The sequence below is a fragment of the Qipengyuania zhejiangensis genome (assembly GCF_035607565.1).
In the GTDB taxonomy this organism is placed as follows: domain Bacteria; phylum Pseudomonadota; class Alphaproteobacteria; order Sphingomonadales; family Sphingomonadaceae; genus Qipengyuania; species Qipengyuania zhejiangensis.
Window position 1 is genome coordinate 225,734 of record NZ_JAYKGO010000003.1, and the last position, 55,572, is coordinate 281,305.

The 55,572-nt window shown below is 63.5% G+C and carries 61 protein-coding genes (2 of these 61 only partly in view); 28 read left to right on the plus strand and 33 right to left on the minus strand.

Annotated features, from left to right (window positions below):
- From VR863_RS08755 to VR863_RS08830, 16 genes are all read right to left on the minus strand, one after another.
- Positions 1–86, minus strand: the 5' portion of a protein-coding gene (locus tag VR863_RS08755) for a fatty acid--CoA ligase (RefSeq protein ID WP_324828082.1). 1,501 nt of this gene lie to the left of the window's left edge; the window shows 86 of its 1,587 coding nt (coding positions 1–86); its start codon is at positions 84–86; the stop codon falls past the left edge of the window.
- 27 nt (positions 87–113) lie between these two features.
- The gene (locus VR863_RS08760; protein WP_324828083.1) at positions 114–566 is read right to left on the minus strand and encodes an ABA4-like family protein; all 453 of its coding nucleotides are present in this window, start codon (positions 564–566) and stop codon (positions 114–116) included.
- 3 nt (positions 567–569) lie between these two features.
- Complete coding sequence (locus VR863_RS08765) at positions 570–1,544, minus strand: bile acid:sodium symporter family protein (RefSeq protein WP_324828084.1); 975 nt, start codon at positions 1,542–1,544, stop codon at positions 570–572.
- Between the two features lie 24 nt (positions 1,545–1,568).
- Positions 1,569–2,270 (minus strand): NAD(P)H-binding protein, encoded by a 702-nt coding sequence (locus VR863_RS08770; RefSeq protein WP_324828085.1) that lies wholly within the window; start codon positions 2,268–2,270, stop codon positions 1,569–1,571.
- Complete coding sequence (locus tag VR863_RS08775; RefSeq protein ID WP_324828086.1) at positions 2,263–3,423, minus strand: deoxyguanosinetriphosphate triphosphohydrolase; 1,161 nt, start codon at positions 3,421–3,423, stop codon at positions 2,263–2,265. The genes VR863_RS08770 and VR863_RS08775 overlap by 8 nt, the downstream gene beginning before the upstream one ends.
- A gap of 131 nt (positions 3,424–3,554) precedes the next feature.
- Positions 3,555–4,700, minus strand: coding sequence for a S8 family serine peptidase (locus tag VR863_RS08780; protein ID WP_324828087.1), 1,146 nt, complete (start codon positions 4,698–4,700; stop codon positions 3,555–3,557).
- A 135-nt stretch (positions 4,701–4,835) separates the two neighbouring features.
- On the minus strand, positions 4,836–5,525 hold the full coding sequence (locus VR863_RS08785) for an aspartate/glutamate racemase family protein (RefSeq protein ID WP_324828088.1): 690 nt from the start codon (positions 5,523–5,525) through the stop codon (positions 4,836–4,838).
- Between the two features lie 76 nt (positions 5,526–5,601).
- Positions 5,602–6,594 carry an alpha/beta fold hydrolase gene (locus tag VR863_RS08790; RefSeq protein ID WP_324828089.1) on the minus strand — a complete coding sequence of 331 codons (993 nt, stop codon included), beginning with the start codon at positions 6,592–6,594 and terminating at the stop codon, positions 5,602–5,604.
- On the minus strand, positions 6,591–7,589 hold the full coding sequence (locus VR863_RS08795) for an SO2930 family diheme c-type cytochrome (protein ID WP_324828090.1): 999 nt from the start codon (positions 7,587–7,589) through the stop codon (positions 6,591–6,593). The genes VR863_RS08790 and VR863_RS08795 overlap by 4 nt, the downstream gene beginning before the upstream one ends.
- Entirely contained in the window at positions 7,586–8,791 is a 1,206-nt protein-coding gene (locus VR863_RS08800) for a parallel beta-helix domain-containing protein (protein ID WP_324828091.1), read from the minus strand. The genes VR863_RS08795 and VR863_RS08800 overlap by 4 nt, the downstream gene beginning before the upstream one ends.
- A gap of 57 nt (positions 8,792–8,848) precedes the next feature.
- A complete protein-coding gene (locus VR863_RS08805) occupies positions 8,849–10,375 on the minus strand; it encodes a hypothetical protein (RefSeq protein ID WP_324828092.1) in 1,527 nt (508 codons plus the stop codon).
- 59 nt (positions 10,376–10,434) lie between these two features.
- Entirely contained in the window at positions 10,435–10,776 is a 342-nt protein-coding gene (locus tag VR863_RS08810) for a hypothetical protein (RefSeq protein ID WP_324828093.1), read from the minus strand.
- 4 nt (positions 10,777–10,780) lie between these two features.
- On the minus strand, positions 10,781–12,220 hold the full coding sequence (locus tag VR863_RS08815) for an NAD(P)(+) transhydrogenase (Re/Si-specific) subunit beta (RefSeq protein ID WP_324829249.1): 1,440 nt from the start codon (positions 12,218–12,220) through the stop codon (positions 10,781–10,783).
- A 74-nt stretch (positions 12,221–12,294) separates the two neighbouring features.
- Positions 12,295–12,579 carry an NAD(P) transhydrogenase subunit alpha part 2 gene (locus tag VR863_RS08820; protein WP_306087535.1) on the minus strand — a complete coding sequence of 95 codons (285 nt, stop codon included), beginning with the start codon at positions 12,577–12,579 and terminating at the stop codon, positions 12,295–12,297.
- Positions 12,580–12,602: 23 nt separating this feature from the next.
- Positions 12,603–13,727: an NAD(P) transhydrogenase subunit alpha gene (locus VR863_RS08825; protein ID WP_324828094.1), complete on the minus strand. Its 1,125-nt coding sequence runs from the start codon at positions 13,725–13,727 to the stop codon at positions 12,603–12,605.
- A gap of 10 nt (positions 13,728–13,737) precedes the next feature.
- Positions 13,738–13,863 (minus strand): aa3-type cytochrome c oxidase subunit IV, encoded by a 126-nt coding sequence (locus VR863_RS08830; RefSeq protein ID WP_324828095.1) that lies wholly within the window; start codon positions 13,861–13,863, stop codon positions 13,738–13,740.
- A gap of 184 nt (positions 13,864–14,047) precedes the next feature.
- Between VR863_RS08830 and VR863_RS08835 the strand changes: the two genes are divergently transcribed.
- Positions 14,048–15,466: a sigma-54-dependent transcriptional regulator gene (locus tag VR863_RS08835; RefSeq protein WP_324828096.1), complete on the plus strand. Its 1,419-nt coding sequence runs from the start codon at positions 14,048–14,050 to the stop codon at positions 15,464–15,466.
- A 130-nt stretch (positions 15,467–15,596) separates the two neighbouring features.
- Positions 15,597–16,376, plus strand: coding sequence for an SDR family oxidoreductase (locus tag VR863_RS08840; RefSeq protein ID WP_324828097.1), 780 nt, complete (start codon positions 15,597–15,599; stop codon positions 16,374–16,376).
- On the opposite strand, the gene folP is transcribed toward VR863_RS08840, so the two are convergent.
- Both folP and VR863_RS08850 read right to left on the minus strand, forming a co-directional pair.
- On the minus strand, positions 16,373–17,485 hold the full coding sequence (folP, locus tag VR863_RS08845) for a dihydropteroate synthase (protein ID WP_324828098.1): 1,113 nt from the start codon (positions 17,483–17,485) through the stop codon (positions 16,373–16,375). The two genes, VR863_RS08840 and folP, sit on opposite strands and share 4 nt — an antisense overlap.
- A 117-nt stretch (positions 17,486–17,602) precedes the next feature.
- A complete protein-coding gene (locus VR863_RS08850; RefSeq protein ID WP_324828099.1) occupies positions 17,603–17,785 on the minus strand; it encodes a hypothetical protein in 183 nt (60 codons plus the stop codon).
- Between the two features lie 34 nt (positions 17,786–17,819).
- On the opposite strand from VR863_RS08850, the gene VR863_RS08855 reads away from it, so the two are divergent.
- From VR863_RS08855 to VR863_RS08870, 4 genes are all read left to right on the plus strand, one after another.
- Positions 17,820–18,086, plus strand: a complete 267-nt coding sequence (locus tag VR863_RS08855; protein WP_324828100.1) for a hypothetical protein — start codon at positions 17,820–17,822, stop codon at positions 18,084–18,086.
- Between the two features lie 407 nt (positions 18,087–18,493).
- Complete coding sequence (locus VR863_RS08860) at positions 18,494–19,405, plus strand: beta-1,6-N-acetylglucosaminyltransferase (protein ID WP_324828101.1); 912 nt, start codon at positions 18,494–18,496, stop codon at positions 19,403–19,405.
- Positions 19,406–19,577: 172 nt separating this feature from the next.
- Positions 19,578–19,856 (plus strand): hypothetical protein, encoded by a 279-nt coding sequence (locus VR863_RS08865; RefSeq protein ID WP_324828102.1) that lies wholly within the window; start codon positions 19,578–19,580, stop codon positions 19,854–19,856.
- 127 nt (positions 19,857–19,983) lie between these two features.
- Positions 19,984–20,913 carry a hypothetical protein gene (locus VR863_RS08870; RefSeq protein WP_324828103.1) on the plus strand — a complete coding sequence of 310 codons (930 nt, stop codon included), beginning with the start codon at positions 19,984–19,986 and terminating at the stop codon, positions 20,911–20,913.
- Between the two features lie 129 nt (positions 20,914–21,042).
- On the opposite strand, the gene VR863_RS08875 is transcribed toward VR863_RS08870, so the two are convergent.
- A complete protein-coding gene (locus VR863_RS08875) occupies positions 21,043–22,179 on the minus strand; it encodes a site-specific DNA-methyltransferase (RefSeq protein ID WP_324828104.1) in 1,137 nt (378 codons plus the stop codon).
- A 261-nt stretch (positions 22,180–22,440) separates the two neighbouring features.
- Positions 22,441–23,064, minus strand: a complete 624-nt coding sequence (gene rnhB / locus VR863_RS08880; RefSeq protein ID WP_324828105.1) for a ribonuclease HII — start codon at positions 23,062–23,064, stop codon at positions 22,441–22,443.
- On the opposite strand from rnhB, the gene VR863_RS08885 reads away from it, so the two are divergent.
- From VR863_RS08885 to VR863_RS08910, 6 genes are all read left to right on the plus strand, one after another.
- Complete coding sequence (locus VR863_RS08885; RefSeq protein WP_324828106.1) at positions 23,063–24,238, plus strand: PQQ-dependent sugar dehydrogenase; 1,176 nt, start codon at positions 23,063–23,065, stop codon at positions 24,236–24,238. The two genes, rnhB and VR863_RS08885, sit on opposite strands and share 2 nt — an antisense overlap.
- Positions 24,239–24,288: 50 nt before the next feature.
- On the plus strand, positions 24,289–24,822 hold the full coding sequence (locus tag VR863_RS08890; RefSeq protein ID WP_324828107.1) for a GNAT family N-acetyltransferase: 534 nt from the start codon (positions 24,289–24,291) through the stop codon (positions 24,820–24,822).
- A 27-nt stretch (positions 24,823–24,849) separates the two neighbouring features.
- Positions 24,850–25,398 carry a DUF1285 domain-containing protein gene (locus VR863_RS08895; RefSeq protein WP_324828108.1) on the plus strand — a complete coding sequence of 183 codons (549 nt, stop codon included), beginning with the start codon at positions 24,850–24,852 and terminating at the stop codon, positions 25,396–25,398.
- Positions 25,395–26,000: a CoA pyrophosphatase gene (locus VR863_RS08900; RefSeq protein WP_324828109.1), complete on the plus strand. Its 606-nt coding sequence runs from the start codon at positions 25,395–25,397 to the stop codon at positions 25,998–26,000. The genes VR863_RS08895 and VR863_RS08900 overlap by 4 nt, the downstream gene beginning before the upstream one ends.
- On the plus strand, positions 25,993–27,171 hold the full coding sequence (locus tag VR863_RS08905; protein WP_324828110.1) for a CCA tRNA nucleotidyltransferase: 1,179 nt from the start codon (positions 25,993–25,995) through the stop codon (positions 27,169–27,171). The genes VR863_RS08900 and VR863_RS08905 overlap by 8 nt, the downstream gene beginning before the upstream one ends.
- Positions 27,172–27,388: 217 nt before the next feature.
- Entirely contained in the window at positions 27,389–27,910 is a 522-nt protein-coding gene (locus VR863_RS08910) for a hypothetical protein (RefSeq protein ID WP_324828111.1), read from the plus strand.
- An 80-nt stretch (positions 27,911–27,990) separates the two neighbouring features.
- On the opposite strand, the gene parC is transcribed toward VR863_RS08910, so the two are convergent.
- Complete coding sequence (gene parC, locus VR863_RS08915) at positions 27,991–30,288, minus strand: DNA topoisomerase IV subunit A (protein WP_324828112.1); 2,298 nt, start codon at positions 30,286–30,288, stop codon at positions 27,991–27,993.
- 98 nt (positions 30,289–30,386) lie between these two features.
- Between parC and VR863_RS08920 the strand changes: the two genes are divergently transcribed.
- Positions 30,387–30,944, plus strand: coding sequence for a type 1 glutamine amidotransferase domain-containing protein (locus VR863_RS08920; protein ID WP_324828113.1), 558 nt, complete (start codon positions 30,387–30,389; stop codon positions 30,942–30,944).
- A 182-nt stretch (positions 30,945–31,126) separates the two neighbouring features.
- Here the strand turns inward: VR863_RS08920 and VR863_RS08925 are convergent, their stop codons facing one another.
- The 4 genes from VR863_RS08925 to VR863_RS08940 form a co-directional block, all read right to left on the minus strand.
- A complete protein-coding gene (locus tag VR863_RS08925; RefSeq protein ID WP_324828114.1) occupies positions 31,127–32,962 on the minus strand; it encodes a DUF885 domain-containing protein in 1,836 nt (611 codons plus the stop codon).
- Between the two features lie 105 nt (positions 32,963–33,067).
- Positions 33,068–33,394: a 2Fe-2S iron-sulfur cluster-binding protein gene (locus VR863_RS08930; protein WP_324828115.1), complete on the minus strand. Its 327-nt coding sequence runs from the start codon at positions 33,392–33,394 to the stop codon at positions 33,068–33,070.
- Positions 33,391–34,467 (minus strand): cysteine desulfurase family protein, encoded by a 1,077-nt coding sequence (locus tag VR863_RS08935; RefSeq protein ID WP_324828116.1) that lies wholly within the window; start codon positions 34,465–34,467, stop codon positions 33,391–33,393. The genes VR863_RS08930 and VR863_RS08935 overlap by 4 nt, the downstream gene beginning before the upstream one ends.
- On the minus strand, positions 34,464–35,528 hold the full coding sequence (locus tag VR863_RS08940) for a cysteine desulfurase family protein (protein ID WP_324829250.1): 1,065 nt from the start codon (positions 35,526–35,528) through the stop codon (positions 34,464–34,466). The genes VR863_RS08935 and VR863_RS08940 overlap by 4 nt, the downstream gene beginning before the upstream one ends.
- Before the next feature lie 125 nt (positions 35,529–35,653).
- Between VR863_RS08940 and VR863_RS08945 the strand changes: the two genes are divergently transcribed.
- On the plus strand, positions 35,654–36,310 hold the full coding sequence (locus tag VR863_RS08945) for an alpha/beta hydrolase (protein ID WP_324828118.1): 657 nt from the start codon (positions 35,654–35,656) through the stop codon (positions 36,308–36,310).
- A 149-nt stretch (positions 36,311–36,459) separates the two neighbouring features.
- A complete protein-coding gene (locus VR863_RS08950) occupies positions 36,460–37,122 on the plus strand; it encodes an energy transducer TonB (RefSeq protein ID WP_324828119.1) in 663 nt (220 codons plus the stop codon).
- 4 nt (positions 37,123–37,126) lie between these two features.
- Here the strand turns inward: VR863_RS08950 and VR863_RS08955 are convergent, their stop codons facing one another.
- Positions 37,127–37,336, minus strand: coding sequence for a hypothetical protein (locus VR863_RS08955; RefSeq protein ID WP_324828120.1), 210 nt, complete (start codon positions 37,334–37,336; stop codon positions 37,127–37,129).
- 120 nt (positions 37,337–37,456) lie between these two features.
- Between VR863_RS08955 and VR863_RS08960 the strand changes: the two genes are divergently transcribed.
- On the plus strand, positions 37,457–37,834 hold the full coding sequence (locus VR863_RS08960; protein WP_324828121.1) for a DUF3597 domain-containing protein: 378 nt from the start codon (positions 37,457–37,459) through the stop codon (positions 37,832–37,834).
- A gap of 37 nt (positions 37,835–37,871) precedes the next feature.
- Entirely contained in the window at positions 37,872–39,725 is a 1,854-nt protein-coding gene (locus VR863_RS08965; protein ID WP_324828122.1) for a DUF885 domain-containing protein, read from the plus strand.
- A gap of 11 nt (positions 39,726–39,736) precedes the next feature.
- Here the strand turns inward: VR863_RS08965 and VR863_RS08970 are convergent, their stop codons facing one another.
- On the minus strand, positions 39,737–40,282 hold the full coding sequence (locus VR863_RS08970) for a DUF937 domain-containing protein (protein ID WP_324828123.1): 546 nt from the start codon (positions 40,280–40,282) through the stop codon (positions 39,737–39,739).
- A gap of 131 nt (positions 40,283–40,413) precedes the next feature.
- On the minus strand, positions 40,414–42,003 hold the full coding sequence (locus VR863_RS08975) for a phosphoenolpyruvate carboxykinase (protein WP_324828124.1): 1,590 nt from the start codon (positions 42,001–42,003) through the stop codon (positions 40,414–40,416).
- A 183-nt stretch (positions 42,004–42,186) separates the two neighbouring features.
- On the opposite strand from VR863_RS08975, the gene VR863_RS08980 reads away from it, so the two are divergent.
- The 7 genes from VR863_RS08980 to VR863_RS09010 all read left to right on the plus strand — a co-directional run bounded on the left by VR863_RS08980 (position 42,187) and on the right by VR863_RS09010 (position 47,453).
- Positions 42,187–42,942, plus strand: coding sequence for a response regulator transcription factor (locus VR863_RS08980; RefSeq protein ID WP_324828125.1), 756 nt, complete (start codon positions 42,187–42,189; stop codon positions 42,940–42,942).
- A 23-nt stretch (positions 42,943–42,965) separates the two neighbouring features.
- Complete coding sequence (locus VR863_RS08985) at positions 42,966–44,522, plus strand: stimulus-sensing domain-containing protein (RefSeq protein WP_434785006.1); 1,557 nt, start codon at positions 42,966–42,968, stop codon at positions 44,520–44,522.
- On the plus strand, positions 44,519–44,983 hold the full coding sequence (locus VR863_RS08990) for an HPr kinase/phosphorylase (RefSeq protein ID WP_324828128.1): 465 nt from the start codon (positions 44,519–44,521) through the stop codon (positions 44,981–44,983). The genes VR863_RS08985 and VR863_RS08990 overlap by 4 nt, the downstream gene beginning before the upstream one ends.
- Positions 44,976–45,878 carry an RNase adapter RapZ gene (gene rapZ / locus VR863_RS08995; RefSeq protein WP_324828129.1) on the plus strand — a complete coding sequence of 301 codons (903 nt, stop codon included), beginning with the start codon at positions 44,976–44,978 and terminating at the stop codon, positions 45,876–45,878. Before VR863_RS08990 ends, rapZ begins: the two co-directional genes overlap by 8 nt.
- Positions 45,879–45,948: 70 nt before the next feature.
- Entirely contained in the window at positions 45,949–46,374 is a 426-nt protein-coding gene (locus tag VR863_RS09000; protein WP_324828130.1) for a PTS sugar transporter subunit IIA, read from the plus strand.
- Complete coding sequence (locus VR863_RS09005) at positions 46,371–46,649, plus strand: HPr family phosphocarrier protein (RefSeq protein ID WP_324828131.1); 279 nt, start codon at positions 46,371–46,373, stop codon at positions 46,647–46,649. The genes VR863_RS09000 and VR863_RS09005 overlap by 4 nt, the downstream gene beginning before the upstream one ends.
- Positions 46,650–47,453 (plus strand): TrmH family RNA methyltransferase, encoded by an 804-nt coding sequence (locus VR863_RS09010; protein ID WP_324828132.1) that lies wholly within the window; start codon positions 46,650–46,652, stop codon positions 47,451–47,453.
- 12 nt (positions 47,454–47,465) lie between these two features.
- Here VR863_RS09010 and VR863_RS09015 read toward each other — a convergent pair whose 3' ends face one another.
- From VR863_RS09015 to VR863_RS09025, 3 genes are all read right to left on the minus strand, one after another.
- A complete protein-coding gene (locus VR863_RS09015; RefSeq protein WP_324828133.1) occupies positions 47,466–48,122 on the minus strand; it encodes a VTT domain-containing protein in 657 nt (218 codons plus the stop codon).
- A 95-nt stretch (positions 48,123–48,217) separates the two neighbouring features.
- Positions 48,218–49,750: a glycosyltransferase family 39 protein gene (locus VR863_RS09020; RefSeq protein WP_324828134.1), complete on the minus strand. Its 1,533-nt coding sequence runs from the start codon at positions 49,748–49,750 to the stop codon at positions 48,218–48,220.
- 89 nt (positions 49,751–49,839) lie between these two features.
- Complete coding sequence (locus tag VR863_RS09025; RefSeq protein WP_324828135.1) at positions 49,840–51,231, minus strand: DNA recombination protein RmuC; 1,392 nt, start codon at positions 51,229–51,231, stop codon at positions 49,840–49,842.
- A gap of 94 nt (positions 51,232–51,325) precedes the next feature.
- On the opposite strand from VR863_RS09025, the gene VR863_RS09030 reads away from it, so the two are divergent.
- Positions 51,326–51,724, plus strand: a complete 399-nt coding sequence (locus tag VR863_RS09030) for a four-helix bundle copper-binding protein (RefSeq protein WP_324828136.1) — start codon at positions 51,326–51,328, stop codon at positions 51,722–51,724.
- A 77-nt stretch (positions 51,725–51,801) separates the two neighbouring features.
- On the opposite strand, the gene VR863_RS09035 is transcribed toward VR863_RS09030, so the two are convergent.
- Both VR863_RS09035 and recR read right to left on the minus strand, forming a co-directional pair.
- Positions 51,802–52,368, minus strand: coding sequence for a peptide deformylase (locus tag VR863_RS09035; RefSeq protein WP_324828137.1), 567 nt, complete (start codon positions 52,366–52,368; stop codon positions 51,802–51,804).
- 63 nt (positions 52,369–52,431) lie between these two features.
- Positions 52,432–53,028: a recombination mediator RecR gene (gene recR, locus VR863_RS09040; protein ID WP_324828138.1), complete on the minus strand. Its 597-nt coding sequence runs from the start codon at positions 53,026–53,028 to the stop codon at positions 52,432–52,434.
- Positions 53,029–53,081: 53 nt separating this feature from the next.
- Here recR and fmt point away from each other — a divergent pair, with 53 nt between their 5' ends.
- The 3 genes from fmt to VR863_RS09055 form a co-directional block, all read left to right on the plus strand.
- Positions 53,082–53,990: a methionyl-tRNA formyltransferase gene (gene fmt, locus VR863_RS09045; RefSeq protein WP_324828139.1), complete on the plus strand. Its 909-nt coding sequence runs from the start codon at positions 53,082–53,084 to the stop codon at positions 53,988–53,990.
- Positions 53,987–54,736: a tRNA pseudouridine(38-40) synthase TruA gene (truA, locus tag VR863_RS09050; RefSeq protein ID WP_324828140.1), complete on the plus strand. Its 750-nt coding sequence runs from the start codon at positions 53,987–53,989 to the stop codon at positions 54,734–54,736. The genes fmt and truA overlap by 4 nt, the downstream gene beginning before the upstream one ends.
- 66 nt (positions 54,737–54,802) lie before the next feature.
- Positions 54,803–55,572 carry the 5' portion of a zinc-binding dehydrogenase gene (locus VR863_RS09055; protein ID WP_324828141.1) on the plus strand. It continues 343 nt past the right edge of the window, so 770 of the gene's 1,113 nt are visible here — the first part of the coding sequence; the start codon lies at positions 54,803–54,805; its stop codon lies off the right edge, out of view.

Below are 55,572 nucleotides of genomic sequence, written 5' to 3' on the forward strand. Positions count from 1 at the left end.
GCCCAGTGACGGATCAGTTCATCGAAAGTCAGTTTTCCGGCTTCGGCCATTTTCTCTCCGCTCCTCAAGTCTCCGAGCGGCATCATGGCATTTCATGGCAATCTGGCAAGCGGCTATTGCCACCGCCCCCCTTGCCGGGCGCGGCGTTCGCGGACGATCAGCCAGACCAGCAGGCCCAGGGGTCCGGCCATGAATGTCGCAAGCAGGATCGGCGCCTGCACAAAGCGCGAAAATTCCTTGGCATCGGCGTCCCTGGCGATCCACAGCCCTACGAACAGATCGAAGGCGAGATAATGGATCCAGGCGATGGTCGTACCCCCGTCGCTGGCGAAGATCGACTGCACGCCGGAAATGCTGGTGAAGTCCACTACCCCGCCGGCACCGCCGACCGGATCGAAGGCGCCGGTCATCAACCCGATGATCCCGGTGGCATACGCCAGGCACAAGAGGCCAACACCAAGATAAAGGACACCGGCAAGAAGCGCGGGCCAGCGCGGCAACACGATCAGGCCGATCCACATGACGATGGCCAACCCATTGGCGATCCCGAACACCGTGTCCCACATGCGTTAATTCCCCTGCTTCGCGCGCCGTCGCCACCAACTGGCGAGCAGGCTGCCGATAACCACGTGATAGACCGCCGAGATTGCGCTGGGAACCGGTGCGAGCGCGGCCTGCATCGGATTGGCGAACTGGGCCGCGAAGCTTGGGGCAGAAGCAAGCGTCGAGCCCAGCCCGCTGTTCTGCATGCCCACCTCGATGCTGACCGTGCGGGCCGACTGTTCGTCCAGCCCCAGCAGCCTGGAGAGCGCGTATCCCAGAGCGAAGCCGGTAACGTGGAGGAGAAACAGCGCCAGGAGCAACACGCCTGCGTATTCGCTGATCAGATCCTTCGATCGGGCAACGATGGCCCCGACAATCAGCACGACGAACAGGATCGAAACGAGCGGCGCGACCGGTTCGATCCGTTTCGTGACATTGGGCACGAGGGCACGCAACGCGACGCCTGCGATAACGGGAACCAGAACCACCGCGATCATCGAACGGAACAGGGCCCAGCGGTCGATCTCCACGAACACGCCGGCCAGCCATCCGGTCAGCAGCGGGGTGACGACAACTGCGACAAGCGTGGATGCCATGGTCATGGTAACCGACAACGCGACATTCGCCCTGGCGAGATACGCCACCACGTTGGAAGCCGTGCCCCCCGGACAACACGCCACCAGCACCAGTCCGACCGCAAGCCCGGTTTCGAGATTCAGGCCGCTGGCCAACGCAATTCCGGCAAGCGGCATGATCGTGAACTGCAACGCGACGCCGGCGGCCACGGCGCGCGGCAGGCGCGCGACCCGGCGGAAATCGTCCAGTGTGAGCGTCAGGCCCATGCCCAGCATGATTATGCCCAGCATGACGCTGACCAGCGGCTGACCGAATGGAGCGATGCTGCCATCGACCACCCACAGGAAAAGCGGCGGGACGAACCACGCCAGCACGGTTCCGGCCACCGTCCAGAAGGCGAACAATCGCGTTGCCAGTCCGATCATGCCCTCGCCCCCCTTGCCAGCTGCCTAATCGGTGTCGGTCGTCATCCGGGGCAGCGCCTTTGCCGCCCGCAGGATCGCATCGTGATCGTGCACGAACCGCCCGCGCGCGGCCCGTTTGGCCAGCGACAGGGCGGCATCGGCCACCGTTTCGGCATGTACGCCGCGAAACTTGCGGTATTTGCCGTGCAGCATCAAATTCATCACCGGCGCGGCCATGATGCCAAGCCGTTCTGCGGGCCGCCGGTCGCCTTCGCGGTGCCCAAGCAGGAGGCCGGGGCGAAGAATGTCCAGCCTGTCGAAACGCACCTTCGTCAGATCGCGCTCCACCTCACCCTTGACGCGCAGGTAGAGGTTCTTCGATGCGATATCGGCACCGACCGAGCTGACATGCACGAAGCGTTCGACCCCGTGTTCCTTTGCCGCGCGTGCCACGGCCAGAACCAGGTCCTGATCGACAGCGCGGAACGCCGCCTCGTCCTCGCCTGATTTCTTCCATGTGGTGCCCAGCGCGCAGATCATCGCTTTGGGCCGGACAGCTTCCAGAACTTCGCCCCAGCTTCCGGGGTCAGCCACGAACATTTCCATGCGAATGCCGCGCGGCAGCACCGTTTCCCGGCGTGCGATGCCCGTAAGACGAACATCCTCGCGTCCGACGCAGCGTTCCATCACCGCGCGCCCGATCAATCCGGTGGCCCCGACCAACGCGATGCGGATTGCATCAGACATTGCTCAACCCTTCCGGCGCGCGGCCATAAATCCGGCGGACCTGCTCGATGGCGAAGCGATCGGTCATTCCCGCGATGAAATCGGCGATATGGCGGCTCCGGCCCGGGTCACCATCCGGCAATTGGGCGAGCCATTCGTCGGGCAGCAGCTTGGGGTCCTGGCGGTAGGCGACAAACAGGCGGGCGATGACATCGCGCGCACGTTCGGCCGTGCCAATCTGTTCGGGATGGTAATAGAGCTTGTCGTACATGAACGCCTTGAGACGGCGCTCCTCCTCACGCATCGACGGCGAAAATCCTGCAAGACCCCGACCTGCCGCACGCACATCGTCCGCGCTGGCAATGCCGGCCAACTGCTCGCGCGTATGGGTCAGCACGTCGTTGACCATAAGCCCGATCTGGGTGCGAACCAGCTCGCGTTGCTGGCGATCGCGCCCGGCGTGCGGAAAACGGCGTTCGACGGCCCGCCATTGATCCGCAACCGATGGCAGCACCAGAAGATCGTCCATTTCGATGAATCCGGCGCGCAGCCCATCATCGATATCGTGGTTGTCATAGGCGATATCATCGGCGATCGCGGCCACCTGCGCTTCAAGCGATGGCCATTCGCCCAGCGCCAGCGGGAACGCCTTGTCGATTTCGGCCAGGGCCCAGTTCGGCGCGACTACCGGCCCGTTGTGCTTGGCCATCCCCTCCAGCGTTTCCCAGGTGAGGTTCAGCCCTTCATGGTCGCAATAGGGACTTTCGAGCCGCGCCAGCGTGCGAATGCCTTGCGCGTTGTGGTCATACCCGCCGGCATGGGCCATCGCCTCTTCCAGCGCTTTTTCCCCGGCATGGCCGAACGGCGGGTGGCCGATGTCATGCGCCAGGCACAACGCCTCGGTCAGGTCTTCATCGAGCCCAAGCTCGCGCGCGATCACACGGCCTATCTGGGCAACTTCGAGGCTGTGGGTCAGGCGGGTGCGATAATGATCGCCGTCGGGTGCGATGAACACCTGGGTCTTGGATCGCAGGCGGCGAAAGGCGATCGAATGGACGATCCGGTCGCGATCACGCTGGAATTCGCTGCGCGGCCCGCGGGTTCCCTCGCGCTCTTCGGCGAATTCGCGCCCGCGGGTTGCAGCGGGGTCGGCGGCGTAGGGGGCTCGTTCCATGGGTGGTGCGAGGCTTAGGTGAGAGCCATCCGCGCGACAACGTGAACAGAGCGGGAACTGTGCCCCTTATCGGCAAAAAGAAAGGGCTGCGCGACCGATGCCGCGCAGCCCTTCCCGTTTTTTGAATATGATCAGTTGATGCCGATCGTGTCCGGGTTGCCGTCCGGATCGCCGTTGACAGTTCCGCCGCTACGAATGGCACCCAGCAACAGCAGGCCGGCTGCGTGCGGGCTGGCCATCGACGTTCCCGAAAGCGTAGCGTAGCCACCATCCTTGTAGGTCGACGGAATAGCCGAACCCGGTTCCGCGAAATCGACCGGCGGGTTGCCGTAATTCGAGAAACTCGACCAGCTATCGTTGGTCTTGGTGAACGAGCTGATGGTGTAGATGTTGTTGCCGTTGGCCGACGCAGGCGACTTGGTCGTTGCGCTGGTCGATTCATTGCCCGCAGCCAGTGCGAACTTCAGTCCCTGACCGGCAGCGGCTTCGACAGCTGTGTTCAGCGCCTGGCTGAAACCGCCACCAAGGCTCATATTGGCGACATCGCCGTTGCTGTGATTGTCGGCCGCGTATTCGACACCGGCAATCACGCCCGAGTTCGAACCCGAACCCTGGCGGGTGAGCACCTTGACGGCGACAACCTTCGTGCCCGGTGCAACGCCAACGACGCCGATACCATTGCCCTTTATCGCGGCGATCGTGCCCGCAACGTGAGTTCCGTGGCCATTGGCGTCATCGCCGTCGGATTCGCGCGTGAAGCTGCGCGAACGAGCGGTATCGACGTTGAGGTCGGGGTGGGTGTAATCGATGCCGGAATCGATGACCCACGCCGTCGCGGTCGAGCCGGAGAGGCCACCGCCGACACGGGTTACGCCCCAGGGAGTGGACTCAGCCGGTGCGGAGCCGCCGCCGGGCTTGCCGGCGCTGCCACCGGGCTTGCCGTCGGCAGTCATGATCTGGTCTTGCTCGCAGTATGCGATCCGCGGGTTGTTCGCCTGCATCTTGGAAACACCCTGCGCCGAAGCGTTGACCGAGAATCCGCGGATGGTGTTCTTGTAGGTGAAACCCACTGCACCGCCGGCAGCCTTGGCCGAACGCGCGGCTTCTGCAGTTACATTACCCTTGGCGACCAGGCCTGGGTTGAACACACAGATGTAGGCATTCTCGATTTTCGAGCCCTTGGCGGGCGCGGATTGGGCTGTGCCCGTTGCAGCAAAGCCAGCCGCCGCAAGCGCAACGGCGCTCACAGCCGCAATGCGACCGAACGTAATTTTCATAATGCGAGTCCCTTCCCTCAAATAGAAGAAGGGCAGCATGACGGGTTGAAACGATCAATCAATGTCGTGGTAGTTAATTTCCGCTGAAAAATTCGAAAGTGTAGCGAAAAGGACGCATCATTTGTTCGACAGGCTTCAACCAAGGATCCAGTCGGCCGCCGCACGGCAATGGATCGACGTTGAATCGAACACCGGCAGAACATTCGCCCGCGTGTCGACCACCATTTCCAGTTCGGTGCAGGCCAGCACGATTGCAGCGGCGCCGTCCTTTTCCTTCTGGGTGATGATGGTCTTCAGCGCACGTTCCGCATCGCGGGTGACGCGGCCCAGCATCAGCTCCTTGTAGATGATCCCATCGACCATCTCGACGGTTTCGGGATTGGGCGGCAACAGGTCGACCCCGTGGGCGACAAGACGGTTGCGATAGAACCCTTCGGTCATCACCAGGCGCGTGCCGAGCAAGGCGGCGCTTTCGCACTTCGCTTCCTGCATCGCCTGGCCGACACTATCGGCAATGTGCAGAACGGGTATCGAGACCGCTTCGGTAAGCCGGTCATAGACCATGTGCATCGCGTTGGCCGCGATGATCAGCCCTTCGGCTCCGGCGCTTTCCAGGCGGCGCGCAGAATCGACAAGTATCGTGCCGACCCGGTCCCACTCATCGGCCTGCTTGGCCTGGTATATCTGCGAATAATCGAGGCTTTCGATCAGCAACGGCGCGCTGGCCATCGGCGCTGCACGCTTCTGCACGAACTGGTTGATCCGTTCGTAATAGGCACGGGTCGAGATCCAGCTCATCCCCCCGATCAGCCCCAGCTTGCGCAAAGCCCCAGTTCCTTCCTGTCGAATTTTCTAGGCCGTGCATGGCCCGCCCTCATATCAGAGGGTTACAACGATCAGGTCAAAGGGCGGTTCCAGCATTCCCGGACGCTGGGGAATTTTCCGGCGCCGCACCCGTTTCGGCAAGCCACGCCCGCAGGTCGGCAAGGCTGCGTTCGGGCGCTTCCTCCATCGGGATGTGTCCGATCCCCGGATAGGCAACCAGCGTCGCGTTGGGCAGATGATCCATATACCAGCCGGCTGCCTCGAAGGGGACGAGAGCATCGTCTTCGCCCCACATGACCAGCGTCGGAACCCGCATCGCGGCCACCGTTTCGGCGGGGAAGGATTTGCGCGGGGTCGAGAAACGCTTGCGCGTCGCCTCGCGGTTGCCCGGATAGCGCGCCATTTCCCAATACCGGTCGACCGCCTGCGGAGTGACGACAGACTGGTTCGACACGCTCTGCGACAGGCTCTTTTCGATCAGAGAGCGCGGCAGGAGCTGGCTCATCAGATTGCCGATCACCGGTTTGGTCGCGAGGCTGAACGCGAGGTTTCCGCCCCCTTCGCGCATGACGGGCGCGCCGCTCGCGTCCACCAGCACCAGCCCTTCCAGCCGGTCGGGATTGGCGATCGCATAGCCCATGGCGATGGCACCGCCCATCGAATTGCCCGCCAGCGTGAAGGTTTCCACGCCCAGCGCGTCGGCCACCTTGTCGACATCGCCGATGAACGATGTCAGCTCGTAATTTCCGTCCGGTGCAGGACCGCTCAGGCCGTGCCCGCGCTGGTCGAACCGAATTACCCGGTATTCATCGCGCAGTCCGTCGGCCCAATCGCGCCACGTGTGCAGATCGGCGTTCGATCCGTGGAGCAGGATTATGACCGGCGCGCCGCGCGGACCTTCGTCGCGCACATGGATTGCCCGTCCATCGTCAAGGGTCAGCCTTTGCGAAGGCGCGCTGCCGTACCGTGCCCACATCTCGTCAGGATCGGTGTCGGGCACCCGGAACGCCAGGAAGGTCACAATCACGAGAGCGACGAGAACGCCCACTATTCGGAGAAAGGTTTTCATGGAGCCATTTCCTCTATCCAGCGCCGCACGATGGCGATGCCGTCCTCGTCAACGGTGGATTTGCCGATTTCGGGCATCGCAATTCCCGGCTCGTTGCTTTGCATGCGATACGTCAGGATCGAACTGTCGGGCGATCCCGGGACCACATCGAACAGATGCCCCCCCGCCCCGCGCCCCGCCGCGACGGGGCGTTTGCCGATACCCAGTGCGTGCGGGTCCTGCTGTTCCCACCGCAGATCGAGCCCGCTGTTCGAAGCCGTGGCCCCGGGGCGATGGCAATGCGCGCAGTTCACATCGAGATAGGCCCGCGCGGCCGATACGGTTGGAACGCGATCGCGTGCCTCCCACAAGGGCAGCTGGTCCGATGCATCGGGCACGGCGTCGAGGTTTCCGGCCTTGACCATGGCGGACAACCATTCCTGCGACAGGTTCCGCGCTTTTGGCCCGATGGGCACGACTGTGCCGTCAAGCCCGTGGCATTCCTTGCACTGGTTCTTGTTCGGGACGCGATAGCTGATCGCCTCCCCGCGCGGCGTCACCAGATCGACCCGTGCGCCGACAATTGCCAAGCGGGCGTCGGTCTGTTCGGCATTCCAAAGGTAGGGCAAGGCAACCCAGCCGTCCGCGCGGTGCAGCAGGACCCGCGTTTCGATCAGGCGCCGCTGTGCGCCGTCCCCGAAGGCGAAGGTCTTGATCAACGCAGAGCCGACGGGCAGGCCAAGCAGGCCTTCACCATCGGCCACGGCGGCCGCGCCTTCGGGCAGATAAACGAAGCGCAGCTTCTCCGCCCCGTCGGAATAGAGCGGCGTGTTCAGCCGGTAGGGGGTGACGCCCGGTCCGGGAACCTGGCCCGACAGATCGGCAAAGAACCCGTAATCCGAAAGCGCACGCGGCATCGCCTCCTGGGTGATGGCGGCGTCGGTATCGCCCCGCGGGACCGCCATCGCCGTCACCGCGCTTGCCAGCGCGATTGCGAAGATGGCTTTACGGATCATCCACCCAGTCTTTCGTCCAGTTCGGCCGGTGCGCCGATACCTTCGCGGAAGAACACGTCCACCGGACGCGGCGCGTTCTGGAGCAGCGCAGGCTGCGCTCCGCCAAGGCCCTTGCCCTGTTCGGTAAGGCCCAGTGTCCAGCCGGTAATTCCGGGTGCGACACGCAGCGTGGTGGCCGGATTGCCGAGCCCGTCCCACAGCAGCGGCGGCAATTCCCCTCCGAAAGCGCCCAGGAGCGCTTCCGCCCCTTCGAGCTGGGGATCGTAACCGCCGTCCGCAATCAGGTTCGCACCCACCGTGACGTTGCGCGGATAGGGATCATAGCGCGGATCGTCGAACTCCTGCGTGTAGGCGATGACCATGATCGGGGCGGTCGGGTTGCCCGACAGGATGTTGTTTTCCACCAACACCCGATCGTTCGCCATGACCATGATACCCGTACCGCGGCGGACGCCCGCCACGATATTGCCGGGTGGCGCGAAATTCGGCGTATCGTTTGCCACCACCAGATTGTTGGCCACGATAACATTGCCCCCACCCATCACCGGAAGGCCGGGCAGGTCGAAAATCAGGATACCGCCCGTGTTGCGGGTGGCGATATTATGTTCGACCAGCGCGTTTCGACTGTTTTCGATCTCGATCCCGGCGACATTCGCTTCGGCGATCGAATTCCGCACCGTGATACGGTTCGACTGGCCGACATAGATACCGGCATCGGAGGCCCCGGTAACCTTGGCCCCGTCAACCAGGACCCCGTCGCTTTCGACCGGATAGATGCCGTAGGCGCCATTTTCCGGATGCGGCCCACGCGTCCACGTTACGCGGATGCGATGATAGACGATATTGTCCGCGCCCTTGGATTTCACCCCGTCACCCTTGGGATTTTCCAGCGCGAAGTCGCGCAAGGTCACGTTATCGGACGTGACCAGCAAACCTTCGCCCGCGCCCTGCTGGCCGGTAAAGTCGAGCACTGTCCCATCCATGCCCGCGCCGCGCACGGTCACACCGTCCACATCGAGGCTCAGTCCGTCGCTGATGGCGTAGCGGCCGGCTTCCAGGACGATCTCGTCGCCCGGCTGCACGAGGATCAGCGCTTCCTGCAACCGTTCCTGCGCACCTTCACCCGCGGCGATGGTGTGGGTTTCGGCAAGCGCTGGTGCGGCGCCCGCCAGCAACACGGCTGAAATCGTCAGTCTGAACATGAGTCTCTCCCTTGCAGCCCACTGTGCCGCAAGGACCGGCGAATGCAAGACGGCGCTTCAACGCATGCTTGCTTGTGCCCGCTCCAGTCCATCGATCGACAGCTTGCGGCCAGGCGCGAAGGCGAGCGCTTCGCGGAACGCCGCTGCCGCTTCGGCATGGCGACCCGATGCGGCAAGATGCTCGCCAAGAATTTCCCAACCCGGCTTCCCGACCGGGGGCGGCCCATAGACCACGGGCGTTGCGCTTTCCGCACGGGACGCTGCGCGGAGCATGTCGATCCCTTCGTCCGTTCGCCCCTGCGCTATGGCAAGCAGCGCATCGCCCTGCGCCAGCTGACGCTCCATCCACGGCCTGATCCAGGTGTCGTACGGCGATTCCTGCGTCAATGCGGCGTCGATCTGGCCAGCCAGGGCCTTCATGTCGGCGAGGGCGGCCGTGACATTAGCCGGACGGGCCGCGCCGGCCAGAAGGCGCGAATAGGCGAAATCGAAACGGGCAAGCAGAAAGCCGTCCCCAATGCCGTCCAGCGGTTCGGCCCAGTCGCCGGTCGCAACGCCGTTCCACATGGCCATGCCCGAATAACTTGCAACAGGGCCCGAACCCAGCTGGTTCCTGGCACCGCCAGCGATCTGGGCTTCGGCCTGCACACGGCATTCGGCGATCAGCCCGCTCGCATCCTTGCCCTGCTGCAACAGCGAATAGGCAAGCCATTCGTTATAATGCCCGCAGGAACTTGGTCCGCGTCCGGAAGCCTCCCGTTGCCGGTCGACCACCGCGTCGGCGTTGATATTCGCCTTTTCGGTCGCCTCCCAATCCGCCAGCGCGTGGAAGATGTGGCTGACCATGTGCTGTGCATGGCCTGCATCGGGCGCGACGACGGAATAGCGCGCGGCCATGCGCCTGCCGAGCGGGGCATGAACCGGATCGTCATACGAATGGATCAGATAGTGAAGGATGCCGGGGTGCATTTCGTGGGTCATGAACCCGGCTTCGAGCACGCCTGCGGCATCCATGTAGATCGGCAGCTGCCGCCCTCCATGCGAACTGGCCAGGATGGCAAGGCCCGTGAACGCCCGCACATCGATATCGTCGGGATAGGACGCGAGCATTGCGCGCATGTCCGCCATGTAGGCAAGATCGCGTTCTTCCTTGGTGCCGGCGCCGTAAAGCGTCTCGACCGCCGCAAGCCACCTCGCCTCCTGCGGGTTGCGCGCCCTGGCTGCGCGGTCCGCCGCGGTCGCGCCCAGCTTGCCCAGCGCGGCAAGCGCGGCATCGCGATCCTGATCGTCCCATAACGAATGGTTGTGGCTCATCGCCTCGCCCCAATACGCCATGACGAAAGCGGGGTCGGCGGCCTGGGCGCGGCGGAATTCCTCTGCCGCAAAATCGTATTCGAAATTATGCAGCAGGGCGAGCCCGCGCAGAAACGGCTGGGCGGCTGCTTCGTTCGCGCTGGATTGCATCACCATGTATTCGGTGCCGACCCGTTCCAGCGTGGTGTCCGTGTCCTCCGAATGCCCGGAATGCGCCATCGCCGCCGGCGCCATCATCAGCGCAGCGGATGCCAAAAGCAGGTTTTTCATGATCCCTCTCCCTTGGCGGACATCATGCCGCAGGGAGAGCGAATTACAAGGTCGGGCGGTCAGCCGGCGGTGAAGGAACAGATCGCCGCAGACGTGGCGACGACTTCGATCGCTTCCGGATCGTCGACCCGGCGCAGGCGTTCGAGAAACTCGGCCATATTGATCGGCACCGCGCCTTCGTCCTCACTCGGTTGCAGCTGCTGCAGCTTGCGCAGTTGAACGAGTGACAGATTGTCGGCCATCCGTGTTCCCATGCAGGCGGCGACAGGTGCCGGTATGCCCTGTTCGACCAGCACGGCTTCGATCCGCCCTGCGGTCACTTTTTCCGCCCCACCGAGCCATGCCCACAGGCCGACACCGGCCAACGCCAGGAGCGCCATGACGATGAAAATCTTGCGCATCGGATCAGTCCATCGCCTTGACGATTTCCTCGACCATTTTCTTGGCGTCTGACAGCAGCATCATCGTCTGGTCCATGTAGAAGACATCGTTGTCGACGCCCGCATAGCCCACGCCGCCCATGCTGCGCTTGATGAAGAAGACCTGCTTGGCCTTGTCCACGTCGAACACGGGCATGCCGTAGATCGGCGATGACTTGTCGGTCTTCGCCGCCGGGTTCACCACGTCGTTCGCCCCGATGATGAAGGCTACGTCGGCCTGCGCGAACTCGGAGTTGATATCCTCCAGTTCGAAGACCTTGTCGTAAGACACGTTCGCTTCCGCCAGCAGCACGTTCATGTGGCCGGGCATACGTCCCGCGACGGGATGGATGGCAAACTTCACCTCGATGCCTTTTTCTTCGAGCATATCGGCCATTTCACGCAGCGCGTGCTGCGCCTGCGCCACCGCCATACCGTAGCCGGGGATGATGATGACCTTTTCCGCCTGTTCGAGCATGAACGCCGCATCGGCTGCGCTGCCGGTTTTGTAAGGACGCTGTTCGCGCGCCTCGCCCCCGCCTGCGCTCGCGTCAGCGCCGAATCCGCCCGCGATCACGCTGATGAAACTCCGGTTCATCGCGCGGCACATGATGTAGCTCAGGATCGCGCCCGAGCTGCCCACCAGCGCGCCGGTGATGATCATCGCCGTATTGCCGAGCGTGAAGCCCATCGCCGCCGCCGCCCAGCCAGAATAGCTGTTGAGCATCGACACGACGACCGGCATGTCGGCCCCGCCGATGGGTATGATCAGTAGGAAGCCGATCACGAAGGCCGCGGCGACAATCGCCCAGAACAGCCACCCTTCACCCGCGCCCGCGGTGGGCTGCATCGCATAAAGCGCCGTTCCTGCCAGGATTGCGGCCAGCGTACCCAGATTGATGATGTGCCGCGCGGGAAGCAGAATGGGCGAACCGCTCATGCGGCCCGACAGTTTGGCAAAGGCGATGACCGACCCGGAAAAGGTGATCGCGCCGATCGCAGCGCCAAGCATCATCTCGATCCGGCTGACCGACGAGATATTGCCGCTTTCTTCCAGGATTCCAAAGGCCCCCGGATTCAGGAACGCCGCCGCTGCGACCAGCACCGCGGCCAGGCCCACGAGACTATGAAAGGCAGCGACCAACTCCGGCATGGCGGTCATCGCGATGCGGCGGGCAATGCTGAAGCCGATGATCCCGCCAAGGAATATCGCGATGCCGATCTCGACGATGTTGGCCACTTCATGGGTGACGAGTGTCGTCGCCACGGCGATCAGCATTCCGGCCATGCCGAACCGGTTTCCCGTTCGGCTGGTCGATGGCGAGGAAAGACCCCGCAGCGCCAGAATGAAGAACACGCCGGCCACCAGATAGGCCAACGCAACCCAGGGATTTACAGGGCCATGCGCCGCGGCGTCCTGAACCATGGTGCCAACGGTTTCGACCCCCTGATCGTCGACGAACCGGAAACTCGTGGCTTGTGCCAACATCGGGAGAAGCATCATTTCTTCTCCTTCTTCTTGTACATGGCCAGCATTCGTTCGGTGACCGCAAAGCCGCCGAAGATGTTCACGCTGGCGAGCACGATGCCGAGCAGCCCCAGCCATTTGGCCCCCGGCACGTCCGCAGCCGCAGCCGCGATCAGCGCGCCGACGATGATCACGCTGGAAATCGCATTGGTCACCGCCATCAGCGGCGTGTGCAGCGCGGGCGTGACCGACCAGACCACGTAATAGCCGACGAAACACGCCAGCACGAAGATCGACAGGATGCTTATGAAGTCCAAGTCAGGCCCTCCCAGGGTCCGGATTATTGTGCGTTAAGCCGCTCGCTCACCACCCGGCCGCCTTGCGTCAGCCGCACGGCGTCACCGATTTCTTCGTCCAGCACCGGCTTGCCCGCTTCGGCGTCCCAGAAGGCGGACAGGAAATTGTAGAGGTTGCGAGCGAACAGCGCCGACGCATCGGCAGCAAGATGCGCCGCGGTGTTCGAATAGCCGACGATCCGGACGCCGTGCTTTTCAACCACCTTGTCGGGAACCGAGCCTTCGACATTGCCGCCTTGCGCCACGGCAAGATCGAATATCACGCTGCCCGGCTTCATCGTCGCAATCTGCGCGTCCGAAATCAGGCGCGGCGCGGCGCGGCCGGGGATCAGCGCCGTGGTAATGACGATGTCCTGCTTGGCGATATGCCCCGATACCAGTTCGGCCTGCGCCTTCTGGTATTCTTCGGACATTTCGGTGGCGTAGCCGCCCGAACCTTCCCCCTCGATCCCGGCGACATTCTCGACGAAAATCGGTTTGGCGCCGAGCGACTGGATCTGTTCCTTCGTGGCCGAACGCACATCGGTCGCGCTGACCTGCGCGCCAAGGCGTTTGGCCGTGGCAATGGCCTGGAGACCCGCAACGCCCACGCCCATGACAAAGACCCTGGCAGCCTGAACCGTGCCGGCGGCGGTCATCATCATCGGGAAGGCGCGGCCGTATTCGTTCGCTGCCGTCAGCACCGCCTTGTAACCGGCAAGGTTGGACTGGCTGGAAAGCACATCCATGCTTTGCGCGCGGGTGATGCGCGGCATGAATTCCATCGACAGGCCTTCGAGCCCCGCCGCGGCATAGGCATCGACGCGGTCGCGCCGCGTGAAGGGATCGAAGGTCGCGGCGACCCAGGCGCCCGCCTTCGCGCCCTTGAGCGCGGCAACATCGGGCGCCTGAACGCCCAGCACGATATCGGCATCCTTGACCGCCGCAGCGGCAGAGAGGACGTCTGCTCCCGCTTCGCGATACGCCTGATCGGTGATGGAAGCGCCGACACCGGCCCCTTCCTCCACCGCCACCGTGGCCCCGAGTGCGGCAAATTTCTTTGCCGTTTCCGGAGTGAGAGCGACCCGGGTTTCGCCCGGAGCGCGCTCTTTCAGCACCGCGATGCGCATGCCGGGGCGCTTAGCCCGAAATCAATATAACGACGACAAGTGCGATAACCGCAATCAACGGCACCGACCATTTGAGCATGCCGATGAAAGAAGAATAGGTCTTGCCGTGCGCCTTCATGTCGTTGGCGGAATCCATGCGATACCCCTGATCTGGATAATGGTGTGGTGGCTGCGTCTATCGCGCTCGCGCCACGCGCTCAAGCCCCACGATGGCATCCATCCACGCGGCAACACGCTTAATCGGCTCTTTACCCCTTTCCCGTAAGACGTCCGGGCAAAGGTGGCATGGGCCACGCATTCGAGAGGGACAGGCAAGGACTATGGCGATCGAAGAGACCCGCCTGATGCTGCTGATCGACGATGAACCGGCCCAAAGCCGGTCCGTCTCTGCGCTCGCGGCGCGCGAGGGCTGGCGCACGCTCGTCGTCGCCTCGGGCGATGTCGCGCTTGAACGTCTTGCTTCGCTCGAAGGGGCGGAAATCGGCGCTGTGCTGCTCGACCAGAGGGTCCCCGGCGAAGACGCTTGCGAACTGGTTCGGGGCATTCGCGCTCTGCGCCCCGACATTCCTCTTTTGATGCTGACCGCCAGCACGTCACCCCTGCTTGCCGTCGAAGCCATGCGCTCAGGCGCAACCGATTATCTCATCAAGCCGGTCGCACCCGATCGCTTGCTGGCTGCCCTGCGCAGCGCAACCCGCGCAGAGGCACCGCGCGACGAATTACAGCCCATGACGGAAAAGCTGCAGACCGTGCTCGATTTCGACGCAATGGTGGGGACCGAGCCACCGTTCCGCACCGCACTTGCGCGTGCCGCCACGGCGGCCCGGGGGCACGGCCATGTCCTGGTCGAAGGCGAAAGCGGCACCGGCAAGGAAATGCTGATGCGCGCGACGCACGCGGCATCGACACGCGCCAAGACGGCGATGAAACTTGTCGAATGCGGCTCGATTCCATCGACTTCTCTGGAATCCCTGCTTTTCGGCCACGAAAAGGGGGCCTTTGCCGGTGCATTCGACCGGCAGTTGGGCCTGCTCGAAACCTGCGACGGCGGCACCTTGCTGCTCGACGATATCGACCGGATGGACCGCACGCTGCAGGATCGTCTGGCACAGGTCATCGAAACCGGCATTGTTCGCCCCACCGGCGCAACGCACGGCTTCAAGATCGACGTACGCCTGTTCGCGGCGAGCGATTTTCCGCTGGAAGAATTGGTCCAGATGGGCGAATTTTCACCCGCCTTGTACAATTGCCTCGCGGCCAACCGCATTCACCTGCCCGCCTTGCGGGACCGAATGGGCGATATTCCCGCCCTTACCCGCTATTTCCTTTCCAAGATCGGCGAACAGCCGGGGCTGGCTCATCACTCCATCGCCGACAGCGCGCTGACACTGCTCGAAGCCTACGACTGGCCGGGCAACGTGCGCCAGTTGCAGGCCGTGCTCTTCCGCGCCGCCGTCTTCTGCGACGGGGAAGCGCTCACGGCGTCCAGTTTCCCGCAGCTCTCGCAGCTTCTGGGCGACAGTCCGGATCGCGGCGAAAGCCGCCATCGCGGGCTTGGCGTGCTGTTGTACACCGAGGACGGAAACCTGCGCGCGCTGGAAGAAATCGAGGCTGATGTGATACGCCTGGCCATCGGGCATTACCGCGGACGCATGACCGAAGTGGCCCGCCGCCTCGGAATCGGACGCTCGACGCTCTACCGCAAGCTGGGCGAGCTGGGAATCGACAACGCGGCGTAACCCCGTTACCCTGGGGCCACGTTTTCAGGGGAGCAAATCAGATGGACAAGCGCAGCCGCTAAGGCGGATTTTGCAGACGCGGGGTCGCAAGCGATCCTTCCGGTCAATCTGAAACTTCCGGGGTAAACCCATGCAAAAACTGAATGGAAAACTGTGCGTCGTCACCGGCGGTGCGCGCGGGATCGGCAAGGCCGTGTGCCATGCCTTCGTCGCCGAAGGCGCGCGCGTCGTGCTGACCGATTGCGACGAAGCAGAAGGCACGAGAGCCGCGTCGCAGCTAGGCTGCGAATTCCGCAGCCTCGATGTATCGCGCGAAGCGGACTGGGAAGTGCTCGCCAGCGAATTTCCCGCCATCGACGTGCTCGTCAACAACGCCGGCATCACCGGATTCGAAGACGGCGCGCTCGTCCATGATCCCGAACACGCCAGCCTTGCCGAATGGCGCCGCGTCCATGCGGTGAACACCGACGGGACGTTCCTGGGCTGTCGCTATGCGCTCAAGGCGATGAAAGGCGCGGGCGAAGGTTCGATCATCAACATGAGTTCGCGTTCGGGACTGGTCGGCATCCCCGGGGCGGCGGCCTACGCGGCCAGCAAGGCGGCGATCCGCAACCACACCAAATCCGTTGCGCTGTACGCCGCGCAGAACGGCTGGGCGATCCGCTGCAATTCGGTCCACCCCGCCGCGATCCTGACACCGATCTGGGAGCCGATGCTGGGCGACGGGCCGGACCGCGACGCGAAGATGGCCGCACTCGTGGCCGATACTCCGCTCAAGCGGTTCGGCTCGGTGGAGGAAGTCGCCGCGCTGTGCGTCTATCTTGCATCGCCCGACAGCGCCTACATGACCGGCAGCGAACTGACGCTTGACGGCGGCTTGCTGGCGGGCAGCGCCGCGTCCCCCGGTTAACCCGGCAGGTCGCTGAAATCCGTCAGGGCCGCGTCTCTCAGGCCGCGCCACACGTTGCGCGCCTGGACGGTTTCGGGGACATCGTGGACGCGCAGCAATTGCACGCCTGCATCCATGCCCTTCATCGCCAGCGCAACGCTGCCACCGAGGCGCGCGCCCACTTCGGCCTCGTTCGAAAGCGCGCCGATCATGCGCTTGCGGCTGGCGCCCAGCATCAGCGGATGACCAAGCGCATGGAACAGCGGCAGCGCGTTGATGAGCGCGAGGTTGTGCGCCAGGGTCTTGCCGAAACCGATACCGGGATCGAGCAGGATGTTGCCCGCCGCGATCCCCGCAGCCAGCGCCGCATCGCGCCGGTCGCGCAGGGCGTCGAAGACCTCGAACACCACGTTCTCGTAATCGCCACCTTCGTGCAGGTCATCGCCCGCGGCACCCGGCGCGTGCATCAGCACCACCGGAACACCTGCCCGCGCGACGACTTCGGCGCTGCGCGGGTCATGCGCGAGCCCGGAGACATCGTTGACCAGATGCGCCCCTGCTTCCAGCGCGGCTTCCATCACCGCCGCCTTGCGTGTGTCGATACTTACCGCCGCGCCCATCGCCGCGCAGACTTCGATCACGGGGACGACGCGGGCGATCTCGTCGCCTTCCCACAGCGCCTTGGTGCCGGGCCGCGTGCTTTCCCCGCCCACGTCGATGACCGCCGCGCCCGCCTCGACCATGGCTGCGGCGTGCGTGCGGGCCGCATCGGGGCTGTCGTGCGCGCCGCCATCGCTGAAACTGTCGGGCGTGACGTTGAGGATGCCCATAACCTGCGGCTGGTCGAGCCGGATAGTGCGCGCGCCCAACGTCAGCGGCGGATGGGCGAGCGTGAGGTTGGCCCACTGCGCTTCAGCCTCAGCCCCGCAATCGTCGGGCAATTTCCCAAGCACTTCCGCGATCGTATCGGGCGAGGCCAGCCACCGCTCAACCACCGCGCCATCGCGGCGCAGCACCACGGCAAAGCGGCTTGCGTACAGCATACCCCCTGCCAAGCGGATGGCGTTGCCATGCTCTGACTGGGGACCGGGGACGAAGGCGATGGGGCGAATGGTGGCGTGTTGGGTCATGGTTGGACCTGCCTAGCGCAAACCCCAGAGGATGGAACACATGGAAGATCGCCCTGGGCAAGAAAACTGCGAAACTGGCAAGCGACACCCGATTGCTGCGAACCCGGCCGGGTGGGATCAACAGAAACCCCTAAGCGCGAGCACTTGCAGGATATCGCCGCTGTAAATCAGCGAATGCAGCGTGCCGTTGAGCAGGAGCAACACGAGGCGCCAGACGAAACGCCCGGTAAAGTCGATACCGCGCGCCCGCTGGTTCGTCATGATGGTCGCGAACCCGAAACCGAAGAACATCCGCGCCATTGGCGATCCCGTTCCAAATCTCTAGTGCATGGTCATGGACCTGGACGATCTTCTGCGCCGCTACTTTGCCATCAGCGATATCGCCACGCTTTCACCTGATGCTCTGGCATCCGGTATCGAGAGATGTCAGGTGGATCTCGGTCTCGAACAGGATCGCGGCAAGAGGTTTGCTCTGTGGGCTCTCCTGCACATGCTGGGCGGTGCGCCCGACCTCGACGTCAGCTTCGAAAGCGAAGAGGATCGCAACGCCGCCCGCAACTTCATGGAATTGCTTGAAGCGTCGGAAGGGCTGGCGCCCTAGGATCACGCAAGTCCGTTGGCCGCTCCCCTCTCCCAGTTTGTGACCGACCTGCCCTACGTGGTTCACGCTACGGGCGGACCGTCCTTTATTGATTGAATTGGGGGCGTTGGTTCAAGCTGGTTCGGGCCACAAAAGGAGCGATAAATTACGTGGGCCGAATACGGTTTCGGGCCGAATTTAAAACCCGGCCCTCGCAAAGTAATCTAACAGAACATTGGCTTCTTGTAATGGCATGTCGCCGTGCCCATTTCATTTACACGCTGTTTCGCTCCATTGAGCGTAATTCTGTCCGGCATTGTCTCTTCACGATCAGAAATTCATTTGATTGGCTTTCCTGAGACAGGAAAATCAATCGCCATGCCTGGAGTTTGACAGCCCGGCATGCGCGATCCGGCAAGGGCATCAATATGATCGCCTATTTCATACTCGTGCATCGGTATCCCGCGCAATTCAAACGCCTCTTCAAGGCTATCTATGTGCCGGGCAATGCCTATGTGATTCATGTCGACAAGAGCTCGGGCGCCGAACTGGCAGACGAGCTTGCAAACTTTCTCGCCCCCTATCAGAATGCTGAGATCCTTCTGTCAAAGGACGCGCTCTGGGGCGGCTATAGCCTTGTTGATGCGGAGTTGCGCGGCATGGCCCGCCTTCTCGAAATGGGCGACCGGTGGACCCATTTCATCAACCTGTCGGGCCAGGATTTCCCGCTCAAGAGCCAAGGCTATATTAGCCAGTTCCTTGCCGCAAATCCCGGCAGACAATTCATTCGCGTCCTGGATCAGCGTACGAAGCGACCGGAAACACTGAACCGCATCAGCCATCTTTTCGTGGAGGCAGACGGTAAGATGACCGAAACCGGAGTGGCGCGTCCTTATCTTGCCGACGCCACGCCCTTTATCGGTACACAGTGGAAAGCAGTGACCCGCAGTTTCTGCGAATTTGTCTGCCATGACCCGAAGGCCGATCGGTTCAAGGAGTTCTATCGCAACAGCTTCATCGCCGACGAGGCGTTCTTCCAAACCGTGATCATGAACAGCGGCGATCAAGGCGTGGTGATGAACGATGATCTGCGGATGATCGATTGGGTGCCTGACGGCGATATCAAGCTGCGTCCGCGCAACTATTCAGCGCAGGATTTCGGTGACCTGCAACGCAGTACCGATCTTTTTGCACGCAAATTCGATGCGGAAGATGATCCAGAAATCCTGACGTTGCTCGAAGGCCATATCAAGTCGCAAGGCGCGAGCAGCTATCGGCCACCGGCCCATGTGCCAAACCCGGTACCCGGCCCCTCTTCACCAGAACTCATTGTTGCCTGAACGACTGAAGATTTACTTTTTTTGTAAGGAAGGATGAAGCCGTGGCCAAATCACAAAAGAGATCAAATCGCGAAATTCGCAAACCCAAAGCTGAAAAACCAAAGGTGGGCTCAACCACTCTGCCCAGTAAGCAGGGAGTGGTCCCTGGCCTTGAGCATATGAAGAACTAGCTGTGCCAACCCTGCGCGTCACATCAGATTTCTGCAGGAAACAGGAAGCCGTGCAACGGGCAAAAGCGGCAACCGAACCGCTGGAGAACCGACGGAAAATTGCTCTTGAGGCGGCGAAAGCTTGGGAGGCTGAAGCATTCAGGCTGGAACAGCACGAAGCGGGGGATACGCCGCTGGATAAGCTCGATGCTGGAATCGCCCTGGAGTTTGCGCGTGAGGCAGCATCACCCGCTGGTGGAAAAGGTCCGGTCCCGAAAAGCCCGGTGCCTGACGGCAGGTAAGCTGAGTCCCCGCATGTGAGAGGTCGCTGCCGAACAGCCGTGGGCATTCCGCAACCCTTTGAGATTTGCGCGACCGGACCGGACATGCTCTTCTCTTCAGGTAGGCAATGCCTTGTAGGGGAACATCATGAAGCCGATTTTTGTCGCTGCCGCGCTCGCATTGGCGCTATCGAGTTGTTCCCCCACGCCTTCCCAAACGGTTCAGCCTGACGCGAACGACCTCGAGCTTGAGGTCCAGGGAATGTCGTTTGTCGGGCCGGATACAATCAGGTCCGGGTGGACGACCATTCGCGTGGTCAATACCGGCGGGATGACACACCACGCTCTCGTTTATCGCCTCCCCGATGGGGTCACAGGGGAGATGGTCGACGAGCAAGTTGTCAGGCCAATCCAGAGGAGCCTGACTGCCGCGATCGCTGGCGATACCGAAAAGGCGGCTCAAATCGCGGCAACGATGCCGGAATGGGTAGGCGACCTGACGTGGCTGGGCGGACCGGGCATGATGTCCGACGGGGTTACCGGCGAAGCGACTATGTATCTGGAACCCGGCAACTATCTCGTCGAATGCTATGTGAAGACCAATGGCGTCCAACACAACTTCAACCCGGAACCGGGCGAATTCGGCATGGTCTTTCCACTGACGGTGTTGGCCGAAGAGGGAGGAATGGCAGAGCCGGATGCCAATGTGACGCTGACCATAACCAATAGCGGGTACGAGATTTCAGACGGTGCTTTCGTCACCGGTGACAATTCCGTGCGGGTCAGGTTCGAGGAGCAACAGCTCTACAACAACTTCGTTGGACACGACGCGCATGTGTTCCGCATCGAGGAGGACACCGATGTCGAGGCCGCGGCAAGGTGGCCCGACTTCTTCCCCATAGACGGCCAGCAAACCCCCGCTCCGACCAAGTTCGTGGGAGGTATCCATGACATGCCACAAGGCGCCACGGGCTATTTCAAGCTGATGCTCCAACCCGGTAATTACGGCATTACGGCGGAGATACCCGATGCGAAGGAGAAGGGTTTTTTCAAGCGTTTCAACGTCGAAGGCGGCTGAATTAGGCGCTGCCCACCATTTACCCAGCTCCGAGACTAAAGACCGCCGCTCTCGGGCAGGCGAAGCACAAGTTGCGTTAAATTGGCCGTGATCGTGAAGGCCGACTTTGCAGACTGATCGGGGTACCCCTCAGTCCTCTACCGCCAGCAGATACAGTTGCCGTGCCGCGTCGATCGGTTTCACATCGTCGCCGTCTTCGTAATGCCAGAAGCTCCAGCCGTTGCAGCTGGGCGCGCCTTGCAGATCCTTGCCGAGGCCGTGGATGCTGCCGGTCTGCTTTCCGTACGCCAGCGAACCGTCGGCCCGCACCGTGGCGATCCAGCGGCGTTTCTTGTCGAACACTTCGGTGCCGGGCTTGAGGTAACCGTTTTCCACCAGGGCCCCGAAGGCCACCTTGGGCGCGGTCCGCGCGCTTTGCATGGTGGTCAGCGCGCTTTCGTCGAGCGAAAGTTCCTTGTCGATCCGCTTGAGCGCCGCGTTGCGATACACGCCTTCGCGTTCGCATCCGATCCATTCGCGCCCCAGGCGCTTCGCCACCGCCCCGGTTGTGCCCGTGCCGAAGAACGGGTCGAGCACGACATCGCCCCGCTCGGTCGTCGCCAGAAGAACGCGGTACAAAAGGCTTTCCGGCTTTTGCGTCGGGTGGACCTTGGTGCCACCTTCCTTCAGCCGTTCGGACCCGTTGCAGATCGGCAGAACCCAGTCGCTGCGCATCTGCAATTCATCGTTCAGCGTCTTCATTGCGCGATAGTTGAAGTGGTACTTCGCCTTTTCCCCCTGGCTCGCCCAGATCAGCGTTTCGTGCGCGTTGGTGAACCGTGTGCCGCGGAAATTGGGCATCGGGTTCGACTTGCGCCAGACGATATCGTTGAGAATCCAGAAGCCCAGGTCCTGCAGGATCGCGCCCACGCGGAAGATGTTGTGATAGCTGCCGATCACCCACAACGCGCCGTCCGGCTTGAGAATACGCTTCGCTTCGGTCAGCCAGGCGCGGGTGAATTCGTCGTAGGTCGCAAAACTGTCGAACCGGTCCCATTCATCGGTGACCGCGTCGACATGGCTTCCGTCGGGCCGGTTGAGATCGCCGCCGAGCTGCAGATTGTAGGGAGGATCGGCGAACACCAGATCGATCGAAGCCGTCGGGATGGAACGCATGGCTTCCACGCAATCGCCATCGAGAATCTTCCCGACCGGCAATTCCAGCGGCAATTCAACTGCCGTTTCAAGCGCTTTGACGCGCTTCTTCGTGGTCTCGATGACCCCCATGCGTATTCCCCTGTCTGTAGTTATCCACAGGGTGAGTCCTTGGGGAGTCCGCGTCAAGCCCGAAGCGACGAGCGGATACGCGGGGACGCCGCGTGCCGAGAGAGAACGAAAGGAGTCCCACACAAGATGTTGAGTCCGCATAGATTCGCACGACTCAACATGATGCGGTGTGGCGCGGAAGACTCAAATCGTCGGGGAACTGGGGCAGACCGGGCGATGGCCGCCACGAACCCATCGGCCCCCGCCCGTCAGACACGCTCGTCAGATAAGGGTGAGCTGGGCAACCGGGGCAAAGCTGCGGCGATGCAGCGGCGTCGGGCCGTGAACCCGCAGCGCCTCCATGTGCTGGGCGGTTCCGTAGCCCATGTTGCGCTCCCACCCGTACTGCGGATGCGCGGCAGCGGCTTCGCGCATCAACCGGTCGCGGTATTCCTTGGCGATGATGGACGCAGCGGAAATGCAGGCTTCCTTCCCGTCTCCGCCCACAATCGCGTGCGCGGCCCAGCGCCATTGGCCGCACCGTCCATGCGGGGTCATGTTGCCATCGATCAGAACCGCTTCCGGTTCCGCCCCAAGGGCATCCACCAGCCGCACCACCGCCAGCGTCATCGCCAGCATCGTCGCCTGGAAAATGTTGATGCGATCGATCTCCTCGGGCTCGACCACCCCCAGCGCCCACGCACAGTGCGAACGGATTTGCGGTTCCAGAACCGCGCGCCGCGTGGGGGATAATTTCTTGGAATCGTCCAGACCTTCAGGCGGGTGCTTGCACAGCACGACCGCCGCTGCCACGACAGGTCCTGCCAGCGGGCCACGCCCCGCCTCGTCGACACCAATTACAAGTGGTGCGGCACCTAATCCGTCCTGCGGAGTTGCACTGAACATGAAACAACCTTCGATCCTTCTCGCCACCTTATCGCCGCTCCTGCTCGCTGCAAGCTGTGGCAACGCCCAAAGCGGGGATAGCGCCCCGTCCGCAACCGCGGCGCCGGTCGGCGAATTCGACGGCAATTTCGCCATCACCGAACACCGCACCTTCGATGAACCCTGGGCGGCGGCCTTCGTCCCCGGCACGTCGGTTGTCGTGGTGACGACGAAGCCCGGCAAGATCCATGCGTACGATACGAAGAACCAGCAGCAGATCTTCGTCACCGGCGCACCCGAAGTCGATTACGGGGGCCAGGGCGGCCTTGGCGACGTGGCGTTCCTGCCATCCGAAACGGCGGGCACGCTGACCCCCCGTACGATCTATTTGAGCTGGGCCGAAGCCAGCACCGGCGATACGCGCGGTGCCGTGGTCGGCAAGGGCCGGATGGTGTGCGAAGATCACCAGACCTGCGACATTCAGGATCTGAAAGTCATCTGGCGACAGGCGCCCAAGGTGACGGGTCGCGGGCATTATTCCCACCGGATCGCAATCAGCCCGGACGGCAAGCACCTGTTCGTCTCCAGCGGCGACAGGCAGAAGATGCAACCCGCGCAGGACACGTCGAACACCCTCGGCACGGTCGTCCGGCTCAATCTCGACGGCACACCGGCAGCGGGCAATCCGCTGGCTGAAAAGGGCAGCCCGGCCAACCAGATCTGGTCGTGGGGCCATCGTAACGTCCTTGGCCTAGCGTTCGACGCGCAAGGCCGCTTGTGGGATCTGGAACACGGCCCCGCCGGCGGTGACGAGCTGAACCTTGTCTCGGCTGGCAGCAACTATGGCTGGCCCGAACGTTCGGACGGCGACCATTACAACGGCGACGCCATCCCCGACCATTCGCCCGACGACGGGTTTGCCCAGCCGGCGATCACCTGGACCCCGGTCATCGCGCCCGGGAACCTGATGTTCTATCGCGGGGACCTGTTCGCCGGCCTGAAGGGCCACGCAATCATGTCCGGTTTGTCGAGCGAGGCGCTGATACGTGTGGCCATCACCGGTGAAACGGCACGCGAGGTGAGCCGGTACCCGATGGGAAAGCGCATTCGTTCGGTCATCGAAGGGCCCGGCGGCGCGCTGTGGGTGCTGGAAGACGGCGAAGGCGGGCGTTTGCTGGAACTTCGCCCGCAATAAGGCGAAGTTTATCGACACGGCGCAGTCACCGCCCTAATCGCGGCGCCCTTATGGCGAGCCTCGTTCCCCTTTCCGCAATCGACCCCGCGCTGGTCGAACAGCTGCTGGACGCCGCGTTCGGTGATGGGCGCCATGCGCGCACCGCCTATCGCATTCGCGAAGGCATGGACTGGCTCGAAGGGCTTAGTTTTGCTGCGCTGGACGACGACGATTATCTGGCCGGTTCGATCCAGCTGTGGCCCGTTGCGCTGACCGATCCGCAGGGCCGCCCGCACCCGATGATCATGGTCGGCCCGGTTGCGGTCATGCCGGGTCGCCAGGGCGAAGGTTTCGGCAAGGCGCTGATGGCGGCCAGCCTTGGCGCGATCGATGCCGGTTTCGAGGATGGTGCCGCCCCGCTGCCGCAAGTGATGATCGGCGATCCCGACTACTACGATCGCTGGGATTTTACCGCCCAACACACCGGTGGCTGGCATTGTCCCGGGCCTTTCGAACAGCATCGCCTGCTCGCCCGCACGGTGAACCCTGCCGTCCTTCCGCCCGAAGGAATGCTGGGACCGTGGAGCGCGCCCTTGGCGAAATAGGCCGCATCTGGCATCGCCTGTCCAACGATGCCCTACGAACCGCCCCCCGAACTCGCCGGATTGTCGCTCGCGCAGATTGCGGAGCAGGTCGCACGGCGCAAACTGCCGCCGGTCGAGCAGTGGGACCCGCAGGAAAGCGCCGACAGTTTGATGCGGATCACGGCGGACGGGACCTGGCTCCATGAAGGTTCGCCCATCACCCGCACGGCCATGGTTCGCGCCTTCTCTGGTCTGCTGACCCGCGATGCCAGCGGGGGTCACTGGCTGGTCACCCCGTTCCAGAAGCTGTCGATCGAGGTCGAGGACGCCGCCTTCATCGCGGTCGACGTCCGTGAAACCGAGAATAATCTGGCCTTTCGGCTGAATTCCGACGAATTGATCGTGGCCGGGCCACAAAACCCGATCCGCGCGGCGGGCGATGCCGACAGTCCGGCGCTTTACGTCGGCGTGCGGCGCGGGCTTGAGGCGCGGCTCAACCGGTCGACCTACGAACAGCTTGCGGAAATCGCGCTGGCTCGCGGCGACGACTGGAGTGTGACCAGCGGCGGGATGACCTTCAGCCTGCTCCCCTCATGAGTGCGTTGCACACCCGTCTGAGCGACCTGTTCCATCGCGGCCACGGGCGCGAGATGGCCGATCTCATGACCGACGAACGCTTCGCCGATGCGGACCGGATCGCCGATGCCGCGGTGCTGATTGCCGTGACCGACCGTGAACGGCCCGGTGTCCTCCTGACGCAGCGCCCGCGGACCATGCGCGATCATCCCGGGCAGGTGGCGTTCCCCGGCGGCAAGCTGGACCATGGCGAAGGCGCGCTCGATGCTGCCCTGCGCGAAGCGTGGGAAGAACTGGGCATTGCCGCCGATCAGGTTCGCGTGATCGGCGCGACCGACCGGTACCAGACCGGTACCGGCTTCGACATCACCCCGGTGCTGGCCACCGTCCCCGCCGATCTCGCGGTGCGGCCCGACCCGCGCGAAGTGGAAAGCTGGTTCGAATGCCCGCTTGATCTGCTGATGGATGGGTCGCAATGGAACCGCAATTCGGTGTTCTGGAAGGGCGCGATGCGCGATTATCTCGAAATGGAATATGAAGGATATCGGATCTGGGGCGTGACCGCCGCGATCTGCTGGAACCTGTCGCGCCGCATCGCTTGGACCGGATCGATCCATGGCTGACACGCTTCCTGCGGCGCAATGGACACAGCGCGCCGACCTGGCAAAGCTGGTCGCCGCGCTGGGCATGGATCACGTGCGCTGGGTGGGCGGCTGCGTGCGCGATACCTTGCTGGGCATCGAGGCCGCCGACATCGATTGCGCCACCACCCATCGGCCGGGCACGGTCATCGATCTGTGCCGCGCGGCGGGCATCCGCACGGTTCCCACTGGCATCGATCACGGAACGATCACCGCGCTGCTCGACGAAGGAAACGTCGAAGTCACCACCTTGCGCCAGGACGTTTCGACCGACGGCCGGCGCGCCACCGTGGCCTTCGCGAACGACTGGCGCGAAGACGCCGCGCGCCGGGATTTCACGATCAACGCCCTCTATGCGCACCCGGCGTCGCTGGAGGTTTCGGATTACTTCGGTGGGCTGGACGACCTTGCCGCCCGGCGTGTGCGGTTCATCGGCGACGCACGCGAACGCATCGCCGAAGACCACTTGCGCATCCTTCGTTATTTCCGGTTTCAGGCGCGCTTTGGCGACAGGCTGGACGAAGAAGCGCTGGGTGCTTGCCGCGAACTTGCAGGCACGCTCAAGGGCCTCAGCCGCGAACGTGTGGCGATGGAACTGCTGGGCATCCTTTCGCTGCCCGATCCGGTCGAAACCGTCCAACTGATGGACAAATCAGGGGTCCTGGCGGTCATTCTTCCCGAAGCGCGGCGCAACGAAATGGCATGCCTCGTGTCGCTGGTCGACAACGAGCAGGCGCAAGGTCGCCCGCCCGAGGCAATCCGGCGGCTGGCGGCGCTCATCCCGCCAATCCGGCCCATCGCAGAAGCGGTGGCTGCGCGCCTGCGCCTGTCCCGTGCCCAGCGCGCGCGGTTGGTGTGCGCGGCGGAACGCTCGCCCGATGACGCCGACACTCCGCGGGCGCTGGCCTATCGCGAAGGGCTGACCGGTGCGCGCGACCGGCTGTTGCTGGCGGGCGCCGATGCGTCGGTACTCGACGGCTGGGATGTCCCCCGGCTGCCGCTCAAGGGCGGCGAAGTCGTCGCCCGAGGGGTCGACAAGGGACCCCGCGTCGCGCAGGTCATGCAGGCGGTGGAAGCGCGCTGGATCGCGGAAGAATTCCCCCCGCGGTCGCGGGTCGAGGTCTTGCTCGAAGAAGAACTTTCGCGCCTCTGACGCGCTTCATCACAGCTTAAGCTGCAAGGCGGCATAAGGGGGCTGCGGTTGCAAAAAACGGCAATTCGTGGGATAGAACCCCCGCACCCCCAAGGGGAGCGCTGCGGGCAGTGAGGCTGGTAAAGCCTCGCCCGCGTTTTCCATTCTGGTCGGCTTCCCAGCGCGCTTGCGCGTGGCGGGGCCGCATGTGTCGAATAACAAGTCTTGGAGCTAATATATGAATTTCGCAAAGCTGGCGGTTGTCGCCGTCGCCCTTGCTGCCACCCCGGCCCTCGCCAACGACCAGGTCGTTGCGGGCGCAACGGTAACCGGTCCCGAAGGCAACGCCGTAGGCACCATCGTTTCGGTTGAAAACGGCCAGGCCGTGCTCGACACCGGCAAGCATAAGGTTCCGTTGGCGGTGAACATGTACGGCCAGGGCGAAGCCGGCCCGACCATCACCGTGACCAAGGACCAGATCAACGGCATGATCGACGCGCAGCTGGCCGAAGCCGCTGCCAAGCGCGACGCCGCCCTGATCGTCGGCGCCGAAGCGATGGCTGCCGATCACGCGGCCCTTGGCACCATCCTCGAAGTCGATGGCAACAACATCGTGATTGCCCGCGGCGGCGATGAAGCGAACAAGGTCACGCTGCTGCGCAGCCACTTCGACGCGACCGACCACGGCCTGATGGCCCGCCTGACCAACGCGCAGATCGATGCCGCGATGAGCGGCACGTCGGCCGCTACCGCCGAATAAGGTTCACGCCTGACCACACGAAAAGGGCCGGAAGCGGGACAACCGCTTCCGGCCCTTTTTCTTGCCCCGCGCGGCCCCAATCAACCGAAACGATTGTCGCGGGGGAAGCCTTGCGGCGGCAAACGGCCCGCGCCGCCACGCGCCACCTTCCATTGCCACATTTCCGGTTCGGTGCGGGTCCGGTCGCCCTTGCCGCCCATCGTCCAGCTGAGGCCTTCTTCCAGCCTGAAGGTCGTCGCATCGCTCAACCCGCCATCGCGATAGCTTTGCAATTTGACCCCCTGCCCACGCCCGAGATCGGGCAATTCCTCGAGGTTGAACACCACCAGCTTGCGGTTGTCACCGACAACCGCGACATGATCGTGCGCCGCGTCGATCGGGCGCGCAACGGCCATAACCGCATCGCCCTTGAGGTTGACCACCTGGCGGCCCTTGCGCGTTTCGGCGAGGAGATCGTCGGTCGTCGCGGCAAAGCCCTTGCCCGTGGTGGCGGCAAGCAGGAGGCGCTGTCCCGGCTTGTGGACGATCACCGCGATGATGTTGGCGCTGGCGTCGATATCCAAGGTGTTGCGCACCGGTTCGCCAAACCCGCGCGCACCCGGCAAACGGTCGGCCCCCAAGGTGAAGAAGCGTCCGTCATCGGCAGCCAGCAGCAGCTTGTCGGTGGTTTGCGCGTGCAGCGCGAAGGCCGGTCCGTCTCCTTCCTTGAACTTCCATTCCTGATCCAGCGGAAGGTGTCCCTTGGCACCGCGTATCCAGCCTTTCTGCGACAGGATGACCGTGACCGGCTCCTTTTCGATCATCGCATCCATGCTGAATTCGACCGCGGGTGCGGCCTCGGCAATGGTGGTCCGGCGCTTGCCCAACGCGGTGTCCTCGCCGTATTCCTTTCGCAATTGCGCCAGATCGCGTTTCAGGCGGGTGCGCTGGCGGGCGGGCGAACCCAGCAGCTTCTCAAGCTCCTCCTGCTCTTTCAGAAGATCGTCGCGCTCTCCGCGAAGCTGCATTTCTTCCAGCTTGCGCAAGGACCGCAGCCGCATGTTGAGGATCGCTTCAGCCTGCCGGTCGGTAAGCTTGAATTCCGCCATCATCACCGGCTTGGGTTCGTCCTCGGTGCGGATGATTTCGATCACCCGATCGAGGTTGAGGAAGGCGATGATATAGCCTTCGACCAGTTCCAGCCGTCGCGCGATCTGGTCCAGCCGGTGCTGGCTGCGGCGCTGGAGAACATCAATCTGCGACGCGATCCAGTTGGTCAGCAGTTCCTTCAGGCCCATCACCATCGGCGTGCGCGTATGGTCCAGCACGTTGAGGTTGAGGCCGAACCGCGTTTCCAGGTCGGTCAGCTTGTACAGGCTTTCCTTGAGCAGTTCGGGATCGACGTTGCGGCTGCGGGGCACCAGCACCAGGCGGATGCTTTCGTCGCTCTCGTCGCGGACATCCTCGAGGATGGGGAGCTTCCTGTCGGCGATCAGCTGGGCGATCTGTTCGATCAGCTTGCCCTTCTGCACCTGGTAGGGAATTTCGCTGACGACCAGCTGCCATTGCCCGCCCCCCAGCCGTTCGATCCCGGCTTCGCGATCCTCCGCCTTTTCCGCTTCGGCGGCATGGAACCGACCACGCAGACGGAAGCTGCCCCGCCCGGTTTCATAAGCGTTGGAAATCACGTCGGCACTGTCGACCACCAGCCCGCCGGTGGCAAAGTCCGGCCCGTGGAACAGTTCCATCAAGCGGGGGTGTTCGACGTGCGGGTTGTCGATCACTTCCAGCGTCGCATCGACGATTTCTGCCACATTGTGGCTGGGTATGTTGGTGGCCATGCCCACGGCGATGCCGCTCGCCCCGTTGGCCAGCAGGTTGGGGAACAGGCCGGGGAAGATTTCCGGCTCCTGCTCCTCGCCATTGTAGGTCGGGATGAAATCGACGGTCCCTTCGTCGAGGCCTTCCATAAGACGCAGCGCGGTCCGGGTCATGCGCGCTTCGGTGTAACGATACGCAGCCGCGTTATCGCCGTCGATATTTCCGAAGTTCCCCTGCCCTTCGACCAGCGGATACCGCAAGGCGAAATCCTGCGCGAGGCGGACCATCGCGTCATAGACGCTGGCATCGCCATGCGGGTGATACTTGCCGATCACGTCGCCGACCACGCGGGCGGATTTCTTGAACGCGCTGGACGGGTCGAGCTTCAGCTGGCGCATCGCCCACAGCAAGCGCCGATGGACCGGTTTCAGCCCATCGCGCAGATCGGGCAGCGAACGGGCCGTGATCGTGCTGAGCGCATAGACGAGATAGCGCTCGGACAGCGCTGAATCGAACGGTGCATCGACAATGGCGTCGAACGGATCGGCGCCGGAATCATCCAGGTCTGTGGTGGCCATGGCTTCCGCCCTACCAGAGGCACGGTTCGCCTGTCAGCACGGAACGCATGGCTTTTCCCACGCGTTGAGAGGGTAACACGAAATGAAGGAGTTACCTTATGACGAAGCGGATCATGATCCTCGCCACCAACGGCTTTGAACAGTCGGAACTGATGAAGCCCAAGGCCAATGTCGAGGACGCCGGTTACGAAACGACGGTCGTCAGCCTGGAAAAGGGTGAAATCACCGGCTGGGACGACAAGAACTGGGGCGAAAGCGTCGCTGTCGAAAAGACTGTCGACGAGATCGAATCCTGCGCGGGATACGATGCGCTTCTGTTGCCCGGCGGTCAGATCAACCCCGACATCCTGCGCATGAACGCCAAGGCCGTCGACATCGTGAAGATGTTCGCGAAAACCAACAAGCCGATCGCGGCGATCTGCCACGCACCGTGGCTGCTGGCCGAAGCCGAACTGATCGAAGGCAAGACCGTAACCGCCTGGCCCTCGATCCGCACCGATCTGAAGAACGCAGGTGCCAACGTGGTCGATCAGGAAGTGGCCGTTGACGGCAATCTGATCACCAGCCGCAAGCCGGACGACATCCCTGCGTTCAGCAAGGCACTGATCGACATGCTCGCCACCTCGGCCGACAAGCCCCAGCTCGAAACCGCCTGAGCGCAAGGCCTTTCGGCGCAGGTCCATCCCGCGCCGAAGGCCTGGTACTCACTTGGGATACCGCCCCCACCTGGGGAACTGTCCCGAGGCGGCAGGCAATCAAAGGGCGCGTTGCCCGTGATTGCCTGAAGCCGGTTTTGCTGCCCAATACCTAACCGGGCCGGAGGTATTGCGCCTCCGGTTCAGTTCGTCTTGCGTTCGGCGATCCACCCGTCGACCCGCCGTTCGAGCAGCGAAAGCGGCAACGATCCACCGCCCAGAACGGCATCGTGGAAACCGCGAATGTCGAAATCTTCGCCCAGTTCACGTTCCGCCTCGGCGCGCAGTTCGAGAATCTTGTTCATCCCGATCTTGTAGCTTGTCGCCTGGCCGGGCCAGACGATGTAGCGGCGCACTTCGCTGCGGACGGTTTCAGTGTTCTGCGGCGAATTGGCCGTGAAGTAGGCAATCGCCTGTTCCTCGGTCCAGCCCTTGGCGTGCACGCCGGTATCGACCACCAGCCGGATCGCGCGCCACAATTCCGAACTCAGGCGCCCGAAATCGGAATAGGGATCAGCGTAGGTTCCCGACATTTCCTTGGCCAGCCGTTCGGAATAGAGGCCCCAGCCTTCTGCATAGGCACCGTATCCGACCTGCGTCTGGAAGGTCGGGACCCCTTCCAGTTCCTGCGCGATCGAAATCTGCATGTGATGGCCCGGAAGGCCTTCGTGATAGGCGATCACTTCGAGCATGTTTTTCGGCATCGCGCTCATGTCCGACAGATGGGCGTAGTAGACGCCCGGGCGCGAACCGTCGGGCGTGCCCGGCCGGTAATGCTGCGCCCCGCCCGCCTGTTCGCGGAACGGTTCCACCCGCTTCACTTCCAGCGACGCCTTGGGCAGCAGGCCGAAATAATCGGGCAGCTTGGATTCGATGTTGTCGATCGCGGCAGTGGCCGCATCGATATACATCTGCGCGCCTTCCTCTCCTTGAGGATAGAAGTTCCACTCGGCGGTTTTGACGTGCTCGAAGAAGGCCGCGAGGTCGCCGTCGAAGCCGACCTTGTCCTTGATCGCGACCATTTCGGCGTGGATGCGCTTCACATCGTCCAGCCCGATCTGGTGTACCTGTTCCGGCGTCAGGTCGGTGGTGGTCGATGACGCCAGTCGGTGGGCGTAATAGTCCGCGCCGCCCGGCAGTGCGCCGACTCCGGTCGCGACTTCGGACGCGTTGGGCCGGTCGGCCGTCATGAAGGCAATCAGGCGATCGTAGCCGGTCTTGTAGCCACCCTTGAGCGCAGCTTCGAGATCGCCGCGCATAACGTCGCCTTCGGCAGCCGTGATCGTTTCCGCTTCGACGAGCTTGGCGATCTTGGCCTGTCCGTCCTGCCACAGGGCGTTGTCTTCGCCATCGTCGAACGGCGCGCCGGAAGACAGTTTCCTGGCTTCGTCGATCACGATGTCATACGCGAAATAGGGCGGCCTCACGCCGGCCGCGGCACGCGGTTCGGCGATGTCGACCAGTTGCCCGATGGCCCGGCCGATCCCGCTAACGCGCGAGATGTAATCGCGCATGTCCTGCGCCGTATCGACCCGATGCTGCGAAATGACGATCGAAGGCAGCCCGGTGTGAATGCCCTGCATCTGGGTGAAAACGTAGTTGCTGTCGCGCCACTGCGCGTTCTTGGCGGCCTGCTCGTATTCGTATTTCCACAAATCGTAGGACAGCTTGTCTGCCGGACTCAGGCTGGCGTAATCGAAGGTGCGTTCCATCTCCTCGACGGTGGCCTTCTGCCAGGCCAGATCCTCGTCTGCAGCGGCGAGCGAGAGGTCGTCGATTTCACCGTAGCGTTCCTTGCGGCCGAGCGTGGTCAGCCAGATCGGGCTGTCCAGCACCTGCTCCTCGTGCTTGGCTTCGAACCAGGCGCGCAGTTCGGCGTTGCTTTGGCTCGCCGCATGGTTTTCGGCGTGGGCGGGGGCGGCAGGGGCAACGACAGCAATCGGTGCGGCGGCAAGTAACAGGGCGTACACGAGGCGCATGACTTCTCTCCCGGGGGTCTGCGAAAGCTATGGCCGTTTGGCTAACCCAGCCGGGCACGAGGGCAAAGCGCAATCGACCGATGGCCGATGGCGCCGGACCGGCGGTTACCGGCGCATGTCGTAACTTTCGGCCGGAATGGCGACCGCGAGCCCGTCCATATCCTCTCCAAGCACGATCTGGCAGGACAACCGGCTGGTGCGCTGGACGCCTGCGGCAAGGTCGAGCATGTCTTCCTCCTCCTCGCTCGCGTCGGGCAGCCGGTCGAACCATTCTTGCGCGATCACCACATGGCAGGTGGAACAGGCCATCTGGCCTTCACAGGTCCCTTCGAGCGGCAAACCTGCCGCCTGCGCCAGCCGCAGCAAGCTGTCGCCGCTCTCGCCTTGCGCGACCACCACTTCGCCGTCCGCTGTCGTGAATGTGACCTTCACAGCCCCTGCGCCTCTGCCGCTTCGTTGATCGCGTCTGCCGCCTGTTCGATTTCGTCCATGGTCGTGTAACGACCCCATCCCAGCCGGATCGAGCTCTTGGCCTGCCGGTCGTCGAGACCGATGGCCTTGAGAACGTGGCTGGGCCGTCCCGAACCGCTGGCGCAGGCCGATCCTGCCGAAAACATCACGTCGCGGCAATCGCTCATCAGGCGCCCCACGTCGAGCCCGTCGCGGCGAATGTTCATATTTCCGCGCCAGCGCGCCTGCGCGCTGCCGTTCAGTTCCCATGCGCCGAACAGTTCGCGGGCGCGCCGCCACAGCGCTTCGACATGCGCCGCATCTTCGGCCATCCGTTCGCGTGCCTCGTGCGCCGCCGCGCCCATTCCGGCAATCAACGCCGGACTGAGCGTGCCCGAACGAATGCCGTATTCCTGCCCGCCGCCGGTCTGCACTTCATCCAGGTCCAGCCCGTCGCGAACCCACAGCGCGCCCACGCCCTTGGGGCCATGAAACTTGTGCGCCGACAGGGCGATCATATCCGCCCCGGTCACTTCGATCTTGCCATAGGCCTGGACCGCATCGCACAGGAAAAGCGCATTGTTCCCGGCGGCCTTGCGGTGCCATTCGGCGCTCGGCTGGATAGTGCCGATCTCGTTGTTGACCTGCATCACGCACACCAGCCGCGTGCCGCCCGGTATAGCCTGGTCGGGCAGGCACAGCCCTTCGGCGTCCACGCCAAGCACATGCGCAGGGCCGCACGATTGCGCGGTGTCGGACACGGCGGAATGTTCGATAGCCGAATAACAGACCGTCCCCTGCGAACCCGATCCACGAATGGCAAGGTTGATCGCCTCGGTCGCGCCGCTGGTAAAGATCACCCGTCCGCCGGGCGGCAGCAGCGCGGCCACGCGATGGCGCGCAAGTTCGATCGCAGCCCTCGCCTGTCGCCCCATGCGGTGCGCGCTGTGCGGGTTGCCGAAACCGGCGCCGCCCGGCCCGTCCAGCCAGCGCAGCATCGCATCGCGCGCTTCGGGCGCAAGCGGGGTCGTGGCCTGATAATCGAGATAGATCATGCCTTGGCAGCCCTATCTATCCAGACTTCGCAGAAGCGTTCGACTTCGGCGCGGCTGGTGTTCCAGCCAACGCTGACACGGATCGTGCGCGCGGCGATTCCGGGGTCCACCTGCATCGCTTCGAGCACACGGCTGGTTTTCATCGTTCCGCTGGAACAGGCGCTGCCCTGGGATACCGCGATGCCCGCCATGTCAAAACGCATGACCTGCGCCGTGGCGCTCATGCCGGGCATGGCGATCGCGCGGATATAGGGCGTGGGGTCAGACAGGCGGTCCGAAAGCCACGTGCCGCCCAACCTGCGGCATTCCTGCGCCAGTTCGTCGAACGGTTCGAGCACCCGCGGATCGACATAGGGCGAAGCACACGCCTCCAGCGCAGCGGCCATGCCAAGCACGCCCGGCGTGTTTTCCGTGCCCCGGCGGTATCCGCGTTCCTGCCCACCCGAAGGCCGGAGCATCGCGTAATCCTTCACCAGGAGCGCGCCCGCACCGATCGGTCCGCCGAACTTGTGCGCCGAGATTATTGCCATGTCGCATGGCGCAAGCGCCATCTTCCCCGCGCTTTGCGCGCAATCGGCCAGCAAGAGCCCGCCCGCCTGCCGGACCACGCCCGCAATGGCGGCAAGATTCTGGCCGTTGCCGGTTTCCGAATTGATCTGCTGCACTGCCACAAGCGGCCGTTCGCGCCGGGCAGCTTCCATCAGGATTTCCAGGTCGAGAGCGCCATCGGGCCTCACCGGCAACCGTTCCGCATCGGGGGCGGCCTGCAGGATCGCATCGTGCTCCACCGCCGACACCAGCGGGGGCCCCGCATCGGCGTGATGCAGTGCCAGCGCGGCTGCTTCGCTTGCGCCGGAGGTGAGGATGACCTCCCCATCCCAACCCAGCGCGGCCTTGATCCGTTCGCGCGCGGATTCCAGCGCTTCGCGTGCCTTGCGGCCCTGGGCGTGCGGGCTGGAGGGGTTGGCCCAGCTCTCGAACCCTTCTTCCATCGCGGCACGCGCCTCGGGGCGCAGCGGCGTGGTGGCCGCATGATCGAGATAAATGCGCTGCGGAGAAATCTTGGCCGTAATGGGACGGTTCTCGAAACAATTGCGAAATCGACGAAGCACCCTATATAGCCCGCGACTTCCAGCGCGCCACCCGTGGCCTGCGTAACAGACCCATATCGACAGGTAATTCTCAGATGCCGACCGTAATCTTCCCCGGCCCCGAAGGGCGCCTCGAAGGCCGTTTCTCGCCTGCACCGCGCCCCCGTGCACCGGTGGCCATGATCCTGCACCCGCATCCGCAGGGCGGCGGCACGATGAACGAACAGATCACGCAGCGTCTGTACAAGACCTTCGTCAACCGCGGCTTTGCGACGTTGCGCTTCAATTTCCGCGGTGTCGGCCGCAGCCAGGGCAGCTTCGACAACGGTGTTGGCGAATTGTCCGATGCCGCTGCCGCGCTCGATTGGGTTCAGCAGATCCATCCCGAAGCGCAGGTGACCTGGATTGCCGGTGTCAGCTTCGGTTCGCTGATTGGCATGCAGCTGCTCATGCGCCGCCCGGAAATCCGCGGCTGGCTCAGCATCGGTGCGCCCGCCAGCATGTATGACTTTTCCTTCCTCGCCCCCTGCCCCGCCAGTGGCATCTTTATCCATGGCGCGCAGGATACGGTGGTACAGCCCAATTCGGTCACCAAGCTGGTCGAAAAGCTGCGCACGCAAAAGCACATCACCGTGCACCACGAGGAAATCCCCCGGGCCAACCACTTCTTCGAGAACGAACAGGCCGAACTGATGGCGGCGGTCGACAATTACCTCGACTTCCGGCTCGATCCGGCCTGCCCGATCAAGTGATCGGCGGCCCTTTGGGCCGCATTTAACTCAACGAAATCAACGCTATTTCGCCAAAACCGGTAGAAGCTTGCCTTTTCTATGTGATGTTGTAACATTGCTAATTGTGGAGTCGGGTCGCCGCCTCCCGAAACTGGAAGAGGAGCCAGCCCATGTCCTACATCACCCAATCGCGCAGGCCGTCCGCCGGCAGCATGGTGGCGGTTATCGGCATCCACGCCGCCCTGGCGGCAGCCCTTGTAACCGGCCTCACGGTCAGCGGCGCGCTGCCCGAAGAAATCACGCGCTTCAAGGTCCGCGATTTCACCGATCCGCCGCCGCCACCGCCGCCGCCGCCCAGCGATCCGGTGCCGAGCGAACCGACCGCGCCGCCGATGATGGCACCACGCGCAAAACTGGACCTCAAGCCCATCGAACCAACGGTGTTCACGACCGATGTGATACGGCAGCTGCCCGTTCCGCAGGTCGAAACGCGCATCACGCTCGACATTCCGCGCCCCGAACCCAAGCCTGGCTTCGATCCGGTGGTGGCGCGGCCCAAGAACGATCCGGCCCGGTGGCTTTCCGACAACGATTACCGGTCCAGTTGGGCACGTCGCGACCTGACCGGTCTTGCGCGCTTCCGGCTGGAAATTGCTGCGGACGGGCGGGTGACCGGCTGTACCGTTACCGGATCGACAGGCCACGCCGAACTGGACGAAGCCACCTGCACGCTCGTTAGCAGGCGGGCCCGCTTCGAACCGGCACGCGGCAGCAATGGCCAGCCGGTGACCGGAAGTTACTCCAGCTCGGTCCTCTGGGAACTGCCCGAATAAACGCCTAGCGGGCGCCCTGCTCGAGCTTGTCGAGCGGGGCTTGCCCGCCGGCATCGGGCAAGGTCCAGATCGCCACATTGACCATGGCGACAAGGGCCAGGAGGACCATCAGCAACGCGTTCTTCACATTGCCTGTCCGCCGCCACAGGAAAAAGGCGCCGACAAGCAGGACGATGGCGGCAAGGACAGTGAGCGAGAGGACGGCATCGAGCATCCTTTCCCCATAGATCGCCCGCGGTGCGCCGCAAGTCTTTCGCACGGAACGTCTGGTATGCCTGGCCGTTGATCGGGCGAAGCGGCGTGCCATTCCGGCTGCCCGGCAGGAGGCAATGCCATGAGCATTTTCAGCAAGATCAAGGACGCAATTTTCGGCAAGAAGGCGAACGCGCAGGAAGTTCCGCAGCCCAAGACCACCGGCAACGCATGGGCGGATGCCCCGGTCGTGGAACCCAAAGCCATTCCCGTCATCGATATCGAGAACAATCTCGATTCCATGCCCGGCGCGGATCGCCTGAACTGGCGCACGTCGATCGTCGATCTGATGAAGCTGATTGGTGTCGATTCCGATTACGAAAGCCGCAAGGCGCTGGCCCACGAACTGGGCCGCGAGGATTATTCCGGCAGCGCGGAAGACAACATCTGGCTTCACCGCCGGACGATGAACGAATTGTCGGCAAATGGCGGCAAGGTTCCGGCCGAATTTCTCGACTGATTTGACACACATGCGCGGGCGTCGCACACCGCCCGCCATGAACCAGACCACTTTCGAAATCACCCGTCGCCAGGCCCTTACCGGGCTTGGCGCCACCACGGCCCTCACCCTTGGCGGTTGCGTTGCGATGCCGCGCCCGCAAGGGGTGGCGCAGGCGACGCAGATTGCCGCCAACCGCTTGCTCGAAGTGGTGGGCAACAACCTCCTTGCCCACGAACCGGAACGCGCCACCGGGCTGGGTGTGGATACCGGCCGCTTCGCGCAATTGCGCTACAAGCTGGAAGACCAGTCGCAAGCGGGGCAGGACGCTTACGCCTACACCTTGCGGCAGGATCTGGCGCGGGTGCGCGCCTTCCCCCGCGAAGGGCTTGATGCGGACACCATCACCAGTTTTGAGGTCGTCGAAAGCGCCTATTCCACTGCGCTAGCCGGGTTTGCCCTGCCTTACGGCGATGTCGCCGTGGGCAGTTGGCGCAACGCGCCCTATGCGGTGATCCAGAACGTCGGGTCCTACCTCGATTTTCCGCGCTTCATGGAATCGACCCAGCCGCTGGAAGATGGCGACGATGCCGATGCCTTCGTGGCGCGACTGGAGGCAATGCCTTCTGCCTTCGCGGGCGAGCGTGAACGTTGCGAAGCGGCGCGGGCGATGGGTTGCGTCCCGCCCGATTTCCTGATCGACAAGGCGATCGACCAGCTCAAGGCAACGTTGACGCGGGCCATGAAGGGCGAACTGTTCGCTGCGCCCTTGCGCGCCAAGCTGGCGGCAAAAGGAATGCCCGAAAGCCATGCCAACCGCGCGATGACGCTGGAAACCGGACCGATTGCCGAAGCGCTCGAAAACCAGCTCGCCGAACTGCTCAAGCAGCGTGCGGTCGCGGATAGCGATCCGGGCATGTGGAGCCAGCCCCGCGGGGACGAATATTACGCATGGTCCCTGCGCGCGGCGACCACCACGTCGCTCACCCCGGATGAAATCCACGAAATCGGTCTCGACGAACTCGACAGCCTTCACGCCCGCATGGATCCGATCCTGCGCGAAATCGGATACACGTCGGGTTCCGTGGGTGAACGGATGCAGGCGCTGAGCGACGACCCGCGATACCAGTTTTCCGAAGGCGATCGGGGTCGCGCCGAGATCATGGAATTCATCCAGAAACAGGTTGACTGGATCAAGGCGCAGATGCCCCGCGCGTTCAACACACTGGTTGATCCGAACATGGAAATTCGCCGCCTTCCTCCCGAAGAAGAGCCCGGCGCGCCGGGGGCCTATGGCGGGGCCGGCAGCAAGGACGGCAAGATACCGGGCCGGATGTGGATCAACCTGCGGTCCACCGACCTGCATCGCCGATACGATCTGCCCGATCTCACTTTCCACGAAACCATTCCCGGTCACGTCTGGGAAGGCGAATATTCCAACCGACTGCCGCTCATCCGCTCGATCCTCGCCTTCAGCGCCTTTTCCGAAGGGTGGGCGCTGTATGGCGAACAGATCGCCGATGAACTCGGCGCGTATGACGAATTCAAGGTTGGCCGCCTGGGGTATCTGCAAAGCCTGGCCTTCCGCGCCTGCCGACTGGTGGTGGACACCGGCCTGCACCACAAGCGCTGGAGCCGCGAACAGGGCCGCGCCTTCTTTGTCGAACGCAACGGATCGAAGCCGGACGAAGTGGCGTCTGAAGTCGACCGGTATTGCAGTTGGCCTGGCCAGGCGTGCGGATACAAGATCGGCCATTCCGAAATCGGCCGACAACGCGCCCGTGCACAAAGCGAACTCGGCGGCGCCTACGATTTCAAGGCGTTCAACGATGCTGTCATCCTTGGCGGCAATTCACCGCTGGACGTGATGGCAAAGAACGTGTCCCGCTACATCGCGCAGGCCAAGGGGTAGGCCCGCGCGCCCTACCGGCGCATCATGCCCGTGACGACCTGGCCGAGAATGCCGCCCAACGCGCCGCCGATTGCGCCGCCGCCCTGCGGCTGCGCGCCGCCGGACTTCTGGTTCATCACGTAACCGACCACGGCCATCGCGAGAATGGGGAGCATTTTCTTGAGCAGTTCGACCGGAATACCGGTGGACCCGGACACTTCTTCGGCAACACCGCGGCTGACATCCTTGCTCCCGAAAATCTCGCCGAGAATGTCGTTGCCCGGCTTGGTCGCGGTGGGTTCCTTGTTCAGAACTGCGTCGAGCAAGATACCGCCCAGACTGCCGCCCGCCGCGCCGCCAGTGCTGCCGCCACCCAGAGCCCTGCCCAGGATATCGCCCAACCCGCCAAGGTTGCCCGCAGAAGCCCCAGCCGCAGGAACCGCCTGGCGGCCCATCCCCGCTACCAGCGCCGGCAGCAACGCCTGCGCGCCGGAAAGGGCCGTGGCCTCATCCACGTTCAGTTCGCGCGCGATACTGGCAATCGTGCCGTTCTGCTGCAGGACCTGGGCAAGACTCATGCGGTTTTCTCCATTCGCTACAAAGGGGTACTATGCGCGGTCTGACCGGAAATAATAAGCCCCCGGTCCGCATTGCTGCGGCCGGGGGCCTCCTCTCCAACTGGTAGGCCCGCGTCGCGGGCACAAAACCGTCAGGCGGCGATAGGTGCCGCATCCCGCACGCCCTGGTCGACATGGGCGGCAAACGGTTCGAAGTTGTTGACGAACAGCTGCACCAGCTTCCGTGAGGTGCGATCGAATTCGTCCTTGTCGGCCCAGGTCGAACGCGGGTCGAGAATGCCGCTGTCGACGCCAGCCACGCTAACGGGCACTTCGAAGCCGAAATTGGGGTCCCGGCGGAACTCCGCGTCGTTGAGACTGCCGTCGAGTGCCGCATTCAGCAAGGCGCGCGTGGCCTTGATCGGCATACGGTTGCCGACACCGTATTTGCCGCCGGTCCAGCCGGTGTTGACCAGCCAGCAATGCACTTCGCCCTTGGCGATGCGTTCCTTGAGCAGATTGCCGTAAACAGACGGATGACGCGGCATGAAGGGCGCGCCGAAACAGGTCGAGAAGGTGGCTTCGGGTTCGGTAACCCCGATTTCGGTGCCCGCGACCTTGGCGGTGTAACCCGACAGGAAATGGTACATCGCCTGATCGGGCGTGAGCCGCGCGATCGGAGGGAGCACGCCGAACGCATCCGCAGTCAGCATGATCACGTTCGACGGGGGCGGGCCCATGTTTTCCGCCGAGGTGTTCGGGATGGACGACAGCGGATAGGCGCCGCGGGTGTTTTCAGCCAGGCTGTTGTCGTCGAGATCGATGATGCCGTCTTCGTCCATCACCACGTTTTCCAGCACGGTGCCTTCCATGCGGGTCGTGGCGTGGATTTCCGGTTCCGCTTCGGGGTTGAGGCGGATCATCTTGGCGTAACAGCCGCCTTCGAAATTGAAGACGGCGGTGTCGGACCAGCCATGTTCGTCATCGCCGATCAGCGTCCGGCTGGCGTCGGCCGAAAGGGTCGTCTTGCCAGTACCCGAAAGACCGAAGAACACCGCGCTCTTGCCGTCGGAACCGACGTTGGCCGAACAGTGCATCGGCATCACTCCCTTGGCCGGGAGCAGGTAATTGAGGATGCCGAAAACGCTCTTCTTCATTTCGCCGGCGTATTTCGTACCGCCGATGAGGATCAGCTTTTCCGACAGGTTTACCGCGATGACGGTTTCGCTGCGACACCCGTGCCGTGCCGGATCGGCGTGGAACGTGGGCAGGTCGATGATGGTGTATTCAGGGGCGTAATCGGCAAGCTCGGCCTCGGTCGGGCGAACGAGCAGGGTGCGGATGAACTGGTTGTGCCACGCGAGTTCGTTGATGACCCGCACATTGACGCGGTATTCCGGCTGCGAACCGCCGAACAGGTCGGCCACGAACAGGTCGGCCTTGTCCTTCAGCGCGTCGAGGAAATCGGCCTTGAGCGCGGCAAAATGTTCCGGCGTCATCGATGCGTTGTTGTCCCACCAGACCGTATCTTCGGTCTCGGCATCGCGCACGATGAACTTGTCCTTCGCGCTGCGGCCGGTGTGCTTGCCCGTTTCGACGACCAGCGGGCCGTGCTTTGCCTTGCGCCCTTCACCGCGGGCCAGCGCCGCTTCGGTCAGTTCGGCGGACGTCAGGTTCGGGTGGATCGAAGCGGACGTTTCGATACCTTGGGCGGACAGCGATCGGGAAAGCGGAAAAGTCACGAAATTTCTCCAGCGCGCGCGTGCGTTACTGATTTGGAATCGGCCCCGCATACGAATGCGTGGCTTTCGCAGTGGCGCATAATGCGCCGCTTTCGCTGCGTCAAATAGGCAGGGCGCGATTTAACCTATCAGCGGCACACGCTCGCGTTGTCTTGCCATGAGAAAAGCGATAGTCATCCGGTCATGACGAGCGATGCGATACAGGGCGCAAACCCTAACGATCCGGACCAACGTGTAATCGCGCTGGTCGATGACGATCGCAACATCCTGACGACCGTGTCGATCGCGTTGCAGGCGGAAGGATTCGCCACGCGCCTTTATTCGGATGGCGAAGCGGCGCTGGGTGCCTTGCTCAACAACCCGCCCGACCTTGCGATCTTCGACATCAAGATGCCCAAGATGGACGGGATGGAACTGCTGCGCCAACTGCGCCAGACATCGCCGCTGCCGGTCATCTTCCTGACCAGCAAGGATGACGAGGCGGACGAACAGGCGGGTCTGGAAATGGGCGCGGACGATTATATCGCCAAGCCGTTCAGCCTGCGTCTCCTGCTGGCCCGAATTCGTGCGATCCTGCGCCGCAGCGATGCCCGCCGCCCGCTGCCGGTGTCCGACATTGCCGAAGAGCAGCACGGCGAAGTCATCGACCGCGGGCAATTGTACATGGACCCGGCCCGCCACCACGTGACGTGGGGCGGCAAGCCGGTGTCGCTGACGGTCACCGAATTCCTCCTGCTCGAGGCGCTGGCGGCGCGTCCAGGCGTAATCAAGAGCCGCAACCAGCTGATGGACGCAGCCTATCCCGACGACGTGTTCGTCGACGACCGGACGGTCGACAGCCATATCAAGCGGATGCGCCGCAAGTTCCGCAGCGTCGACCGCGAATTCGGCGCCATCGAAACGCTGTACGGGGCTGGCTACAGCTTCGCCGACAGCTGACCGGCGGCTTCGTCGTGTCCGAAATCGGCAGCGTACTGAAGGGCGATCCGCGGCTTGAAAAGCTGCGGTGGTCGCGCCGGTTATCGCTCACCAGCCGCATACTCTTCGTCAACGTCCTGCCACTGGTGCTGCTGGGCGGCGGGGTGATTTATGTCGATGTCTATCGCAAGCAATTGCTGGACGAACGCTTCAAGCTGGCGCTGGTCGAGGCGCAGATCACGGCCGAGGCGCTGGCCGGCGCAACGCCGCAGCGCCAGGAAGCCCTGCTGATACAGATCGGCAAGGAACAGCGCCTGCGGCTGCGCGTGTACGGCCCCGACGGCAAGCTTGAATCGGACAGTTTTGCCCTTGCCCCGCCCAGTTTCGATCTGCCCGAGCCTGCGGAAGTCGATCAGGGCGACCTGTCGCTGCGTGTCGACCGCTGGTTCGACCGCATTGTCGGCGCGCCTTCCCTGCCCGATTACCGCGAACCGGAAACCGACGACGTGGCCGATTGGCCCGAGCTGACCCGTGCCCGCGAGGAAAGCCTCACGCAGATCGTGCTGCGCGATGCGCCCGACGGAACCCATGTCATCAACGCAGCCGCGCCCGTGGGGCTGGACGGGGACACCCTGTTGCTGACCCGCAATCCCGTCGACATTACCGAAAGCGTCCGCAACGCCCGATCGACCGTGCTGATGGTCGTGCTGCTGGCGTTGCTCGTGTCGACCCTCCTGTCGCTCTTCCTCGCGCGAACGATCGTGCGGCCCTTGCGCGAGCTGGTCCATGCCGCGGTGCGGGTGCGCCAGGGGCGCGATCGCCAGGTCGAAGTTCCACGCCTGCCCGATCGGCGCGATGAAATCGGGATGCTGGCGCGGGCGGTGTCCGACATGACTGGGGCGCTTCGCCAACGCATTGACGCGGTCGAAAGCTTTGCCGCCGATGTCGCGCATGAAATCAAGAACCCGCTGGCCAGCCTGCGGAGCGCCACCGAATCGCTGGCAAAGGTGCAGGACCCGCAATTGCGCGCCCAGTTGCTGGACATCGCCACCCACGACGTCCAGCGGATCGACCGGCTGGTTACCGAGATTTCCGACGCCAGCCGCATCGACGCCGAACTTTCGCGCGCGGAATTCGAACCAGTGGACCTGAAGGCGCTGCTCGCCAACATTTGCGCCAGCCGCGAAGAGCGCGAGGAGAACGACGGCCGCGTGCTTTCGGTCTCGTTCGAAGGCGCCCCATTGACCGTGATGGGCGTGCCCGTGCGGCTGGAGCGAGTGATCGAAAACCTGCTCGACAACGCCGTCTCGTTTTCGCCTGCCGATGGACGTATCGATGCAGCGCTTGTGCGCCAGGACAGCTGGATCACCCTGACCATTTGCGACGAAGGCCCCGGCATACCCGAGGAAAAACGCGAGAAAGTTTTCCAGCGCTTCCATTCCGACCGGCCCGAAGGCGAAGATTTCGGCAAGCATTCGGGACTTGGCCTGGCAATCGCGCGGACCATCGCAGAAGCGCACGACGGGACCCTGGTGGCGTCCTCGCGTGCTGACGGCCGGAACGGCGCCTGTCTTGTACTGGGCCTGCCTGCCAGCCGATGACGGGCGCGGTCCACGCAAATGTTACCGCCGTGGCGGTTGGCGGGCGGGCGCTGCTGATCACGGGCGCACCGGGCAGCGGCAAGTCAGCCCTGGCTCTTTCGCTGATAGATCGCGGCGCGACCCTGATCGGGGACGACGCGGTCACGCTCGACCGGCAAGCGGACTTTCTGATCGCCGGTCCACCACCGAACACCGCCGGAATGCTGGAAATCCGCAATGTCGGTATCGTGCAGATGTCTGTTACCAGCGCGCCAGTGGCACTGGTGCTGTCCCTCCACGCCGATGCGGCGCGCTATCCGCTCGAGGTGGGGACCACCCGGCTGGAAGGCGTGGATATTCCTATTCTGCCGTTTGCCGCTGGCGATGCGGCGCAGGCGCTTCGGGCGGAATATGCCCTGTCGCTCCACGGACTGCCCTTCCCCCGGGACGGCGAAGGGTCGACAAGGGATGCCGATGGCTGATGATTCGCCCCCACCTTCGCCGCAGCGTATCCTGCTGGTCACCGGCCTTTCCGGCGCGGGCAAGTCTACTGCGTTGCAGGTCCTCGAAGACCTTGGCTGGGAGGCGATCGACAACTTCCCGGTGCGCCTGCTCGGCGGCCTGGTCAACGGTGACGGGAGCGCAGCCCCGCTCGCCATCGGGTTCGATTCGCGAACGCGCGGTTTCATCCCGGGCGAAATCATCGAATTGTGCAAACAGCTCGACAAGCGCCCCGACGTCGAGCTGGCGACGCTGTTTCTCGATTGCGCCAGCAGCGAGATAGAACGCCGCTACAACGAAACCCGCCGGCCGCACCCGATGGCCCGCGGGCGCCCGGTTCATGACGGGATCAAGGCCGAACGCGAATTGCTCGAACCGATGCGCCGCTGGGCCGAGATTGTCATCGAGACGAGCAGCTATTCGTCCAACCAGCTGCAACAGGTGGTGCGCGAACGGTTTGGGGAAAGCGCCCAGCGCGAAATGACGATTACCATTTCCAGCTTCGGCTTTGCCCGCGGGATGCCCCCGCTGGCGGACCTGATGTTCGACATGCGATTTCTCGACAACCCGCACTGGGTGGACGAACTGCGCGAACAGACCGGGCTGGACGAAGCCGTGGGCGCGCACATCGCCGCCGATCCGGCCTTTGCGCCTGCGTTCGAACGTATTTCAGACCTGCTGCTGGAACTCCTCCCCAGCTACGCCGCGCAAGGCCGCAGCTATCTGAACATCGCTTTCGGGTGTACCGGTGGGAGACACCGTTCGGTTTACAGTGCGGAACGCGCCGGTCAGGCCTTGCGTGAGGCGGGGTTTTCGCCCACGGTAATCCACCGCAATTTGGGTAGCCGGCCTGCAGATCCGCTCGAACGCCGTTGATTCCCGCACCACATAGTGGTTGAGAACCCGGCATGAATCGCACCAAGGTCGTAATCGGATAAAGTCGCGCATGATTGGCATGATCCTCGTTACCCACGGTAGGCTGGCCGAACATTTCATCGATGCGATGGAACACGTGGTTGGTAAGCAGGAAGACGTGGCGACCATCTGCATCGGCCCGAACGATGACATGGAACAGCGCCGCCAGGATATCGCCGACGCGATCGCGGCGGTCGATACCGGGGACGGCGCCATCATCCTGACCGACCTGTTCGGCGGCACACCTTCCAATCTCGCCATCTCGTTGCTCGACGCGGGCAGGATCGAAGTGATCGCGGGGATCAACCTGCCGATGCTGATCCGTCTGGCGGGCGCGCGCAAATCCATGGGCGTGGTAGAAGCTGTGCACGCAGCGCAGACCGCGGGCCGCAACTACATCACCGTGGCCAGTGAATTCCTCGGCCAGGACCTCGACAGCGCGCGGAAAGCGTCTTGAGCGAGTTGCGGCGTACCCTCACCGTGGTCAACCAGCGTGGCCTGCACGCACGGGCCAGCGCGAAATTCGTCAACGCGGTTGCCGAACTGCCCGATGGCTGCGCCGTGCGCGTGTCCAAGGACGGGAACGAGGCGGCAGGCGGCTCGATCCTCGGCCTGATGATGCTCGGCGCCGCAAAAGGTGACACGATCGAACTGATCGTTTCCGGTAGTGGCGGCGAAGACGCGATGGTCACCCTCGCCGCCATGATCGAGGATGGCTTCGGGGAACCGTAAATGCCCGAACGTCGCCGGATTACCGGTTTTTCCAATCCCACCGTCAAGGCGCTGAGGGCGCTGCGCGAAAAGAAGCATCGCAAGCGCGAAAAGCGGTTCCTCGCCGAAGGCCTCCGCCTGCTCACCGATGCGCGCGAATGCGGGCGCATCCCCGAGGTTCTGGTCCTGGCAGAAGGGCGCGACCCGCACCCCTTGCTCGCGGCGTTGGAAGACGCGGTGGACGCAGCCGGCGGCGAAATCATCGAGACCTCGCCCGACATCCTTTCCAAGATCACCGGCAAGGACAATCCGCAGGCGGTTGCCGGCGTCTTTGCCGAATTCGATACCTCGCTCGGTCATCTCGACCGCTCGGGGGCCAGCATCTGGCTGGTCGCGCAGGCGCTGCGCGATCCGGGCAATCTAGGCACCATGCTCCGCACCGGCGATGCGCTTGGCGCGGGAGGATTGATCCTGATCGATGATTGCGCCGACCCTTTCAGCGTCGAAGCGGTGCGCGCCAGCATGGGGGCAATCTTCACGCAGCAGATTGCCCAGGCAGACTGGCCGGAATTCCGCGAATGGCTGCGCGCGGGCAGCGGCCAGCTGGTCGCCGCGAGCCTGCGGGACGCGCATCCTTATCGCGGTGCCGCCTACGCTGCGCCATGCTTCATCATGGTGGGCAACGAAAGCCGCGGCATACCAGAAGACTACGAAATGGCGTGCGACCTGCGCGTCACCATGCCGATGAAGGGGCGCGCGGACAGCCTGAACGCGGCCGTCGCCGCCGCGGTGCTGGGGTACGAGGTCCTCGCAAACCTCGATTGACGGCCGGTCAGCCTAGGGTTTGCCGGTTCGCATCAGGAGGACGGCCATTCCATATCCGATCGCCCCGAGCAACGGCACACCGACCCCCGCGATCAGTGCAATATTCCCCGTGTCGAGCGCACCGAAATATTGCCCGATACCGGTATATCCGATCGACAGGATGGTGTTCGCGCCACCAACCGCCAGTACGAAACGGCGAAACGGATAGCGGGCGATCCCTGCCGCAACCAGCAACACTTCGCCGAGAACCGGCACCGGACGCGTCGCGAAAAGCAGCCACGCTGAAACCCCATCGGCACGCTGTTCGGCGATTTCCAGATCGTCTTTGCCCACAGCGCGCCGGGCCAGCGGCCTGCCCGCAAAACGCCCGAGCGCATAGGACACGCAGCTCGCCGCCATCAGGCCCAACCACGTGGCGGCGAAAGCCAGCGGCCAGCTCAGCGCAGCAGCCGCCAAAGCGCCGACGAGGCCGTGGGGAATGGCCATCACGCCATCGAGCAGCAGGACGGCAATCGTCGCGAAAAATGCACCCGCGGGTGACATGGTGCCGAAATCGCGAACGGTATCCACAATGCTTCCGGCAAAAGGATAGAAGACGGCCACCGGCAGCACGATCATCAGCGCTGCCACCGCGAATACCCGCAGCCATCGTTTCGTCTTTTGCGACATCAAGGCCCCTCCCGATTGCTCAGTTGCACCCTTGCTACGCAGGCGTCTTGCGGTTGTCATGCGCTCCGACCGGCTCGCCCCCTTTGCAGGCAGTGTTACCTGCGTGCCCGATCGGTCCCACAGCGACTGTAGACGGTGTGCGCTTGCGGCCCGAAGTGGTCCCGCATCGTGAAGCGGCGAACCTTTCCGCATGTCTGCACATAGGATCGGACCATATCGTCGGCGGCCACATTGACCGGCGTGGTCAACGGGCTCTGGATCACCACCGCATCGGGCCGATTTGCCAGTATCTTGCGTGTCTCGTCGACTTCATCGCGCCCGCTCGCCCCTGCTTCCAGCATGTGAAAAAGGTGCGGCGGGAAAGCCAGCACACTTGGCGGGCGGGAGCCTGTCAATTCATAGAGATAGCTCGGCGAACCCCACACAAGGAGGCGGCGGTTCGGCAATTCTGTAGCCAGATAGCTGACCAGCCGGGCGGATTCCGCACGGGATTGCGTGCGCGATGCCGAATCGACCTGGTCGCTGTTCCAGACCGCCAGCGCGGCAAATCCCAAGGCGACCATGGTGACCGCGCGCGATCGGCGGACGATGGGGGCCATCGCGATGCACAGGGGCGGCAAGGCGGGCAGGATATAGTGGACATAGAATGCCGGAAAGACGAGCACGGCAAAGACGGCGGCAACCACCCAGCCCAGAACGAACCCGGCCTTCGCGTCGAATTCGCCGCGCATCCAGAGCAACGCCATGCTCCCTGATGCAAGGGTCAGCGGCAGCCAGATAAGGGTGAGGAAGAGCTTGGTCCGCTGGAGCCGTTCGAGGTCGGAAAAATACGTGCGCTCGAAGTTCGACAGGACAAGGGCCTGCCACAGGTCGGCGAAGTGGCCAGTCAGCAAGTACCACGCCGCCGTGGCAAGCATCGGCCCAGCCCCCATCAGCGCCAGCATCGCCGCATTCAGGAACACGCGCGGGCTCGGCCCGTGGCTTCGCAGCATGACAGTCAGCGCAAAAAGACCGAAGTAGACGCCTTCAAAAACGGCCGACATCTTGAAGGCTATGGCCAGTCCAGCGGCCCCGAACCCCGCCAGCACCCGCCGGTCGATTTCGCCGCGGGACAGCAGGTCGATCCTGGTGATGACAGCCCAGGCGCAAACAAGCATCAGCGGATTGTAAAACACCGGTGTCTGCCCATTGGCGCCGCCATGAACGACCATCATTGCCGCAAGTACGAGGCCGGCGGCCAAACCGCTGCGTGCATCGGCGATACGCGCGGCAATCTGCGCGGTGCCAAAGGCCGTCAGGGCGGCGCAGAGGGTGGCGGCAATCTGGAAGGGGACGACCGAACTCCCGAACACGGCGAGCGCCGAGTAAGTGAGGAACAGGGCAGGCCCCTTGCGATCGAAGATGTCGGTGTAAAGCGTATCGCCAGCCAACAGCCTGTGGCCGACAAGGGCATACCACTGGTCATCGACCTCGAAGTTCCAGTCCCCGAAGTTGGCAATCCGCAGCGCAAGGCTGAATAGCAGCAAGGTGGCGAACACCAACCGCCGGTCCGCCGCGACAACGCCAATCGGATCCGCCAGTCGCGGAAAAAACCTGTCAGTCCGATAGCCAGCCGCAGCGTCGCCCAAATCCCACCCCCATGTGATCCGGCCCTGCGTAGCGCGGCAAATCCGTTCGCGCTACCGCACCCGTGCGTGCGCCCCCGTGTGCAGCGCGATTACCCGGCGACGTCGGAGCTGTCCGCGATCTTCGTGACATCGTCGGACGTGTATCGCGGCGTTGCTTCGACCAGCGGCACGTCGTCAATCTCGCGCTTGCCGATCTCGATGCCCTTTTCAGCCAGGCGACGGCCTGAACTCAGGACGTTGCGTTCGAAACTGCCGACGAATTTGTTGTAATTGTTGACCGCCGTTTCCAGCCCGCCGCCCACGCGTTTCATGTGTTCGGCAGCGACGGCGAGGCGATCGTACAATTCTGCGCCAGCCTTGCCGATTTCGACCGCTTCCTGCGCGATCGTGTCCTGCCGCCAGACCTGCGCCACCGTGCGCGCAATCGCGACAAGGTTGGTCGGCGTCGCTAGCAGCACCTTGTTGCGGAAGGCGAAATCCCACAATTCGGGATCGTGTTCGAGAGCGGCGGCGACGAAATGTTCGCCCGGGACGAACATCACGACGTAATCGGGCGCATCGTCGAACTGGCTCTGATAGCTTTTCGAACCCAGCGTCTGGACGTGGTTGCGCATGGATTTTGCGTGGAGGTCCAGATGCCGCAGGCGTTCCTCGCCGTCGTCCGCCTCGAACGCTGCCTGATAGGCGTTGAGCGAAACCTTGGAATCGATCACCAGCTTCTTCTGGCCGGGTACGTTCACGATGGCATCGGGCCGCAGCCGCCCTTCGTCCGTTTCCACCGAATGTTCGAGGATGAAATCGGTGTGTTCGGACAGGCCGCATTGTTCGAGCACGTTCTGCAGCGCCCGTTCACCCCAGCGCCCGCGAGCCTTCGGCGCGTTAGTCAGCGAATGGCCGAGCCGCTGCGCTTCGCGCCGGACCTCCTCCTGGCCGCGCTGCATTTCGGTGATCTGCTGGTAGAGGCGGCCGAACGCATCGGTGCGCTTTTCTTCCAGCGCGGCGACCTGCTCTTCGTATTTCTTGAGCCGTTCACCCACCGGCGAGAGCAGCGCGCGCAGCTTCTCCTCGCTCGCCTTTTCGGAATGGCCGAAGCGTTCGCTGGCGCTGGCGAGGAATTTTTCCTGCGCCGCACCGAGCACTTTTGCGCCCGTATTCTCGAATTCCTTGAGCAGGTTGGCGCGGCTTTCCTCGAGCAGGCGTTTCTGCTCTTCAAATCCGGCGCGTTCCGCCTTGAGGGCGGCCAGTTCTTCCCGCGCGGTGTCCAGCGCATGGGCCAGCGCATCGGCCCGCCCGGCGCGTTCGGACATGGTCGCGAGTTCGGGGGTCATGCGCGCGACATCGTCGGCGTATTTCTTAGCGTCGCCATCGCGTTCCGCATGGCGGGCCTTCCAGTCCGCGACCGGGCGCGAACCGGCGAACCAGCCGATTGCAAGTCCGATAATCAGGGCAGCGACGACGACAATCAGGGAGGATGTATCCATTTCAGGAACATAGCTGGAACACCTTGCCTGCGAAAGGGGGCTTCGGAACAATCCCCAGCCTCGGCCGCTCCTTACCCACAAGGAGAATTTTTCAATGTCGATCAAAGAGATGATTTCCGAACACCCGCAGGTCGGTCCCGATTACAACGAGCAGCTGGCCGAAGCGGTCAAGCACGCCATGTATTGCGCCGCTATCTGCAATTCATGCGTCGATGCCTGCAACGCGGAGCCGATGGACATGTCGGAATGCATCCGCAAATGTTCGGACTGCGCCGATATCTGCCAGGCGGTCAGCACCGTTGCCGCGCGCCGCACGGCAGGCAACACGGTGGTGATCAAATCGCTGCTCGAAGCCTGCATCATCGCGTGCAAGGTGTGCGCGGAAGAATGCGCGAAGCATGACAACGCCCATTGCCGCCGGTGCGAGAAGATGTGCCGCGAATGCATGGAAGATTGCGTCAAGGCGCTCAAAGGGATGGTCGAGGCCGCCTGATCGCGTTCTTCGCCGCCGAATACAAAAAGGCCCCACCGTGATGGCGGGGCCTTTTTCGTTTCAGCCCGGCTTTGGGCTTAGGCGTATTCACGCATCTTCTTGAGCTTTTTCAGCGCCATGTTGCGCTTGAGCCGACTGAGGTGGTCGATGAACAGGATGCCTTCGAGATGGTCCATCTCGTGCTGGATGCAGGTGGCCATCATGCCCTCCATCTGTTCCTCGTGCGTTTCGCCTTCGAGGTCCTGATAGCGCACGCGGCAACTGGCCGGGCGATCGACATCGGCAAAGATTTCCGGGACCGACAGGCAGCCTTCCTGATAGGTCGCAAGTTCTTCTGCCGGATCGAGGATCACGGGGTTCACGAAGACCCGCGGTTCCTTTTTCAGCGGATAATGGTGATGGTGGTGCCCGTCATGATCGCACGCTTCGGGTTCGGCGTCGGTGTCTTCGGGCTGAAGGTCGATTACCAGAAGGCGCTTGGGCACGCCGACCTGGATCGCGGCAAGGCCGATGCCGGGTGCGGCATACATGGTTTCAAACATGTCGGAGACGAGCGTCTTCAACGCGTCATCGAATTCGGTGACGGGTTCGGATACGACCTTGAGCCGGGGATCCGGCACTTCGAGGATTTCACGGATAGCCATGGGGCGCCAGATAGTCGCGCGCTTGGCGTTTTTCAATCAGATTAGACGCGGCCGCCCGATCGGTTACCCAACCGGCCTGCGCGCACGCAACGCCTGTGCCAGCGTGCCTTCATCAAGGTAGTCGAGTTCGCCGCCCACCGGAAGGCCATGGGCCAGCTGGGTAATTCGCACCGGGAATGCCTCAAGCCGTTCGGCAAGGTAATGCGCGGTCGTCTGCCCTTCGAGCGTCGCGTTCATCGCAAGAACGACCTCGTCGATCCCGCCTTCCGAAACGCGCGACAGAAGAGCGGCGATGTTGAGGTCTTCGGGTCTCACGCCATCCAGCGCGGACAGTTTCCCGCCCAGGACATGGTACCGCCCCGTGAACAGCTTTGCCCGGTCGAGCGCCCACAGGTCAGCCACGTCCTCCACCACACAGAGCGATTTGGAATCGCGGCGTGGGTCGGCGCAGATCGCGCACGGATTGCGGGTGTCGACATTGCCGCAGGTTTCACATTCCACCAGCGCCTCACCCACTGTCGCCAGCGCTTCGAGCAGGGCAGGCAACGCGGATTCGCGGCGCTTTACCAGCCACAGCACGGCCCGCCGCGCCGAACGCGGGCCCAGGCCGGGGAGGCGCGCCAGCGCCGATGCCAGGGTTTCGATCTCTTGCGATGCCATGGGGTGACAGATAGGGGCCTTGCCGGAACAGAGAAAGGCCAAGAACCCACGCCATGCGCATAATCTTCATGGGAACGCCCGAATTTGCGGTGCCAACGCTGCAGGCGCTGGTCGATGCGGCGCATGAGGTGGTATGCGTCTATACCCAGCCGCCCCGGCCGGGAGGGCGGCGCGGCCGCGAACTGACACCGACGCCGGTGCACCAGCGGGCCGCCGACCTTGGCATGGAAGTGCGGCACCCGAAGTCGCTGAAATCGGCGGAGGAGCAGGAAGCGTTCGCCGCGCTCGATGCCGATATCGCGGTGGTTGCGGCCTATGGCCTGATCCTGCCGCAAGCAATCCTGGATGCGCCGAAGCACGGCTGCCTCAACGTCCACGCCTCGATCCTGCCGCACTGGCGCGGGGCGGCGCCGATCCACCGCGCGGTGATGGCGGGCGATGCGGTAACGGGGGTCACGATCATGCAGATGGAAGCCGGTCTCGACACCGGGCCGATGATCGCCTTCGCGCGCACGCCGATCGAGGACAAGACCACTGGCGAGCTGACCGAGGAACTGGCCGAAATCGGGGCGCAGCTGATGGTGGGAACGCTGATCGATCTCGAAATGCTGCACCCGCTCGAGCAGGACGACGCGGAGGCGACCTATGCCGCCAAGATCGACAAGGCCGAGGCGCGGATCGACTGGTCCAGACCGGCCGACGAGATCGAACGGCTCGTACGCGGACTGTCCCCCTTCCCCGGCGCCTGGTTCGAACTGGAGGGGCAGCGCGTGAAGCTGCTGCGCGCCGAGCGGGTCGATGGCTCGGGGCAACCGGGCCAACTTCTCGACGAACGCCTGACCATCGCCTGCGGCAAGGACGCAATCCGGCCTGTCCGGCTCCAGCGAGCAGGCAAGCCAGCCATGGACCTCGACACGTTCCTGCGCGGCAACAAGGCCGATAAGGGCACGATGCTGACGTGACCCGCTTTGCGCTCACTCTCGAGTTCGACGGGACGCCGTTCTTCGGCCTCCAGCGCCAGAAGGACGGGCCGAGCGTGCAGCAGGCGGTCGAAGACGCCGCCTTTCGCGTGACGGGCGAAGAAGCCCGGCTGCACAGCGCGGGCCGGACCGATACGGGCGTCCATGCGCTCGCCATGCGGAGCCATATGGATATCGAAAAGGACATTGCGCCTTTCCGCCTGATGGAGGCGCTGAACGCGCACCTGCGGCCCGATCCCGTCGCGGTGACCCATTGCGAAGTGGTGCCGGACGATTGGCACGCACGCTATTCCTGCACCGGTCGCAGCTATGTCTATCGCATCGTCAACCGGCGCGCGCCGTTGACACTGGACATCAACCGCGCCTGGCAGATCGGCACGCCGCTGGATCACGAGGCGATGAACCGCGCGGCGCAGGCGCTGGTCGGCCTGCACGACTTCACCACCTTCCGCTCGGCCCATTGCCAATCGGAAAGTCCGGTGAAGACGCTGGACCGGCTGGACATTATCCGCGAGGGCGAGGAGGTGCGCATCCATGCCGCGGCGCGCAGCTTCCTTCATCACCAGGTCCGCAGCATGGTCGGCTGCCTGGCGCTGGTGGGTATGGGCCGGTGGCGCGAAGAGCAGGTGGCCGAGGCGCTTGCGGCGCGCGATCGGCAGGCACTTGGCCTCAACGCCCCGCCGCACGGTCTGTATTTCGTCGAAGCGGTTTACGTCACGTCACCCTAGCCAAGCGGCAACGCGCGGCCTAGCGATGTCCTTACAAGGACGGGACAGGATTCAGGGAGAACCGACATGCCCACTACTGGCAAACAGCTATTCACCACTCTCACAGCCGACGGAACGCTGACCGTCGAGATCGCGGAAAGCAGCTTTCCCAATCCGACCGGCAACCAAGTCCTCGTCAAGATGGAAGCGGCGCCGATCAACCCTTCGGACCTGGCGATCCTGACCGGTGCAGCGGATTTCGAGAACGCCGAATATTCGCCGGGCAAGGTTGTGGCCAAGATGCCCGAACCGTTCAATTCGGGTCAGAAGGCCCGCCACGGACAGCGTCTGCCCGCAGGTAACGAAGGCGCCGGCACAGTCGTCGCCACCGGGGACAGCGACATGGCCAAGGCCCTGATGGGCCAGCGTGTCGCCTGCGTTCCGGGTTCGGCCTACAGCCAGTACGCCATTGCCGATGCGGCCATGTGCCTGCCGCTGGGCGATCACAGCGCCGAAGCCGGGGCCAGCAGCTTCGTCAATCCGATGACCGCGCTGGGCTTTGTCGAAAACGCGCGGATGGATGGCCAGAAGGCGATCCTCCACACGGTGGGCGCATCGAACCTTGGCCTGATGCTCAACCGCATCTGCCTCGAAGATGGGATGGGTCTGGTCAACATCGTTCGCAAGGACGAACAGGCCGAAATGCTGAAATCGCAAGGGGCCACCCATGTGGTGAACTCGTCCGACGACGATTTCCTCGAACAGCTCAAGGCGGCGATCGACGAAACCAACGCGTTCTACGGCTTCGATCCGATCGGCGGCGGCAAGATGGTCGACACCTGCTTCAAGGCCATGGA

Coding starts and splice junctions, on each gene's coding strand:
- VR863_RS08875 (WP_324828104.1), bottom strand. CDS start 22,179: ATGGGGGTCATCGAGACCACGAAGAAGCGCGTCAAAGCGCTTGAAACG.
- VR863_RS08780 (WP_324828087.1), bottom strand. CDS start 4,700: ATGAAAATTACGTTCGGTCGCATTGCGGCTGTGAGCGCCGTTGCGCTT.
- VR863_RS08885 (WP_324828106.1), top strand. CDS start 23,063: ATGAAACAACCTTCGATCCTTCTCGCCACCTTATCGCCGCTCCTGCTC.
- VR863_RS08980 (WP_324828125.1), top strand. CDS start 42,187: ATGACGAGCGATGCGATACAGGGCGCAAACCCTAACGATCCGGACCAA.
- VR863_RS08770 (WP_324828085.1), bottom strand. CDS start 2,270: ATGTCTGATGCAATCCGCATCGCGTTGGTCGGGGCCACCGGATTGATC.
- VR863_RS08855 (WP_324828100.1), top strand. CDS start 17,820: ATGGACCTGGACGATCTTCTGCGCCGCTACTTTGCCATCAGCGATATC.
- VR863_RS08775 (WP_324828086.1), bottom strand. CDS start 3,423: ATGGAACGAGCCCCCTACGCCGCCGACCCCGCTGCAACCCGCGGGCGC.
- VR863_RS08955 (WP_324828120.1), bottom strand. CDS start 37,336: ATGCTCGATGCCGTCCTCTCGCTCACTGTCCTTGCCGCCATCGTCCTG.
- VR863_RS08910 (WP_324828111.1), top strand. CDS start 27,389: ATGAATTTCGCAAAGCTGGCGGTTGTCGCCGTCGCCCTTGCTGCCACC.
- VR863_RS09035 (WP_324828137.1), bottom strand. CDS start 52,368: ATGGCTATCCGTGAAATCCTCGAAGTGCCGGATCCCCGGCTCAAGGTC.
- VR863_RS09000 (WP_324828130.1), top strand. CDS start 45,949: ATGATTGGCATGATCCTCGTTACCCACGGTAGGCTGGCCGAACATTTC.
- VR863_RS08835 (WP_324828096.1), top strand. CDS start 14,048: ATGGCGATCGAAGAGACCCGCCTGATGCTGCTGATCGACGATGAACCG.
- VR863_RS08935 (WP_324828116.1), bottom strand. CDS start 34,467: ATGATCTATCTCGATTATCAGGCCACGACCCCGCTTGCGCCCGAAGCG.
- VR863_RS08850 (WP_324828099.1), bottom strand. CDS start 17,785: ATGGCGCGGATGTTCTTCGGTTTCGGGTTCGCGACCATCATGACGAAC.
- VR863_RS08760 (WP_324828083.1), bottom strand. CDS start 566: ATGTGGGACACGGTGTTCGGGATCGCCAATGGGTTGGCCATCGTCATG.
- parC (WP_324828112.1), bottom strand. CDS start 30,288: ATGGCCACCACAGACCTGGATGATTCCGGCGCCGATCCGTTCGACGCC.
- folP (WP_324828098.1), bottom strand. CDS start 17,485: ATGACCCAACACGCCACCATTCGCCCCATCGCCTTCGTCCCCGGTCCC.
- VR863_RS08815 (WP_324829249.1), bottom strand. CDS start 12,220: ATGGTTCAGGACGCCGCGGCGCATGGCCCTGTAAATCCCTGGGTTGCG.
- VR863_RS08895 (WP_324828108.1), top strand. CDS start 24,850: ATGCCCTACGAACCGCCCCCCGAACTCGCCGGATTGTCGCTCGCGCAG.
- VR863_RS08945 (WP_324828118.1), top strand. CDS start 35,654: ATGCCGACCGTAATCTTCCCCGGCCCCGAAGGGCGCCTCGAAGGCCGT.
- VR863_RS09025 (WP_324828135.1), bottom strand. CDS start 51,231: ATGGATACATCCTCCCTGATTGTCGTCGTCGCTGCCCTGATTATCGGA.
- VR863_RS08990 (WP_324828128.1), top strand. CDS start 44,519: ATGACGGGCGCGGTCCACGCAAATGTTACCGCCGTGGCGGTTGGCGGG.
- VR863_RS08790 (WP_324828089.1), bottom strand. CDS start 6,594: ATGAAAACCTTTCTCCGAATAGTGGGCGTTCTCGTCGCTCTCGTGATT.
- VR863_RS09030 (WP_324828136.1), top strand. CDS start 51,326: ATGTCGATCAAAGAGATGATTTCCGAACACCCGCAGGTCGGTCCCGAT.
- VR863_RS08840 (WP_324828097.1), top strand. CDS start 15,597: ATGCAAAAACTGAATGGAAAACTGTGCGTCGTCACCGGCGGTGCGCGC.
- VR863_RS08810 (WP_324828093.1), bottom strand. CDS start 10,776: ATGCGCAAGATTTTCATCGTCATGGCGCTCCTGGCGTTGGCCGGTGTC.
- recR (WP_324828138.1), bottom strand. CDS start 53,028: ATGGCATCGCAAGAGATCGAAACCCTGGCATCGGCGCTGGCGCGCCTC.
- rnhB (WP_324828105.1), bottom strand. CDS start 23,064: ATGTTCAGTGCAACTCCGCAGGACGGATTAGGTGCCGCACCACTTGTA.
- VR863_RS08900 (WP_324828109.1), top strand. CDS start 25,395: ATGAGTGCGTTGCACACCCGTCTGAGCGACCTGTTCCATCGCGGCCAC.
- VR863_RS08795 (WP_324828090.1), bottom strand. CDS start 7,589: ATGATCCGTAAAGCCATCTTCGCAATCGCGCTGGCAAGCGCGGTGACG.
- rapZ (WP_324828129.1), top strand. CDS start 44,976: ATGGCTGATGATTCGCCCCCACCTTCGCCGCAGCGTATCCTGCTGGTC.
- VR863_RS09010 (WP_324828132.1), top strand. CDS start 46,650: ATGCCCGAACGTCGCCGGATTACCGGTTTTTCCAATCCCACCGTCAAG.
- VR863_RS08960 (WP_324828121.1), top strand. CDS start 37,457: ATGAGCATTTTCAGCAAGATCAAGGACGCAATTTTCGGCAAGAAGGCG.
- VR863_RS08805 (WP_324828092.1), bottom strand. CDS start 10,375: ATGAAAAACCTGCTTTTGGCATCCGCTGCGCTGATGATGGCGCCGGCG.
- fmt (WP_324828139.1), top strand. CDS start 53,082: ATGCGCATAATCTTCATGGGAACGCCCGAATTTGCGGTGCCAACGCTG.
- VR863_RS08950 (WP_324828119.1), top strand. CDS start 36,460: ATGTCCTACATCACCCAATCGCGCAGGCCGTCCGCCGGCAGCATGGTG.
- VR863_RS08925 (WP_324828114.1), bottom strand. CDS start 32,962: ATGCGCCTCGTGTACGCCCTGTTACTTGCCGCCGCACCGATTGCTGTC.
- VR863_RS09015 (WP_324828133.1), bottom strand. CDS start 48,122: ATGTCGCAAAAGACGAAACGATGGCTGCGGGTATTCGCGGTGGCAGCG.
- VR863_RS08765 (WP_324828084.1), bottom strand. CDS start 1,544: ATGATCGGACTGGCAACGCGATTGTTCGCCTTCTGGACGGTGGCCGGA.
- VR863_RS08905 (WP_324828110.1), top strand. CDS start 25,993: ATGGCTGACACGCTTCCTGCGGCGCAATGGACACAGCGCGCCGACCTG.
- VR863_RS08970 (WP_324828123.1), bottom strand. CDS start 40,282: ATGAGTCTTGCCCAGGTCCTGCAGCAGAACGGCACGATTGCCAGTATC.
- VR863_RS08860 (WP_324828101.1), top strand. CDS start 18,494: ATGATCGCCTATTTCATACTCGTGCATCGGTATCCCGCGCAATTCAAA.
- VR863_RS08920 (WP_324828113.1), top strand. CDS start 30,387: ATGACGAAGCGGATCATGATCCTCGCCACCAACGGCTTTGAACAGTCG.
- VR863_RS08890 (WP_324828107.1), top strand. CDS start 24,289: ATGGCGAGCCTCGTTCCCCTTTCCGCAATCGACCCCGCGCTGGTCGAA.
- VR863_RS08965 (WP_324828122.1), top strand. CDS start 37,872: ATGAACCAGACCACTTTCGAAATCACCCGTCGCCAGGCCCTTACCGGG.
- VR863_RS08830 (WP_324828095.1), bottom strand. CDS start 13,863: ATGGATTCCGCCAACGACATGAAGGCGCACGGCAAGACCTATTCTTCT.
- VR863_RS08825 (WP_324828094.1), bottom strand. CDS start 13,727: ATGCGCATCGCGGTGCTGAAAGAGCGCGCTCCGGGCGAAACCCGGGTC.
- VR863_RS08870 (WP_324828103.1), top strand. CDS start 19,984: ATGAAGCCGATTTTTGTCGCTGCCGCGCTCGCATTGGCGCTATCGAGT.
- VR863_RS08800 (WP_324828091.1), bottom strand. CDS start 8,791: ATGTTCAGACTGACGATTTCAGCCGTGTTGCTGGCGGGCGCCGCACCA.